Genomic DNA, 47,420 nt, shown 5'->3' with positions numbered 1-47,420 from the left:
CGAGCACATGCGGCAGCATGGCTGCCGCACGCCAAAGACGGCAATCACTTCGCTGCCAGGGCATTTTTGGCGTACCCGTTGTTCGCGTGGCCGGTGTGAGATGCGTTCGGCGGTGAGGAGAATAAGTGCGATAGGGTGGCTGTCACACGCCATACTTGCGCTGACCAGTTTGCCGGACGAGCACATACAGCAGCATGGCTGTCACACGCCATACTTGCGCTGACCGGCCTGGCAGACGAGCACATGCGGCAGCATGGCTGCCGCACGCCATACTCGCGCTGACCGGCCTGGCAGACGAGCACATGCGGCAGCATGGCTGCCGCACGCCATGTTGCGCCAATCGCATTGCTGGGCGGGCACGGATGTAAGTATGGGCATCGAGCACTTTGTATGGCGTGCTCGACGCGTGAGAGGCGACTACTACGATTTTTTGAACCCCTAGAGATCGGCAAAGGCCGAGCCAATAATCGCGATTGCTTCTTCGATCCGCTCGCTGCTCTGGAAGCTGAAAGCGAGACGCATTGCATTATCACCACGTTCCCGTTCGACGAAGCAAGCAGTGCCGGCCAGAAATTCTGCTCCACGGGCACGCGAGGCTTCGAGTAAGGCACGGGCACTTACCCCCTTGGGTAACTGAACCCAGATGAAGAAGCCACCAGCGGGCATGACAAAGCTGGCTTCAGCCGGAAAATGACGCCGAATGGCCGCGACCATCGTTTCACATTTGACTGCGTAGTGCTGACGAAGGGTGGCGATGTGCCGTTCGAGTCGACCATCGGCACAGAAGCGGGCGACAACCCGGGTAATGAAGGGGCCTGTCGTGCCCTCAGCCTTCACCATCAGCAGACGGTCGATAATCTCGCGGCGAGCATGCACCCAGCCAATCCGCAAACCAGGAGCCAGGATTTTGGAATAGGTACCCACCCGAATGACCCAGCCATCCCGATCAAGGGCAGCCAGTGAAGGCAATGGCTCGCCGGCGAAGCGGAGATCAATGTAAGCATCGTCTTCAACGACCGGAACTCCGTATTCTGCTGCCAGATCCACCAATTGGCGACGACGAGACAGGCTCAGGGTCACGCCGGTTGGGTTGTGGAAGGTGGGAATGGTGTAGATAAATTTCGGACGCTGACCATTTGTCGCCAGTTCGCGCAAGGTGTCGGCCAGCATCTCAACATTCATACCTTCCTCATCAACCGGGATGCTGATCAGACGTGCACCCGACTGAACAAAGCGCCGCACTGCACCGAGAAAGCTGGGCGCTTCAATGATCACGATGTCACCCGGCTCGACGAATATCTCTGGCAGAAGCGCCAAAATCTGTCCGGAGCCGTAACCCACCAGTACATGTTCGGGTTGGGCAGCCACACCTTCAGCCTGCAAGCGCGCTACAATCTGATCGGTCAGGCCGGGATAAGACATCGCATAGTTTAGCGACTCGGCAGCTTCGTAAGCAAGTACTTCGGCTGCGGCAGCCATCAGCTCAGCCCGGGGAAAGAGTATCGGATCGGCCAGCCCATACGACAGGCTGATCAGGGGACGCACCGGTTCACCGGCGGCACCAAACAGGGGCGGTACAACATCGCGCACCCGGCTGGCGAAGAGTGCTTCGAGGCGGTCGGTCGTTGAGGTCATGCGGGCATTCTCCTCTTCCATATAGCGATTGGTACAACAGGTATCAGTTCGTTGTTTTCAGAATAACATGGATAGCGTGTACTGGGCTGGAAGCTTACTAACAGACTACATGATCGTGACAAGAACACGTATCATTTCCGTGACTGGCAGGGTGAACAGTGTGACACGCGACTGACACGAAGCACGGCTGGCGCGGCAGCATGGCTGCCGCACTCCAAACGGTGCGACAAGGGTATGGCAGGCGGGCAAGGCAACCAATCCAGTCTACACCGGCACGACCGGAGCTGCGCTCTACCAACGGGCCAGGAGCAGATAGACTGGCGTTGGTGATTGACAAACGTTTATGAACTTGTGTGATTGTCTGGTAGCACGATAGCATAGCTTTATGATATAAGTTTTAATATCCCGCCTGTTTATCCACGACATTGATCATTGGCTGCTGTTGGAGAAAGGCGCGTAGATTGGTAGCAAAGAGATCAAGGGTACGCGACCGGATGTGCGGCGAACTCCATGATACGTGAGGAGTCACAAAGACGTTCGGCAGCGTCCAGAACGGACTATCCGGGGGGAGTGGTTCCTGAGCAAACACATCGAGGCCGGCACCGGCAATCCGTCGTTCGCGCAGCGCCTCAATCAATGCTGCTTCGTCGATGATTTCACCACGGGCAATATTGATCAGATAGGCATCAGGCTTCATCAGCGCCAGTTCTGCTCTGCCAAACATGTGGCGTGTTGCCGGTGTGAGCGGGGTGGCAATGACAACAAAGTCGGCTGCCGGAAGTAATGATCGCCATTCACCCTCACCAACCACACGCTCGACTCCTGGGGTTGGGCGTGGAGTACGGCGCGATCCCCATACCCGCATCCCAAAGGTACCGGCACGTCCGGCAATGGCCTGTCCGATCTGGCCCAGGCCGATGATCAGCATCGTGCTGCCGGCCAGCTCTCGCAATTGCAGGTCCTGGTCGCGCCAGCGATGGGCAGCCTGCAACTGGTGCAGATGAAGGGCCTGTTTGACATGACTCAGGGCAAAGAGCATGACAAACTCGCTGATCGGGATGGCATGCACACCCGCTGAATTGGTCACGATAATATCGCGTGCCAGCACTTCGGGAATGAGCGAGCCGTCTACACCAGCACGGGGAATATGCAGCCAGCGCAACGCTGGCATCTGCCGCACCAGACGGGCCAATTGTTCGCCGGTAAAAAACCAGCGTAGCAGGACCTCGGCATCGTCAATAGGGGCTTCGGGTTGACCATCACGGTCATACCAAACGATTGTGGCATCGGGGGCAACCGCAGCAATACGCGGGAGAAGTTCATCGCGTAACAGGCCCGGCAAGACAAGCTTCATAAGAATGTGCTCCTGTATGGATGAAGCCTTAAACGGGATCGATTCAGTTGCTATTGTACCTGAGACGGGTCATTACCTGATCAGTCAAAAGATGGGTATGGAAGAGCGCGAAGCGGCAGCATGAGGGTCTTTTCACCACACAACTTGCGCAGAATCCTGAATCAGCCTATAGTGGTAGCATTCGCCGGGCAACGGTGGTTTCCCGGCTTGTGTGTTGTTATGTAAACAAAACAAGGAGTATATTGAGATGGCTGCCGGAACAACCTCTGATTTGCGCAACGGAATTGTGATTCGTTACAACAACGACCTGTACCAGGTGGTTGAATTTCAGCACGTGGCGCCAGGCAACTGGCGGGCGTTTGTCCGCATGAAGCTCAAGAGCCTGACGACCGGGAAAGTGATTGAAGATCGGGTACGCGCCGGTGCGGAAATCGACATCGTGCGGATCGAGCGGCGACCGATGCAGTATCTCTACCGCGAGGGTGATAGCTTCATCTTCATGGATAATGACACCTTCGACCAGATTCCGGTTTCGGCGGAGCTGGTTGGCGACGCAGTGCGCTTTATGAAGGAGAACGAGACGGTCGATCTGGTTTACGACGCGGAGAAGGATACGATTATTGGCGTCGAATTGCCGATTTTCGTCAACCTGAAGGTTGTCGAGACGACGGTTGCCGTGCGCGGTGACACTGCGACCAATGTGACTAAGCCGGCGACGCTGGAGACCGGTGCCGTGATTGAAGTGCCGGCATTTATTAATGAAGGTGATGTGTTGAAGATCGACACCCGCACCGGTGAGTATATTACGCGAGTGTAGTGCGGTAAGCGGGGGTGATCTGTCTGAGATCAAATCTGCCTGACACTGCACCTCTTGCGGGTTATCAGAGCCGTACAGGAGTGCGGCCAGGCGAGCGACACGCCCCACCCTAACCCGCCCCCGCTGGGGGCGGGAACTCCAGTGCAGATGGCTCACACTGTCACGAGTTTGCTCAGGATTGCAATAGCCTGCTGGAAGCAGACACGATGGGCTGTGTCTATTGGAAGTGATTCGGAGGTACGCTCCTTTAGGGGAATACCAACACGTGCGCACTACGGTGTAGCGCTCAAGGGTGCAACGTGAGGGAGATGACTGGTAGCGTGCAATAACTTCTATTAGACCAGACTTGATGTGATATGCTGTGCAGGGGCACAACGCTCCTGCACAGCGTGGCTTAGCAGATCATAAAGGTCAGTACGAACGTAAAACGTGCGCATGTCGGGGATTTGCGACATGCGCACGTTTCATTTGCTTACCGGACTGGATTAGAAGTCATCGTCCGGCATCGGTGGCGTACCGTTCTTCTTCTTCGGTTCGGGCGCATCGACGATCAGGGCCTCGGTAGTCAGCACCATACCGGCAACGCTGATCGCATTTTCGAGGGCGGAGCGCACGACCTTCGCCGGGTCGATGATACCGGCCTGCATCAGATCGACGTAGGCACCGGTCATCACATCGTAGCCGTAGTGGTTGTTGTTGTGCTTCCGCTGCTCGTTGCGAACATTCTCGACCACCACCGAACCATCTTCACCGGCATTGGTGGCGAGCTGGCGCAATGGCTCTTCGAGCGCTCGCCGCAGGACATTGAGCGCCATCCGCTCTTCTTCAAACTGGGTCGTGACATTATCAAGGGCCGGGATCGCATTCAGCAGGGCAACACCACCACCGGGCACGATACCCTCTTCAACCGCAGCCCTGGTTGCGTTGAGCGCATCTTCAACGCGAGCCTTGCGCTCTTTCATGGCCGGTTCGGTCGGTGCGCCAACCTTAATGACGGCTACACCACCCGACAGCTTCGCCACCCGCTCTTGCAGCTTCTCGCGGTCGTAATCGGAGGTGGTAGTTTCAATCTGCTGCTTGAGCTGGGCAATCCGGGCCTGAATGGCCTGCTTGTCGCCGTAGCCTTCAACGATAACGGTGTTATCTTTGTCAGCCTTGACCCGGCGGGCACGACCGAGGTCTTGCAAAGTTGCACTTTCGAGCTTGCGACCGATCTCTTCCGAGATAACGGTACCATTAGTAAGGATAGCAATATCCTGGAGCATGGCTTTGCGTCGATCACCAAAGCCGGGCGCTTTCACGGCCAGGGCATTGAGCGTACCACGCAGCTTGTTGACGACCAGTGTTGCCAGCGCTTCACCATCAACATCCTCGGCAATGACCAGCAGATCCTTCTTCCCGCTGCTCAGCACTGCTTCGAGGATTGGCAACAGATCTTTGATCGCGCTGATCTTCTTGTCGGTGATCAGAATGTATGGTTCATCGAGCACTGCCTCCATGCGGGCAGAGTCGGTGATGAAGTAGGGCGAGATATACCCGCGGTCGAATTGCATACCTTCGACCAGCTCGTGCTCGAGGTGCGTGCTCTTCCCTTCTTCGACCGTTACCACACCATCGCGGCCAATCTTGTCCATCACGGTGGCCAGCAGTTCACCAACTTCGGCATCCTGGGCCGAGATGGTAGCAACGTTCCGAATCTCATCGCGGGTCTTGAGCGTAATGGCCTGCTCTTTGATGCGAGCCACTAGCGCCTGACCACCCTTATCGAGGCCACGTTTGAGCAGCATCGGATTGGCACCAGCTGCAACCAGTTTTAAGCCCTCGTTGATGATCGCCTGGGCCAGAACGGTTGCCGTCGTCGTACCATCACCGGCAACATCATTCGTCTTGACTGCGGCCTGCTTGAGCAACTGCACGCCGAGGTTGGCAAACGGGTCTTTCAATTCAATCTCTTTGGCAACGCTCACACCATCGTGGGTTACCGTCGGGGCACCCCACTTCTTATCAAGCGCAACATTGCGGCCACGAGGACCGAGGGTCGTCTTAACGGCCAGAGCCAGCGTATCAATACCGTGTTTCAGCGCTGTGCGGGCTTGCTGATCAAAGATCAGTTGCTTCGCCATACTGCTTACTCCCCTTCGATGATACCGAGAATATCCTTCTCCTGGAGAATCAGGTATTCCTCATCGTCAATCTTAAATTCCGTACCGGCGTATTTGGCGTAGAGCACGTGCTGACCGACCTTAACACTCATCGGGATCAGCTTGCCATCATCAGCACGGCGACCTGGACCCACCGCAATCACCTCGCCCTCCATCGGGCGCTCTTTGCTTGCGGTATCGGGCAGGTAGATGCCGCCCTTTGTCATCTCTTCACGCGGCTTTGGTTTAACTACAACCCGATCATTCAACGGTTTGACGTGCACAGACGACCTCCTCATTATTCAGGGTTGGGGGTAGTGACAGGCACTACCCCACCTTGCCTAATGAGCGACCTGACCAGCACCACTCGCCGAAGCCACCGTCGTGCGTGGCTGCCGGCTGAAGAGGGCGAAGGCCAGACCAGCCAACACGAGGATCAGGCCAATCCAGAAGGTTTGTGGCTGCGGAAGGGCAATACCGAGGGCACGGTCGAGCGTGTAGGTACCGGGTTCCCACAGCCCCATCACCGCGGCCAGGCCAAGGAGAACGATATTGTATTCACTGCCCCCATTGCTAATCCACAGTCCATGCGACCAGTGGACGAGAGCAATTGCCGCGATCATGACGGCAATGATTGCCAGTGAGCCAAGCGGATGGAAGAAGCCGAGGGTAAAGAGTAAACCGCCGCCAAACTCAGCCAGACCGTCCATTAGCGCCCAGAAACGTGGTGCACGTATTCCCATACCTGCCAGCCAGTCGGCGGTTGCCCGCAGGCCATGACCACCGAACCAGCCGAACAGCTTCTGGGCACCGTGCCCCATCATGATCAGCCCAACAACCAGTTGCAGGATGAGCAGACCCAGATCCATCGTCATGGCACACCACCTCCTTGATCGTCAACGTACATCGGCACAGCGCTCTGCGTCGGGCCGATGCAGCGATGATGATGCAAAAGGTGTACGTCTTTGTAGATAAAAAACCGATGTTAGATAGTCATCAGCGCTGTGTTAGCAATATATTAGAAGTGTGAAAGAGAGATACCGATGAAGTCGGCCAGGCGGCGGCCCACGCTCCCAGGGTCAAGGCGAGACCTATGCATTACCCATAACTCGAATACTGCATAGCTCGCATGCGGGAGCGGGGGCGATAGCCGGCGAGTCGGCGGGTTAAAACCCTGTCTTACTTCCTTGAAGCCCCTGCGGGGCTGGCCTGCCGGCGGGGAGCAGGCACCATGCGCACGCATGAGTAGCTTCAGCGGGGCTGCCACGTCGTGAGGGAGGGCGTCAGCCCGCCCGACTGCAGGGCTGACCTGCTGACGGGGAACAGGACGCTGCAGAACCCATGACTGCCGGTGTGCGTGATGAACGATGCGCTATTGCCAGCACGATGTGCTATGAGGGGCATACCGGCTGCCTGGTGACATGTGGGTAATGCATAGCAAGGCGAGCCGGAGGCGTATGCTCCCGGGTTCAAAGAGATTAGTGCTACATGCTCAACATTACCAGCGCAGACCATGTGTACAGGTAATGTCGCATTATGCGGAATTGCCAATCTCGCAACGGGAGCATCGCATAGCAGTCGGCTCCATACGTGGATAGCGGCAGAAATGAAAGCCTACGATTACGTTGAACCCAAAACAGCTTATGACAAACTTTTCATCAAATAAATAAACAATTTTTCATTTATCCTTAACAATTTGATCAGCCAACCGTTAACCTCTTGAAACTTTACGAAGTTTCTATTACAATAAACATCGTTCGTGGTAGGTCAGCAAAGAGCAGATATTCAGGGTGCGAGGCATAGCCTGTGCCTGGGGGATTTCTGTTCTGTTTTCTGTGTAAGGAGGTGAGATCGTATTGTCATGACGCCGTACAAAGGAGTATGCCGCTGTCTTGTTTTTGTGTAATCAAGGGGGGCACATGAGTCGTTTATTTTCACGCAACTATCTGGTTGCATTGACGTTGCTACTGTCGCTTGTGCTAGCTGGAATTTCACCGTTACGCCCTGTAGAAGCGCAACCGCGTCCTGATCGCCCAACGCCTGGAACGCCGTTAACTATCGAACCCCTCACTGCAAGTAGCCGTGAAGATGTGGCCATCAACAAAAATCTGACCCTCTCACGCGACGGTACCCTCGCCAGCGTCTTCCTCAAGATCGACTCACCATCACTCGCCTCGTTTATGGCGCAGAACGGCATCACTGACATCAACGCCCCCGCAGCTCAGACCTATCTGCGGCAACTGAACGCCGAACTTGATGCGCTGATCGCTCAGGCGCAACAGCGCATCCCCGGTCTGATAGTCACGCACCGGTTTGATCTGATCATCGGTGGTGTTTCGATGGCCGCTCCGGTTAGTCATCTTGACCAATTGCGTCGGTTACCGAACGTGGTTGAAGTGATTAACGACCGGATTGAGCGCATCGAGACCTACCGCACCCCTGCGTTTATTGGAGCAACCACGGCCTGGCGTCGTGGCGGTGGTTCGGCGTTCGCCGGTGAAGGCGTTATTTTCGGCGTCCTCGACAGTGGTGTCTGGCCCGAACATCCGTCATTCTCCGACCCCGATCCGCTTGGCAAACCCTACGCTCCCCCACCACCCGCGCCGGGTAATCCTGGTGGTCTCCGCGCCTGTAATTTCGGCAGTGCGACACCCGGTGATGCGCCGTTCACCTGCAATAACAAGCTGATCGGTTCGTACCGCTTCATGACAGCCTACGACTTTTTTGTCGGTACCGCACCATATGAGTTCCTATCTGGTCGCGATGATGATGGGCACGGTACCCACACTGCCTCGACGGCAGCCGGTAACCGTGGCGTTCCGGCCAGTGATGGTAGCCGGGTATTCGGGACCATCTCCGGCATCGCACCACGGGCATACATCGTGAACTACAAAGTGTGTGGCGAGCTGGGATGCTTTACAACCGACTCGGCAGCCGCCGTGCAGCAGGCAATCCGCGATGGTGTACACGTGATCAACTTCTCGATCAGCGGTGGTACCAATCCGTACAGCGACATCGCCTCCCTCGCATTTCTTGACGCCTACAATGCCGGGATTCTGGTGTCGGCATCGGCAGGCAACTCTGGCCCGGGACCCGATACGGTCAACCACCGCGAACCGTGGGTAGCGACGGTTGGCGCCAGCACCTCGGACCGGTCGTACCTCAGTACATTGACGGTGCAGGGAAGCAGCGGAACCTTCACTGCGGTTGGCGCTTCGAGTGGCGCCGGGATTTCGACACCTGCGCCGGTTGTGGTCAACACTGCCGACCCGCTGTGTCTCAACCCGGCAGCAGCCGGCACATTCACCGGACAGATCGTTGTGTGTCAGCGAGGAATCATTGCCCGCGTCGCGAAGAGCGCGAATGTAGCAGCCGGTGACGCTGTCGGTATGATCCTCTATAATCCATCACCGAGTAGCCTTGACGCCGACTTCCACTCAATTCCGACGGTTCACATCCAGAACACCGATGGCAGCGCATTGCTGGCTTTCCTGACTGCCAACCCTGGCGCGACGGCAACCTTCACCCCTGGGGCACCCGGTCCGATTCAAGGTGATGTGATGGCCGGCTTCAGTTCGTGCGGCGGTCCCGGTCAGACCCTCGGTATCAGCAAGCCTGACGTGACTGCACCCGGTGTCAACATTCTGGCCGGCTATACGGCAATCGAATACGGGCAAGCGGTACCACAATTCGCCTTCCTGAGTGGTACATCGATGTCTAGCCCGCACAATGCCGGTGCTGCAATCCTGCTCAAGTGGCTCAACCCAACCTGGACGCCTGGTCAGATCAAGTCGGCGCTGATGACCAGTGCGAAAGCTGCCGGCGTCTACAAAGAGGACGGTGTTACCCGCTTTACGCCATTCGATGCCGGTTCAGGCCGCATTGATCTGCGCAAAGCCTGGGACCCCGGCCTGACGTTCGATGAGACCGGTGCCAATTATCTGGCATTGCAGAATGAGTTGTGGAAGGCCAACTATCCCAGCCTGTACGTACCGAGAATGCCGGGATTGATCACCGTCAGCCGCACGGTACGTGAAGTGTCGGGGTACAACAGCTTCTACAAGAGCACCATTTCGTACCAGGCCGGCCAGCCACGTGACTTCAAGGTCATTGTACCGAAGGAATTCTTCGTGCCGGCAAACGGTACGTACACCTTCAATATCACGGTTGATGCCCGTGATGTACCGTTAGGACAGGTACGCCATGCCGTGGTCATCTTCACCGAACGGAACGGCTGTCAGGTTCGTTTCCCCGTCACGATTGTGCGCGGCGAGCCTGATATTCGGATGGAGAAGCAGTGCGATCCGGCGACCCTGGCCTTGCGTGGGACAACCGACTGTACGATCTCGATCACCAATACCACCTTCAACGATGTCACAGTGACGCTCAACGACACCATGCCGAAACAGTTGAAACTGGTGAGCGGGAGTGTCACCGGTGGTGCCACTGAAACGAGCAACGGCCTGATCTTCAGTGGAACCCTCACCGGCGCATCGCCACCCAACGTGAGCGCGGGTCGTTTGACCTTACGGCTATCTGTCCCTCGCCGGCCTCGGTGCGACCCCGAATGTGAGCCTCGGTGACGAGACGATTACCAACTTCACCCTGAGTCGCCCGTTTGTCTTCGGTGGGCAAACGTACAACACCATCGGTATGGTCAGCAACGGGTATGCTGTGATCGGTGGCGGTACGGCAGCAGATGTGCAATTTATCAACCGTATCTTCCCCAACCCTGCCCGCCCGAACAATACGCTGGGTGCGTTCTGGACCGACATCGACGGTAGCGCTGGCGGTAGCTACTACGCTTACCTTGTTGGATTTGGGCCGTGCAGCAATCCGGCGAATGCCTGCTGGCTGATTCTGGAGTGGGAAAACGCGCCGAACTGGGGTGATGGTGAATTGAACACCTTCCAGATCTGGATCGGACTGAACGGTGTCGAGGACATTACCTACTCCTACGGTCCGACCCTCTCTGATGGCGATGGCGGCTATGTCACTGTCGGTGCCGAGAATGCGTTCGGTAATCGCGGGGCGAATATCTACAGCAACGACGGCTTCGGCCCGGTTGTGGGTACTATTCCAACCGCAAACTCGAACGATGTCTACATCGAGACTACCCCCGGCACACCGGGACAGACCATCACCATTGGCTTCCGCGCCCAGGGTGTGCGCCTCGGACGCTGGACGAACTACGCCGAACTGACCAGTCCATCCTTCTTCGGCACGTACATTGATCCGTTCAGTGGTGAGGTTGTCAGACCGTAGCGGCAATCATTGCGCGATAGCTTAAGGATGGGGCGAAATGGATATCGCCCCATCCTTATGTTATGAAGTACTGTCGTATTCAACCACTCAACTCAAACCCTCGCAACGCCTCGGCTTGAATCAGCAAGCGAGCACACATACACTCAGCAATATCTACGGCGCCTGCCGTGGCGGTAAAGGCCGCTGCGACTGTGGGCCAAACTGCGCATCGCACAGGAAGAGTGGTCGGCGGCCATCACCGTGGTAGTTGTAGAGCTGATCGCCAACTCGAAGCTGCACAAAGACGCCATCAATGAGCACCTGGATGTACGCCATTCCCGGTCGCGGACATCCGAGTGAGCCATCTGGCCAGGTGACGGCAGCAACCTGGGCCACCTCGATAGCAGACACATCCACCCCCAGGCGCTGGGCCAGGTCTTGTTTTGCCTGATCAATGAGGCGGGCCAGGTTCGGATCGTAGGGAGGTGTCAGTGGTTGGGCATTGGCCGGCATCGGCGACGTTCCACCCTGATCTGACGGCGGCATAGGGGTCTCCTTTACTGGTGGTACGGCAGGAAATGGTGTTGCCGTTGGGGCTATCGTTGGTGGTAATACAACCATTACCACAACGGTTGGTGAAACAACCGGGGCCGATGGTGGTTGAGTAGTTCCTTCCGGCAATAGGGTGGCTGTCGGTACCGGCAGGGACGCATCGCGCGTCGCCGCAGGCGGCTGCGTTGGGAATGGCTGATCGGGCAGCGGTGAGGGCTGTGCAGGCAAAGAGCCGGTCGCCGTTCCACAGGCTACCAGAAGAAACATGCCGATTAAGATGACAACCAATGCTCGCATAAGCAGTCCTGTGCAGTTCAGACGTGGTGCTTTACCGGTATGACGTACACCTACAGCAATTCGTTCCATTCATACCCCCTATCCGAGACTGCATTGATCATCCGGTGTATAATATGCATTCCACTATCAAACAGGAGAATTGCTATGCCACGGGTTTGTGTCTTCGACGTGAATGAGACGTTGCTCGACCTGCGTGCTCTCGATCCAATGTTTGAGCAGGCGTTTGGCGACCCTGGAGTGCGACACGAGTGGTTTCAACAGGTGATTCATCTGGCAATGGTGGTCACCATTACAGGGAGCTATGTTCCGTTCGCTCAGATTGGTGATGCCGCACTGACCATGACGGCCGCACGTCGTGGTGTGACACTGAGCAGTAGCGGTCGGCAACAGATTCTGGGTGGTATGCGGCAACTGCCTCCGCATCCCGATGTACGACTAGCGCTCGAACGCTTGCAGGCCGGTGGGATAAGGCTGGCAACACTCACAAATTCAAATGCAGAACTGGCCGAGACTCAGCTTGCGTTTGCCGGTCTGCGTGACTTTTTTGAGGTGCGTCTGTCGGTTGAGGAAGTTCGTCGCTTGAAACCGGCACCGGAGGTGTATCAGATGGCGGCTCATCGGCTGGGAGTGGCACTGGATCATGTACGGTTGATTGCCGCCCATGCCTGGGACGTAGCGGGAGCCTTGCGTGCCGGTTGTACCGCTGCTTTTGTCGCCCGTCCGGGTATGGTACTCGACCCACTGGCACCGCCGCCGGATGTAGTAGGAGATGATCTGGTCGCGGTTGCAGATCAAATCCTGGTGATAGAGAGGCAGGTGGCATAACACGCTCATCTATGCTGTGAGTGGTTAAATGCGGGTGAACTTATTATGACATTGACAGCGAATTTTTCTATGAATGGTCTCACGAAAGAGGCGTTCGGCAGGTTTGGATAATCGCCAATCTTCGCGTGTTACGTGACGGGAGCGGGAAAAAGATGGACGCGACTCCTGAATGTCACGTGCTCGTGACCAGGTCAACCCTCGAAGCAGTAGATACCGAATGGTACCAGACGCAATTCTTCACCGATACCACGCCGTTCCCGAGTCAGTGGTGAAATATCGAGCAGATCACGCCCAATAGGCTGGGGGGTGATGAATCGGCCCGGTAACGCGCCCAGATTGATCACGCCGATCAACCGCCGCTGATCAAACTCACGATAGATGATCATAATATCGCCAGTACCAGCCGTAAGGTCCTGGTAAGCCACTGTTCCATAGCGAAGTGCCGGCTCTTTACGCCATAAAGCTAACAGGCGCGGCAAGACAGCACGATCTGCGATCTCCTGACCATTCCAGATCGCCGGGGTCAGACCACTGAATAGCATCACAGCCCAGAGCGTCTGACCAAGGCGTGAACCCCGTAAGCCATCGGCTAACGGATTGCAATCGGCAGTATCGAATGATTCAAGAAACCCTATCCGGTAGGTAGCAGGATAGAGTGCAGTATAATCTCTCTGGTATGCCGACCACTCAGCAGGAGTAATCCGGCGCATCGCCAGGTGTACCAGCATATGGTGGCTGGGATAATCGAACCATCCCCCGGCAAATTGGGAAGACCGTGGCCCGGAGAGAGTAGAGAGCATAGCGAGTTCTGGCCGGACTGCCGCAATCTCTTGTAGGGTCTGCACCATCAATGCGGAACCGGCACTTGCCCGTAGCGGTGCCCGCCGTATCCAGGCCAGCGCTGCGCTGTATGGAGCCACTGCCCGTATCCCATCGAGGGCAAAGTGATCAACCTGGGCAATCACCCACTGCTGCCAGTACAGACGCCAGTCGCTGCGCAGCCAGTCAAAATGGTAGCCACCGGCAGCAAGAGCAACACCCGGGTGACGTGCAACTGCTGGTACATCTGCCGGTGTCCCAATCACAAATGCCCCTGACTCATCACGGACAAACCATTCCGGGTGCTCGCTGAGGTAACGTGAATCAGGAGCACAACCCTGCATAGCAACATCTAACAAGACCCGCATGCCCTGCTGATGAGCTGCTGCAACAAGCTGTTGGATCGTCTCGTGATCGCCACACACCGGATCGATCCGTTCGAGATCACCAATCAAATGAGGACGATCACCAACCGTATGCCACGGTAACAAACATAGCGTATCGACCCCAAGCGTGGTCAGTTCAGGTAAACGACGACGCAACCCATCAGCACCGCCGTGCTGCCGCAGATCGGCGACATAGATGATTGCATCACGCAGCCATGGCATTGGCGGACGGGGAAATGGCATCAATGCCTGATAGATGGACAATGCTGCCGGCCAGGGCTGGAGGGTGAGGGTAAAAAACTGCCGTCCCAGCGCAAACCGCCAATCAGAGGGAAGCCAGCCGGCAACAGCAATTTCATAGGCCAATGAGACTGCTGTATGGCTGCCCTGTACGTATGGAAGTGCCGCCTCATCATCACCGGCATACCAGCAGAGGAAAGTCAGCGCGAGATCAGAATTGACAAGAGCCATCACCCCGGCACCCTGGGTTGGTGTCGGCTCAAAAGCACTGCCACCACGCAATCCAGGCGCAAAGAAACGACGAGGCAGAATGTTGCGATCCTGAGTGCTGGCAGTGGTATACAAGGCACGTGGACGAACACTGTTACCCGGCGCCTCAAAGGTGCAGTGGTCTGGCGAGCCAATCTTGACATGAGGTATGATCAGCCGTACACCGTACATGCGCAGTTCATCACCGCTGACATTTTCGATCTCAATCCAGCGCTCAATCACCTCGTCTGACAACAGGTAGTTATCAAACACTTTGAACGGGCCAAGACCGACAATAATCGTCATCTGCGGACGACCATCTGGCAACATCTGCAAACGGTGCCAGATGTAGCGTGCGAACGTCTGTGCGGTAATCCAATTGGTCGGCGAACCGATAGCAACATCAACCCCTGCCACCGGGGGGCCGAAACCGAGAATATTTGGGCTATTATCGTGACGAAAGACAACCAGTGCGCCACTATCCGTTGACCAGCCGAGTTCATAACGAGCGGTGCGTAAAATAATCTGGTCGGTCTGTTCGTAGAGTTCGTAACTCATTGAGCAATTGGCGCAGTCTATCAGGAGGGGTAGTAGATACTACCTGTCAGGTTGTAGAGATTATAACACGAAGTATTGTCGCTTCTTAAGGCAAGATCACGCTATCGATTGCTCGATTACGAACGTCGTGGCAGCATTTGTGGCAAACGCAAGAATGTCCTGCCAGGTCCATCCTCTCCAGATACCGTACACCACGCCCGCCCGAAAGACATCACCGGCTCCCGTGAGATCACTGCTCTCCGTTGAAGGTGGTGTTGCTTCGTACCAGCTACCGGCAACCAAAACCCGTGCCGGATGAGGACCATCTGTGATAAAGACGGGAGCACCACGCACCTGTTGTAAAGCAGCAGCCTGCTGGAACGGATCAGCACCAGACCGATCAGCCGACGTAACGATGACATCAGCAGCCTGAGCCAGTGGATCGGCAGGATCACTCACATCACCGACGACCACCAGCCGATTGAGCTGTCGTGCAGTGGTAGCGACTTCTGCGGTGTAGAGGCCATAACGGCTAACACTAACGATCTGGCATGTTGCCAGGACTTCTGCTGATGGCGGCGAAGCCGCAGTCTGTTGACGCAACGCAATAATCGTGCGCTCACCATCGGGGGTGATCAGGACATGGCATACCGGCGTTGCGACGTTCGTACTTCTTTCGATATGGGTTATCAGGCCCAACGCGGTCAATTCAGCTGCAACCAGATCACCACCGGCATCGTAACCTAACCTGTCACCGTACAGAAGTGGCCGAACACCCCAGTTTACCAACGCACGGGCTTCGTTCAATGCATTGCCGCCAGCCAACCAGCGTGTACGCACGGCATGAATACCGCTGCCGTGTCGCGGCCAATGGGGTAACCAGATACGCAAATCAGCACAAAGAGAGCCGTAACAGAGGATTGCATTCATACCTGGAAGTCATCTCATTACTGACCGACAAGCCAGATGATCATAACGAAAAGGCACATCGCACCTATGGCCAGCAGGTTGAACGATGCGCCCCATCTGGTAGAGAACACCGTCGTGCGAAAGCCTGGCTTCCGCACTTTAAACAATACAACACGTGCATCACCGGTCGTGAAAGGCAACCAATTCAGTGCGTGATTGTGCTGTGGATGAAAGATAGTGCCTCTCTTTTCCGCACTGGCATGCAGAAAACAGGGTATGTAGTCTCAGGTACGTTGTCAACATATATACCCGTGCTACGGTCTGGCATTACGATAGTACCGCTGCTGCGGTGTGAACACCTCACCATTCACCTGTGCAAAGCCGATGTATAAAGATGGATGAAAAAAAGATGGTTCTGCGGGTACATTTTCACCGCAGAACCATCAACGCTTTCCCTATGCACCGGCCGGGGTTGGCGAGGGTTGACCACGATTATTTTGATGATGTGGCCCGTTGACCTGATTATTCGCAATCGGCACCCGACTCAGCGCAATTTGCAGCACCTCGTCCATCGAGGAGACCGGGATCAGATTCAGTTCCCGCCGCACCTTCTCCGGCAGCTCACTGATATCTTTCGCATTTTCCTTTGGCAGGATAAAGGTACGAATACCGGCCCGATGAGCGGCCAGTGTCTTCTCTTTCAGGCCACCGATAGGCAAGACCTTTCCGCGCAGAGTAACCTCACCGGTCATCGCAACATCGCGCCGCACAGGGGTACCGGTCAGCGCACTGATCAGCGCGGTGGTCAAAGTAATACCGGCGGATGGACCATCCTTGGGTACTGCACCCTCTGGGATGTGAATGTGAATATTGGTTTCTTCAAAGATCGCCGGATCAATCCCAAAGTCAGCAGCACGCGAGCGAACGTAGCTCACCGCAGCCTGCGCACTCTCCTTCATCACCTCACCAAGCTGGCCGGTGAGTTGAAGCTGGCCCTTACCTTTGAACGGCAACACCTCGATATTGAGAATATCACCGCCGGCGCTCGTCCAGGCCACACCGGTCGCAACCCCAACTTCATCCTTATCCTCAACCAGGCCGAAAGTAAAGCGCTCAGGACCAAGGAATTCCGACACGGCAGCCTCATCAATCACAAACTTCTGGACTGAGCCATCGGTTGCTTCGCTTTGTTCGGCTACCTTACGCGCCACTTTGCGGCACAGACTGGCGATCTCGCGCTCAAGACCACGTACACCTGCCTCGCGGGTATATTCGCGGATCAGCTTGATGATGGCACCATCGGTAAACTCGATCTGATCCTCACGCAGCCCATGGAACTCACGCTGTTTGGGGATCAGGAAACCGCGTGCGATCTCCATCTTTTCGTCTTCAGTGTAGCCGCTGATCTCGATGATCTCCATGCGATCACGGAGCGGCAGCGGGATTGGTTCAAGCTGGTTCGCTGTGGCAATAAAGATCACCTTGCTGAGATCGAACGGCAGTTCAAGGTAATGATCGCTAAATGCGCTGTTCTGCTCTGGATCGAGCACCTCAAGCAGTGCCGAGGTCGGATCACCGCGGAAATCGATCCCAATCTTGTCAACTTCATCAAGAATGTAGACTGGACTCCGCGACTTGGCCGTCTTCATGGCCTGGATAATCCGGCCGGGCAACGCGCCGATATAGGTGCGGCGATGACCGCGAATCTCGGCCTCATCGCGCACGCCGCCGAGACTGGTACGGACAAATTTGCGTCCCAACGCACGGGCAATGCTACGCCCCAGGCTGGTCTTACCCACACCGGGCGGGCCGACAAAGCAGAGGATGGGACCGCGCATCTTATTACCGGCCAGTTTAAGCACAGCCAGGTATTCAAGAATACGCTCTTTGACCTTTTCGAGGCCATAGTGATCTTCGTCGAGAACCTTTTTGGCCTCAGTAATGCTGATCTCCGGCAGCTCCTCATCAGCCCAGGGCAGCGAGAGGATCCAATCAAGGTAGGTACGAATCACGCCTGCTTCAGGGCTGTGCATTCCCTGTTGGGACAGGCGCTTCACCTCATGCAGCGCCTGATTCTTCACATACTCTGGAGCGTTCATCTCGTGAATCTTGCGCCGCAGCTCATCAATCGGATCATCGTCATCTTCATCTTCACCCAACTCACGGCGAATAACCCGCAACTGCTCGCGCAGGAAATACTCACGCTGACTCTGGTCAAGCACCTCGCGGGTATCCTGCTGAATCTTGACGCGCAGCTTCAGTAGCTCCAACTGGCGAGCCAGTACCAGATACGCCTTACGCAGACGCTCGACCGGATCGAGCGTATTGAGAATCTCAAGCCGATCCTTGAAATCAAATGCCGGCCCCCAGGTCACAATATCGGCCAGATGACCGGCGCGATCAATGCGATGCACAAACTGCACCGCATCTTGGGGCACCTCACCAAGATGCTCGACGAATTCATCAACCTGCTGCTTCACCGTCTCCATCAGGGCTTCGACCTCGATCCCCCCGACCGGTGGATCAAAGATCGGTCGGCAACGCACCCGATAGAAAGGTGTGATCTGGATCGCTTCGATAATCTGTGCCCGCTGCTGGCCTTCAAGGATCACACGGGCTGTGCCATCAGGCAGCTTGGCAAACTCCTGCAACTGCGCAATAACCCCAATTGGCGGTAGACTCTGCGGCTGGTTGCTCTTGTATCCTTCGAGCTGATTCTCGCGCACAAAGATCAACAGAACATCACGATCTTCTTCCCACGCTCGCTCCATCGCACGGTACGACTTCCCTTGCGGTACCTGGAGCGGGATGGTCATATGGGGCATGATGACCATTTCGCCAAGCACCACCATCGGGAGACGGCGTTCTGGCTCTTCGTGCAGGTCATCCTGCTCTTCAGGCAGATCGTCAAAGAGAGACATTGGTTCATTCATAGTAGTTTTATCTCCTACGTTCTATGAGGAACGTTACGCACACGATTCAAACAGCAGCCGCTGTTGGTATTGGCTGCAAAAATTGTCGTTCGTACAACCGGGCATAGACGCCATCACGGGCAAGCAGCTCCTGATGCATACCGATTTCAACCAGCTCACCCGCTACGATTACAGCAATGCGATCTGCGCGCTGCACTGTGCTCAGACGATGGGCAATGACGATACTGGTACGTCCGGCCATTAACCGTTCCAGAGCCTCTTGCACCAAACGCTCGCTTTCGCTGTCGAGCGAGCTGGTGGCCTCGTCCAAAATCAGGATACGCGGATTTTTCAGAATCGCCCGGGCAATAGCAATCCGCTGGCGCTGACCACCGCTTAAGCGCAGCCCACGTTCGCCGACCGGTGTATCGTACCCATCTGGCAATTGACAGATAAACTCATGCGCATTCGCCATCCGGGCTGCCGCTTCGATCTCTTCGTTAGTGGCCTCGAGGCGGCCATAGCGGATGTTATCGCGAACACTGCCGCTGAAGAGTTGGGTTTCCTGCAACACGATTCCGATCTGCTCCCGGAGCGACTGAATCTGTACCCGCCGCACATCATAACCATCGATGAGTACGCTACCGGCACTCACGTCGTAGAACGTGGGATCAGGCTGGCAATCGTACTCTTGCCGGCGCCACTGGGGCCAACCAGTGCCACCATTTCCCCCGCTTCAATTGTGAGTGAAAAGTCACGCAGGACTACCGGTGCGGGCGACCCGTTGCTGGTTGCCGATTGATAGGCAAATGACACCTCACGAAACTCAATTCGCCCCTCGATAGGCGGTAAGGGAATGGCATCAGGCGCATCGGCTACCAATGGTTGCTGATCAAGCAGCTCGAAGACTCGTGTGGTTGCCCCAAGCGCCTCTTGCAACTGAGCAAACAGGCTTGCAAATACACCCATTGACCCGGCAGCCATCACTGCATAGAACAGGAACGAAATCAGGCTGCCTGTCGTCAACACACCGGTACTCACCAGATAGCCGCCGATAGCCAGAATGCCGATCAACGCCATCCACACCGCCAGCGACATTGCCGGCTGAAAGATAGCGCGAATCCGGGCAAGCTTCAACGCCGTCGCAAAGGTTGCTTCGACCGCTGCCCGAAAACGGGCAATTTCGTAGTCCTCACGTCTGAACGAGCGCACAACCCGTACACCGGCAACCGTCTCTTCCAGAATGCTGGTTGCATCGGCCAACCGGTCTTGCACAGCGGTCGAAATCTGGCGCAGCCAGCGACCGAAGAAAACCCCAATCAGCACCAGCGTCGGCACCAGGATCAACGCCAGACCACTGAGCTGCCACGAGACAACGAGCATCAAAGCAACAGCCCCAACTAACTGAATAACACCCCCCAGTAGTGTTGGTAGACTATTGGTCACCGTTGTCTGGATAAGGGTCACATCGTTGGTAATGCGCGACGTGATTTCACCTGTTCGACGCTGCTCGAAGAAGGCGAGATCGAGCTTTTGAAGATGCTCATACGCTGCAATGCGTAGATCGCTGACGACACGCTCACCCACAAAGCTCAGACAGTAGGTCTGAATAACACCGGTCAGAAGTTGCCCAATCATCACAACACCCAGAAGCTGGGCGATCTGAATAACCGGCAAGGCCTGGTCGCCGGTTATGAGATTAACAACCTGACCAATCGCTAACGGAATTACCAGTCCCAAACCGGCACTGATGACCATGGCAATCAGAGCTACTACGATCCAACCACGATAAGGTCGCAGATAGGAAAGTAGCCGGGACCAGCTTACATTACCGGTAGCTTGTGGTGGCGGTATCAATTGAAACGGTAACCGTAACAAAGTACGCTCCTTGAACGCAAGCAGGCGAGCCTGCTTATCGTTCACCACGGTAAGGTCATCTTTTATGCCAATCGTCCTGTCTCACTCCGTTCGAGCACGCGCGACATCCCGGTTAACACCCCTTCCAGAAGTTCGAGCAAGCGTTCGGCATCAGCCGCTGGCAGATGACCGAGGGTGGCATGGATTTGCTCGCGCCGGGCCTGGCGAATCGCAGCAATCAACGCCAGTCCACGCGGCGTAACCTGCACCATCACCTGACGGCGATCCCGCTCGTGCCGTGTGCGCTCAACTAACTGTTTATCAAGCAGACGATCAACTACACCGGTCAGTGCCGCCGCCGACTGCTGCGTCGCTTCGGCCAGATCGGACATCTTGCACTCACCGTTCGTTTGCGCCAGATGAAGCAAGGTGTAGAACTGGGTCAATGTCAGGTTAAACCGCTCATCATCGAGCAACTGCACAAACTGGCGCTGCGCCAGCCAGCTTATGCGCAAAATCATTTGCTCGATGGCATCGAGGGTTGAAGGGTTATTTGCGGCATTGGCCAGTTCTGATTCGGTCATGCGTTGCCCTATTCCTAGTGCGTGTAGATATTTAACAGTGTTAAGTATATCAGAAGCAAGCATCCTTGTAAAGGGGAGCGCAACCTTGAGGATCGATATGAATCAGCGCCATGTCTGCGACAAATGCATCACTGCCCGGCACCGGATATGGCGTAGGGGCGGGTTCGGAACCCGCCCCTACGATCCGTTACCTCCGCAACGATACTGTGAGGATCACCGATACGACCCGGATGGACGTGGGGTGATCGAATAAACAATGTCATCCCCACACTGAAGGACTATCAGGAGCGGCACCGGCGAGCCACTGATGATTAGTCACAATATGAGAGTAAGGTGTTGGCATCGTGGCGGGTTTTCTATGCTATCAGATGTGCTGGTAACCAGGGTGATACGCACCCGGCGTAGAGTACGCCAGACGCAACAGCCACGCTGTCGCACTCCAAACGATACGACACAGACATCCCTGAGCAGAACCTGCACCCACGAAGGGACTAGAACCTATTTCAAAAAAACATCTAGCGGCAGCATGGCTGCCGCACTCCAAACCCCGCGACACGCGCATAACGAGCGAACAAGGCAACCAATCCAACACGTGATTGGAGGCGGAGATGATTGTTAGCCCTCCTCGCTGCCATATTAGCAGCCTGGAAGCAGGATATGCAGTCGTTGGCGATTGGCAAGCGTTTATGCGTCTGTGCAACAGTCTGGATGCACCACAGCACAGCTTTTACGAAATAAGTTCTAAAATTATGCCTTTCCTATCTTCTATCTCCTACCTCCTATCTTCTCAACCAACTACCGACACGCCACCAGGCACACCACTTCACGTTGCAGGAGTGGTACCCAGACTGTTGGATTGAGATCGAGGCGCTGCGCTCCCGGTGCGCCCCACAATGCCGAACCTCGCACGGTCATACCGTTGACGCGGAAGGTCACCTGTCGACCGGCCATCCCACACCCTTCACTGCCAGGCTGGGCCGCAGCCACGTCGATGACGTAGGCAACTTGATTGTTTACTAATCGCGTTTGGGCACTGCCGCAGACGACACCGTTGATCAATGCTTCTACGGTCTGACCGGGGGCAAACGTTGTCGTACCCAATGGTGCAATATAGCCGTAGTAGGTTGTGGGTGGCTGCGGCAACGCCGATTGCAGGGTAGCACCACCTGTCAATGAAGCGGTTCCGGTTGCCCCATCATCAGTCACAAAAACCCAATAGCCGCGACCATAGGTCAGGCTGGTGAGTGTGTTTACCAGAGTATCAAAAGCAGGGGCAACCTTTGGGTCGTATCGACGCCAGCTATTGGTCACTTCGTCATAACCGTAGACGATGCGATAGTGACGACTATCGACGTTAAGACGGCTGAACGCAACCGGCACGCTTTCGCCCGACCACGGATAGGCCAGCAGGTTCCAGCCGGCTGCCGGGCGTAGCGTTGTTAATAAGGTGTATAGTCCTGCCCCGGCTGCATCACCGGCCAGCTCGCGCCGTTCGAGATCGCGTCGATAGACAACGATTTCACGCCATGCCTGGCTAACTGGATCATATTTGAACATGCTCAGCCCACCGGCTGTTCCAGGTGGCAAACTGATTTCGTCGTAGCTCAAATTGATCGAGAAGCCGGTCAGGTCTGTTGCACTTACGCCACTCAGCCAGTAGCCCGATCCGACCTGCTCGCTCCACGGCGGTGGCGTAGCCGGTACGCGCGTAGCCGCTTGAAATGAGAGCAGATCGCCCGGCCCAAAGACACCATCAAGGTCATAGATCATCGCCTGGCCATCGAGTGACGCCGGAGCATCGTTTGGACAGGTTTGCCGCCGTGGATTACACGGTCGTCGTTGCTGAGGGACCGGTGATTGATCGACAGCCAGACGCGGGGTATCTGCTGAATAGAAGTAGAGATTGACATCGGTGACAGCCTCGCGCCGTGGTGCCGGCTCATCAACCCACAGGTGGAGTAGCGCCTGCTCGAAGAATGTCGGGGCAGTAATTTCAGCCTGTGCCACACCGGCACCGGCAGTTAGAGTGACGGTGGCCGATGACGGCGCATCAAGCGGAAATAGACGAGCACGTAAGGGAGCAGTAATACCCTCAGCACGCACAATCACCCGAATCCGTTGACCATCAATCGGTTCGATCCGGATGTCCGGTTGCCAGTCAGATCGCTCGGCAACAGTTAAGGTTGTCTGACCACTCACCAGCGCTTCGACGCAGCCAAGCCGTCGTACCGCCAGCTCGAACAGGCAGAGACGATCACCCGCTCGCGCACCGCGAGCTTCGAGCTGATCGCGTACCGGAGCACCGAGATCGATCAGTCGATCAATTGTTCCATTGCCATCATCATCGGTAAAGAGAATACCACGTGCGCTGCGGTCGGGTTGGAGGCGGATTGTACCGTCGTCAGTTTCCTGCAACAGACTGAACGTAGACTGGCGGAATGTGCGCGATGAACCCGCCAATGGCATGTCAATAACTTCGGTGAGCTGCGCCGGCAACGTGTTTGGGCCAGTTATCTGATTGAATGTTGTCGGACGATGTGCGGCTAATGCCGGGTAAAAGGCAACAATTGTCTCCCAATCAGCACGGCCATTTTCGAGCTGTGAAAGCGTTTGTTGACAATTGGCTACCCAACCAGCAAGCGGGTGAAATTCTGATTGTTCTTCACGGTAAGGATTATTCATTGCGCCTGGACAGCTCTCAACCCCTACCAGCACACGCCGACCACTCACCTCGCTAAAACCGATATAGTTGTCAGACAGGAAGAGTAGATAGTGTCCCAATTCATGCGCCAGTGCCCGTGGCCAGTCCTCGCCCACGGTACCGCGACTGGCCCCGTACTGATTCCAGGTTGCCCCGATGCGAACCCGTCCCGGATAAAAGACCACTTCTTCCCCCAGACCATTGGTAGTAATTGTGGTCTGTTGAACAATACCGCCTCGATCCGAGTTTGGCCGCAAGCGATTCGTCGCGTAAATTCGCACATCGGCCAGATTCCAGCGTTCACGGTTGTGAAAGATTCTGACCCGCCCTAGCGCGACCTGGCCATTTGTCCAATCGTAGAGCAGCTCCGAGGCACGACGGAGATCGGTGCGTAGTTGGGCCATATAACCGGTATCGTTGTGAGCATCCCACTCAAGTGAGACATCGATATCAAAGGGGAGGAGAGGGTTATCAGGGCTGACATTGATCGCATTGACACCCGCATCGCCGAGGATAGTCAGCGTTGGCGGGTCACCAGGAACGATATTGGTGTAGTAGAGCGGACTATCGTTGACCAGAAGCCGTAGACTCCAGGCGGTGAGTGTACCGCCATCGAAGGGAAAGTTATCGGCAATAACCAGTCGCCAGTCACCGGTAATCGGCTCGCCACGCAGTTCATCTAGCGGGTCAATAGCCTGAAACTGTGCACCTCCAGTAGGCGGACAATTATTGCCGGCGATGGTATCGCTGACCGCAATCGCAAAACCATTATTGTCGCCACAAGACCCATCAACCAGACGCACGACTGTTCCTGAAGGGCTGATCAGGGTCATTGAGAGATCGCTAAAATAGGTGTGCGTGCCCGTAATAATGACCGAGTCAATGAACTGAATAATCCCGGTCTGCGTAATCGACAGGGTTGCTGTGATCAGATCGGTGCGATCAGAGGCAATTGGAATTGGAGCATGGGTACTGGTATAGGAGACCAACTCACCGATAGGCTGCAGAACGGCCACCTCGTCACCCGCATTCACCAACCCGGTCAACGTGGCATTGCCATTCGCATCGGCTCGTAATGGCCGATCATCAACAAGCACGGGTTCGGCTGGCACAGTACTACCGGCGGGCTGGCGGAAGAAGAGGGCACCGTGGGCCGACACCCCACCAGCCCCGGTAACCACTGTCTGCACTGCCCCACTAAGCTGATTACGATAGACGCGGGCCGGCGCATTCAGTCGAACGGCCACCAGGTCAGGAGTACTTGACCCTGCCATCTGCCCCCACGCCAGTCGGCTCCGATTCGTTGCCCGATTCGCAAGCGTGGCGACCAGGGTAAAACCACCACTGCCATTATTCCGCAGCAGATGTTCACCGATGGGCAGCGTCTGAATCACATCACCTCGCGGTTCACTACTGAGCGCAACATCGATGAAACCATCACCATCATAATCAGTTGCAACGGCAGCAACCGCATTGATCCGCTGACTCGTCGCCCATGACAAAGCCAGTGTCAGCGGTGCATCTGACTGATGAAGATAAAGGCGCACATTTTCACGCACACCGGCAATGAACAGATCGGGCTTACCGTTGTCGTCAAAATCGCCGGCAATGACGGCACGGGTATTCGTATTCACTATATCATCAACCCAGATCGGGGCCGAACCGAAGAAGGGCGCGGTTCTTACGCCACCAAAGATGCGAGTTGGCTCACCTCGTAAACCAACCACTAAATCGGGTATATTGTCACTATCCATATCGGCCAGAGCCATGCTGACGGTGGTGAACCATGCCGGAACAGCTTCCTGTAACGTATTCGGCCCACCGGCCAGGATTTGATCGTCGAGGTAGTAATAAATAGCATCCGCCTCGGTACCAATCAGCAGGTCTGGATCGTTATCACCGTCGAGATACCCCCATAGGATCGTTTGCGATAACAGGTTTAGGGTGGTAAATTGCACATTGACCGCCACCCCACTGGAAACCAACACTACCCGATACACGAATAGAGGGGCACCGTAGTTCGCTTCTGCTAACAGGATCGTCCCGCTGTTGGTGACAGCCCAGGCCAGATCAACGGTTTCATTAGCATTCGGCGATGTCCAGATCGGCGTTAGAATAAGTTGACCTGTGCTGTCCAATCCATCATTGCGCCAGATCTGAGTCGGCAGGTTGCGCCGACCAACGGCCAGATCATCATCACCATCGCTATCAATATCGAATGCAGCAACACTCGTATACTCATCGCTAGCCGCTGATTGCCAGATCTGTTGGAGTGGCCCGGTTTCGGTCTGAGCACGAACCGGCAGCGGTAGGTTACCGACAATACCAGCAATAAGCAGCAGGTATAGCACTACATACGCTCGTGACATAGGCCCCCCCTATGGTTTTGTGATAGCGACTGCCGATTGCGGCAACAGGTATGTAACTCAAGTTGCCATCTATGCTGTGAGCAGGACTTGGAGGCTGACTATCAGGATGAACAGCACGACGTTGCACGCAACACCATGTGGCATAACCACATGAACGATGTGGGGAATAGCCAGTTCAAATGGACGCATTACGCTACGCCTCATAGGAGCAACCCGAGTTATCCACATGCTCTGTGTCCTCCGTGTCTCTGTGGTGATAACGGTAGCAACTTGGGTTATGTATGTCTTGCTCGTGTAGCAGAGAACGACAGTCGGTTCGATCATCACTGACCAATCACGATGTCACCTCAGTACATACCCGGCAGAAACAACAGAAGACGAATGCGAACACCCGATCGGATAACGGTCATTGACAAAGTGAAGCGTCTTCTCGCGCAAGCTGATAACGTACACACTCATCGGCAGTGGGACGACGACTACGTATTACAGCTAGATCAAGCGCTGTATCCAGATCGAGCGGTAACCGAATAACACTTCCATTCGCACTGACTGTGACCAGTTCACGCGAGCCGCTAAACCCGATTGCCACCGGCAAGCCATCAAGCCCCATGCGCGCCTGCTCAATCCCATCGACAAACTGCCAGATTTTCACGGTTTGATCAAAGCCTGCGGTTGCAATTAGTGTACCACCGGGGTCAAATGCAAAATCGACAATTCCTCCGCGATGAGACGCCGAAAAATCGCGCTGATTCAACGTGGCACTGTCACGCACGAGAATGATACCTTCATTCGACTCACTAACCACCACTGTGCCCTGCGGATTAAAGCGAACCCGACCATTGGCCCGCTTATCGACAATCTCAACCAGTGTCTGTGCAGTCCGATAGTTCCACACCATCACCAGCCCATCGCGGGTAACAATCGCGAGCAGGGGTTGAGTTGGATGCAGAGCAGCGCCGGTGATCACAGTCTCAAAGCGATCGCTAAGATCGAGCATTGTCAGTGGACGGGTTACCGAATCCTGCCACTGCCAGAGAAATACCTGCGTCCGGCTGCTGGTCAACAAGAGGCTGCCATCAGCACTAAAGGCTACATTGCGCACGCGCGCCTGGTGTGCAATGACGGCTTGCAGGCGACCAGACGCAACGTCCCAGACACTCACCTGCGCATCAGCACCGGCAGCAGCCAGCCAGCGTCCATCAGCGCTAAACGCCAGCATCTCGATGGCTGCGGTATGATGAAGGAGTGGACGAGCCGGCGTGTCGGGACGGGTGAAGAGAGCGATCCGGCCATTCTCACCGCCCACGGCCACCCATCCACGTTGAAGGTCGGTAGCGAGTGCAGTCGGGGCAAACCACTGCAGATCACCAACATCCCAAATACGCACCGTTCCATCAAATGATGCCGTCACCACCTCTTGCCCGTTGGGCAGCCAGCGGGTTTGACTGATCTGGTCGGTATGACCACGGAGAACGGTGACAATCCTGCCATTACTCAGATTGATCAGATACTCGTTGCCATCGTTGGCCGCAACCAGGGCCAGAAAACCATCCGGGCTGAGGTTGAGATCGTTCAGGGAAGTGCCGAAAGTCGTTAATACCGTGCTATCCTCGCCATTCGTCTCGATCAGCCGTGTCTCTTCAATGAGAGCCAGTGTACCTGCCGGTGTGTACGCCAGCGCCGTAATCGGTTGCCCACCGAATACTGCACGCCCAATCAGTTCTCCGTCGCGCAAGCGCCAGATTAGCACCTGCCCCTCTTGACTGGCAGCAGCGATCCGCACACCAGCCGGATCGATAGACAGGCTACGTAGCGGAACACTTTTGATTCCACCCATCACGATCTGCCGCTTACTTGCTAAGTCCCACCGTCGTAACCAGCCATCGTAGCCCGTCGTGTAGAGAGTCTGCCCATCAGGACTGAATGCCACCGCGAGGAACTGCACTGCCAGCGGATCATCCGGTGGGATACTCTGGTTAGCCAGCGGATGCCACAACCGCTCTGGCTGATCGGGCATGAGCGTATTCCAGATTAGAATGGTGCCATCCCGGGTGACCGCAGCGAGTTTCGTACCGTCGGGGTTAAAGGCGATGGCCGAAACATTGGTTGCGCCGGTCGCCAGACGTTGCATCTGTCCGGTAGACCGTTCCATCAGAACAACCTCAGCCAGATCATCGGCAGGCAACACCGCCGCCGCCCACCAGCGTTCGTTCTGACTGACTGCCAGCGCGGTAACCGGTGCGCCCAGGTCAAACGTTGCCCGCGTCCGTGAGGTAGCCAGTGCACGGTAAAGCATTGCCATTGCGCCGAGATCAACCGGCTCTTCACGTTCCCGTTGTACCAACACTGCCTGCCGGGCCAGCAACAACGACAATTGTGGATCAACAGACAGGTTCACAGCCGCCTCTGCCGTCAGTTCACGGATACGAGCCAACCGCGAGAGTCGTTCAGCTTCCTGATAAGCAAAAAAAGCAGCGGCTGCTGCAACGAACATGACCACTGCCAGGATTGCTGAGACAACTCCTAATTGTTTGATCAAACGCTCACGACGACGTTCAGTATCAATCTCAGCCTGACGCGCCAGACAGGCGGCAAGAAATTCTTCATCAATCTGCTCGACCAGTTCAGGATGGGCCGCCACCCAATTTCTGGCCGCCACCAGATCATCATCGTGGAGCAACAGACTTTCTGGACGGTCAGTTGCTGCCCACAGCGCAGCCTGACGTTGAAACGGACTCAACTGCTCACGCCAGGCCGCATTATTCTGACGAACCGGTTCGATGAGCCGATCATGAGACAGCTCATACCAGATAAAATTACGTCGCTGCTCAGCCCGGATAAGGTAGGCATCGATCAATGACGGCAGTGCCTGATTGGGTAAACCGGCGGTTGCACCTTCGCCGCGCAAGACCTGATTGCGAATGCCGGTTGCAGTGATGAGCTGTTGATCAAACCAATCACGGATCACCCGCTCGCGCACACCACTGATTGCCGACGCCGCCACTACTCGTTCGGCATAGTAATCGGCCAGCGCGGCGTCTACAGAACCCACCGTGTGCAGTGCAGCGGCATTTATAACGGCTCCCTCCGGTGCACCATTGGGAAACAGGCGTTGCCAGAGCCGATAACAGACCACCTGTAACTGCACCGGTTCCACCGTATTCCCCAGCATCGTGCCAATCTGGTCAGAGACAAGTTGAACGCGCGACCGGCGCAGATCATCTACCAGTGTTTGAGCAGCCACCTGATCGAATTCGACCCCCAACGCCAGGGCCGGCTGGCGAATGGCAGCCAGTGCCGCTTTCGGGCCGAGCAGATCGAGCCGGAAGGTTGTGCGAAATCGCGACGGCAGCAAGTGAGCATATTCCATTAACGGCGCCAGGTAGTCTTCGCGGATCGCAAAGAGTGCCCACACATTCCGCTGCTTGCGCAACAGATCGCCAATTGTCTGACAAAATGCTACTTTTGCTGCCCGATTAAGTGGATCAACGGTGAGCAGTTCTTCAAATTGATCGAAAATGATGACGGTATCGTTCATCTCAGCTTGATCGGATGGCACGATCAGATCGGTTAGCGACCGGTCGATGGCTTCGTCGCCACCAATTGAGAGCGCAGCAGCCGCCTGGTAGCGATTAACACCGGAGGGTATATCGTCCGGCAATGCCAGACCAACCCGTACAATCGGCAGGACACGAAACTGACGTGCTTCCAGGGCTGGAATCAGTGCAGCCTGGATCAGCGAACTCTTGCCGGCACCTGACGGCGAATAGAGCAAGACAATTCGTTCAGCGACAAGCAGGCTGGTCAGGTCACGCACCTCGCGATCGCGACCGTACAACCGATGTTCGCGGGTAAAAGCCCGTGGCCCAAGATAGGGATTTTGCTGTAACATATCCTAGAACCCACGCCGACGACGAGGTCGGTCACTCTCAGCAAGGTGCAGGGCCAGCGCTGTGCAGAAGTCGCGTGGACTACCCCAGAAAATACTGATCGCTGCGGTATCTTGAAAATAGGCTTCCAGATAACGAATCGCCCGATCGGGCTGCAAGACCTGATCTTCGCGCGGCAAGAGCTGACCGGCAATTTGCACGTAGCGTCGTCGCCGCGATCCACCGCGTAACGGTTTAATCAAACTATGAAACAGAGTACGGAAGCCCATATCCTCTAGCTCAAAACCCAAGAAGAGGAGTGCGCTATCGGCCAGCGCATCACGGACAACCGCAGGGATGCACTCGCGTTCTGCCGAAATGTTGATGAGAAAATCGAAGTAGTCATCTTCGGTTAACACCAGCGTCTCGATCTGGTCAAAACTACCGAATAAATGAAAGACCAGCGGACGTTCGGCTGATGGCCGATAATCCGGTTCACGCTCGAAGATTGACGGCAAGCGATCCAGGTCTTCATTCCAACGACACAGTTCGATAACCGGCTGCTTACCGGCTTCGATCAACGCATCACTCAGCATATTCGAGGCATTGGCCGTAATGTACACGGGCAACGGTTGGGCCGCCAACACACGGTACGGATCGTGCGGATCGCGTTCCCGTTCATGACGACCGATCATGCTGTACATCTGCTGAAGATTGAGCTGAGCAAGGTCGGGCAGCGTATCGCTATACGTGTCAAGTAACATCTGGCGCAATGTTTCAACCAGCGAGCGGCGGGGGAAGCGGTAGTCGTGTTTGATCGAGAGAAATTGCGCAACATACGCCAACTGCTCACCTTCATAGCTCTCCATTGGATAGCGATACCGTTCGGCCCACATGCGGGCAATGGTGCGACTGGTACCCAACCGGGTCTCGGCTAGTTCTGGGCCGATAATTGGCGTGCACAACCCATCGGCCATATAGCCGGCGAGAGCTTCGATCTTCTCTACCGTTTCCTGTTCGTCGGCAAAACCGGGCACATACCAGATACGACCGCTCTTCAAGCGCGAGTAGAGTGCCGGCATCCAAAAATCGGGGAGATCGCGCACAGTGCCCCGTGCTATAGCCATCGCCGCATCAATCATCCCGTGATGCTGCAATTCCTGGCAGAATGTCGGTATGAAGCGCTCGATTAAACGCATCGAGACATTGCCCTGCATCGCGACCACCGCAGGTACGCCGGCTTCGGCCAGGCGCGGCCCAATTGCTGCCAGCGCACCATTGTCGGTCGTCATGCCGCCACCACTTTGACAGGCAATCAGCATCACCAGCCGCGGACGTTCGGCTAGTTCGCGCAACCGCTGACAGAACGACGCCCCATCAACCCGATCAAAGGTATTATCCGGTTTCACCAGCCAGAGGTACGTATTTCCCTCGACAAAACTCCCGTGTGCCACGATGTAGAGCACATCAAACGGCTGCCCTTTACGAGTAGAGGTACGTAGGGTTGAGATGATCTGTTCCAGTGTTGCAGCACCGGGTTCGGTCAATTCAACAATATCAAAATGGGCAAAGCCGGCACGTGCCCGGGCGAGTTCACCCGCAACATCAACCGGTGCCAGGCCAAAGCGCTCAATGCCGTGGGGATTAGCAATGGCGATCAATACGCGCAGCGCATTGCGCGAACGAGCACGAATCGGCTGCACATCGTTGCTGGTCAGGTAACGCGAAAAATAGACCTCTTCCCCCATCAGCAACGGCTCACCATCAGGCATACAGAGCGTTTCCCACCGCAACGTATGGAGTTCGGCAGCACTGGGCGCGATGAAGAGGCGAAAACGGATAGGGAGCGGACGCCGGCCACGACGCGCAATTGTCCGGGCAGCCTGAAACTGAGCGAGTAGATCGGGATCGCTCAACAGCATTGCGCCCAACGCAGTGCCGTATGCCGCCGGGTCGGTATTCAATTCACGCAGACGGTTGACATCAAACTGGATTGGACAATCAACATTTCCTCGTTCAATGCGCACATCAGCATCACTGTCAGGATCAGCGTATGAGAGGTTCACCGCGTAGCCTGCATTGCCGATGCTCCGCAGACTGAATTCGAGGTCAATGATCTCGTCCATGAGGAATAGATTTCTGTCCAGGAAAGGGAAACTACCTGGCTATCAGTATAGCAGGTAGTACCCTCTCCTGCAAGGATTTAGGGCGCGGCAATTGGCCAGTGTGCCCAGGCAACGAAGAGATCGCCGTGTGGACGGGCACCGACGTAGCTACCAGTGATCGCAGCAGCTCCGTTACTAAGGCCATAGGCATTGGCAACCAGCTCGGCGCAAATAGCCAGACCGAAGCCATGACCTTCCTGACCACCACTGCTAAACGTGAAACCGCCACGGAAAAGATCACTCCATTGCTGCCCGAAGCGCTGTACAAGCGCCGCGTACTGCACAGGATCGATACGATTGGCAACCACCAGCCGCAACGATGGCGACTCGCACTCTAAAATGGGAAAGATACCAACCATCACCCGCTGATCAGCACTATGGCGCGTCGCATTGTTCACCAGATTGTACAGCACCCGATCAAGTGCCGAAAACTCGACACAGCGGTCGGCTACCACCCCATTGTAGCGGGCATCAACAATCACACTTGCCGTACCATCGGGCAGGCGATAGTCTATCTGTTGCCACTTCTCAAGCAACAGATCAACCCCGTGCTCACGTAACTCTACATCACGAGCAGTCCGTACCGGGTCAAGGTCGGGGAGACAATTGCGCATAATCTTGAGGTGATCGCGCGTCAAGAGGTAGATACGCTCGGTATCAACCGGCTGGTGTTGTGTCAGTTCGAGCAATTGCAACTGCAATACAAGTGCTTGCAATGATCCACCACGCACATCGTGGATAACCTGGCTCAACGTTGAGTCTCGTTGTTCGAGCGAAATATTGCGCAACTCGTTGAGCAAATCGTGCCAGCCGGTTTCGCCAAGCAGATGTAGCAAATGACTGTGATCAACGTGCGCTTCTGATCAAAGCTGCTGTAAATCCTCAGCAAGGTGTTGTATAAACGTCGTACCAGATCTTGTAGCGACAGCGGTAGTTCAGCAATACTCATGCTACTACCACTACGAACAAATGGATCACGACGGAGAAAAGGCAAATTACACGGCGCAAGTGCTTTGATAGTATCGTCACTGAGAGGAAATGCACCAGCCATGATTGAACCCTTCCAAATCAGACAAATCAATATTCCATATAGTTAAACGCTATTGTACTCGATTTTAATAACGATGTTGGCGAAGATTTATCAATAACATTTACTCACGAAGAAATGCGGCACAGGCTTCAGGAATACTGGGGTTGATAAAGATGCCGCTGCCAAGTTCAAAACCGGCCATATATGAAAGACGAGGCACGACCGCCATGTACCAGTGAAAGTAGCCATTTTCCGCTTCTTTAGCCGGGGTTGAGCGCAATACCAGATTAAAATCGGGGTCGTTGAGCCGATAGTAGAGGCGGTGAAACACCTCGCGGATAACATCAGCCAGCCCATCAAGCTCCGAATCGGCAATGTGAAAGAAGCTGGCACGATGCTTTCGCGGCAAGATCCAGATGTGAAAAGGAGACGAAGCAGCATAGAGAACAAAAGCCACAAAATCACCATTGGCGTAGACGATTCGTTCCCGCTGCGCCAGTTCATCGGCCAGCATCGCACAGAAGACACACTGTCCGGTATCGTCGAAAAAGCGACGCGCCTCTTCAATCCGATGGCGTACATCACCGGGTACAACCGGAACGGCCATGATCTGACTGTGCGGATGTTGCAATGAAGCCCCAGCTCGTTCACCGTGATTTTTGAAGATCACCACCTGCTCAATCCGGGGATCACTGCTCATTGCCAGTCCCCGGCTAAGATAGGTTGCCAGCACCAGCCGCACCTCAGCATGGGTCATCAACCCAAGCGTGGTATTGTGGTGGGGATGCTCAACCAATACCTCGTGGTAACCATAACCCGTTATGTTACGTCGTACACCCTCGAAGTGACGAACAAGCGGCCCATCACCGTGCAGTGCCGGATACTTGTTGCGAACAATCCGTACCTGCCACGGCCCGGTGATTGGATAGCGATCAACTTCGAGGTCGAGTTCTTCATTGCCTACGCAGAAGGGACATTGGGGATCGTGCTGAGGTCGCTCGGCGGTCAACAGTTGCTGACGATGTTCGGTAAACGAATTTGGACGACGGGCACGTTCGCTGGCAATGATAACCCATTCACGAGTAGCGATATTCTGCCGTAATTCGGACATGAACCTGCTCCACAGCGGACAAAGACCGCAGCGCCGCGTTATGCTTTGTATTGTAGCCGTGATGGGCAGGTTCGGCAAGTGGATATCTGTCGATCGCCGTTGTCTGTTGCATAGAGAGATAGCGCTTTTCATTATTATTCAATATCGGTAGTTTTCATGCTTAACAAGAGACGAATCGCTTTAGTCACTTATTCATTTAACAAATCAGATTTCAATTTGTTTAAAATGCTTGACACACTGTGTTTTGGCTAGATAAAATAATAACAAGAGACGGTTTCGTAACTAAAATATACGAATTACGATCTTTAATTCGTGATTTATTTCATCTATCTAATCAAATCAACACTATCTGATACTATTCAGGCACTCAACACATAGCAAAACACACTGTAAGCTGAGACGCCACCAATACCGTACTCTCTGCCAGTAGTATCTATAGCCAGCAGTGTTACCTGTTTGTAACGTTTATGCAGGTATTTTTTTCGTAAGGCAGGTATAGTAATGTATCGTTTGCGAGCATCCCTCGTTCTGTTAACCGGTGTGATCCTTCTCCTGACAGTGACGTTCTCTGCCACTCAGGGACAACCGCAAAATCTGATTCAGGATGGTGGGTTCGAGCAGGTGGCTAGCAATTGGGTAGGATGCGGAAATGTCGGTCTGGTGGATGCACAGGTTAGCGGTTCAGCATTTGTGTACGCGGGTCGTTACGCTGCCGCATCAGGAATTGACGCCGACGGGAGCGATTGTCCGCAGTTGCCCAATCTAACCACCCCTAAACAGATACTGCAACAACAATTGAGTATTCCGGGTAATGCACCGGCAGTGACTGTTTCCTTCTGGTACCGCGCTGCTGCCGGTACAGCAGTCGATATGTTCCTGGCACGTGGTCTCTACCAGTTCGATCCGAATCTCGGTGGTGTAAAGCCCGGTTCATTTGCCACCGATCTCCCTCCCGGCTGGCAACTTTATCGTACTGTCCTGACCGGCGAGAACCTTGATCGGGTGCGCGGCCAGACACTCTTCTTCTCTATCGTTATCCAGAGTGATGCTCCTGCAGAAGACAACGCCTACCTGCTCGTTGATGATGTCCGTGTCGTGGCCGCCGACCAGCGTACTCGCGCCTCTCCGCTACCACCGGCCTTGCGCGGCGATGGCAGTCGCCCATTGGCCGTGATTCGACGTGAAGGTGATAGTCGGTTCCTTTACCGGATGGACACCGATGGCGGCAACCGTACCCTGCTCTACCGCGGCCTGCTCAACAATGTGCGCAATCCAGTCCGGTCACCTGATGACCAGCGGATCGCTGTGCTTGACTACAACACCTGGCCCTGGCCAGTGCCCGACCCTGATCCGCAGAATAACCTGCCGGCTTCGGCCATCACCGTTCTCAATGCGAATGGTGGTGGGGTACAGCAGGTATTTCAAACGCCGAGCCGGAAGGGGTCACGTTATCCGTTTGTCGGCTTGCCAGGCCAAAGCGAGGTACCATCTCAGATACTACGTGTGAATCATCTGGACTGGTTGGCGACTGATCAGCTTGTCTTCGATATCGTTGGTTTCAACCAGTTCTGCAATGGGCAGGTGAGGTGGTGCAGCCAATGTCCATGTCGCTCTGGCACGCCCAACTACCACCTTTCCGACCACACTGGTCACAGCAGCGGTAAGACCTACCGCCAATCGCAATGGCTGGGTCTTGTTTGAATATTTTGGCGGACGAACCAACGGGATATGGGAAGTAGTCGCAACATCGTCTTCACCGACACCGGAACTATTGCTACCGGGCGGACGTGAAACTCAATCGGTCGGGTCACCTGATGGCAGACGCTTTGCCGTCGTGCACGACACCGTGAGTCCATCGGCAGATGCGAGCGAACGGGTTACCGCTATCATGGTATATGACCGCAACAACCTCGCGTTGCCACATCAGGTGCTCTTTGCCGACCATGGTCGCACCGTCAGATCGGTAAGCTGGTCACCGAACGGTGCGTACCTCGCCTACACCCTCGAACAGGCGAACGGTCAGAGTGACATCTGGTGGCTGGAGATCGCCAGTGGCGCAACCGGCCCCATCACAACCGATGGAGTGAGCCTTGAAGCGAGCTGGCGACCGGTCAGTATCTCATCGGCCTACTTACCGATGGTGACTCGCTAACGACAACGTGTCAGATCACATCCCTATCAAGTCACACACCTGTTTCAGAGGAGGAGCGGCACATTCGCTGCTCCTCCTTATTTATGGTGTATAATCGAAGCAAGGATACAATACGCCACCAGCTATCAGTGTGACAATATTAGAACCCATTTCATAAAAAGCTGTACTGTCGCGCTCTAATAACCATCTCCGGTGCCATCACGCGCTGAATAGGTTGCCTTGATCACTCATCATCCGCGTGTGGCGTGGTTTGGCGTGCGGCAGCCATGCTGCCGCGCCAGCCGTGCTCACGATCTGGCACGTGTCACGTCGTTGACCCGGCTGGTCACGCGGGTGCCGGGTGTGCTCGTCACAATCAAGGAATCGGTCGGCAATGAATAAGATACCTTCATAGGAGATGTTTTTGAAACAGGTTCTACTATCAGTAAACCTCATGAAACTAGGAGAGGATTGTCGTCCTTACATTATTAATATCTTCATCGAACAAAAATATGCAGGAAACGAGCTTACAGTATTTCGCGAAGCAGGAACACTCTATGCCACCTAAAATACCATGATCATAAGGTTATGTACAAACCTATTGTTTTGATAATGCATGTTATGGTTTCAGAGTAGCGAAGCCTGGAAAGTGATATAATAGTATGAACTCACAAGATATTCGCTGGATACAAAGGTTCAAACATTTTACAAAAGCATTGCTGCAACTTGAACAGGCAGTAGAACTATCTCGCACTAGAGCACTTTCAGATTTAGAAAAACAAGGACTCATCCAGGCTTTTGAATATACGCATGAACTGGCGTGGAAAACCCTAAAAGATTTTCTCGAAGACAAGGGCGTATACAATCTGTACGGCTCCAGGGACAGTACCCGCGAGGCTTTCAAGCGTGGCCTGATTGATGATGGCAAAGTCTGGATGGACATGATCAAGAGCCGCAATCTCTCTTCGTATACGTACAATCAGGAGATTGCCGATGCGATTGCCGGCAGAATCGTTGAACGCTATGTCACGGCCTTTCAGCAATTGTTGAACAGACTCAATATCATCGCTGAGGAAGAACGGGCATGAGATTTGGTCTTAAGGAAACAACTATCGAGCAGATTTGTACCGTGTTGTCGCATTATCCCCAGGTCGAAAAGGCTATTCTGTACGGATCACGCGCCAAAGGTAACTACAAGCCTGGCTCTGATATTGATCTGACCTTGACCGGCAATGAAGCATTGACCCTCGACGTGCTCTACCGAATTATCGATGACATTGACGATTTGCTGCTGCCCTATACCTTCGATCTCTCTATCCTGCACCAGATCAGCGATCCCGACGTGATTGAACACATCCAGCGGGTTGGGGTAGTATTGTACGAGAAAGGAACGGCCAATACGCATCTCCAGCCCGACGAGCACTGAATTACACGGCATCATTATTGATTATCAAATACGGTACGCGACCGGTCGCACGATGATCTGCGGGTGTCCGATCCATCCACGAGCAGTCGCGATTATTATGTCAAGTGTAACAAGGTAGAAGTCATGGCCCATCAGCCAAAGATGACCCTGATGCTGTGCCTGAACGATGTGCCGACGGACGTCAGCGCTGGTATGATAGGGGTCGTAGGGGCACGGCATGCTGTGCCCCTACGACTACGCCAATAGCAACATACCAGTGCCTCGCTGGTGGCACAACAGGAACGCTTTAGCTGGGGATGGGAACAACCGGCGCAAGCCTCACCACGATTGACCTTGAGGTTGAGGTGATGATTGCGCAGATACGACGATGGGAACAACCGGTGCAAGCTTCACCATGATTGACAGCCTGCTGTTCATCGCATATACTGAAACATCAGATGATATGATCTTTAGTCAGGAGTGATCATGTCAATTACCAGACAACCGCTCGTTGAACAAGTCATCGAACACCTCCGACAGCAGGTTCAGGCACAGGTGTACCCGGTAGGCAGCCGCTTACCACCAGAGCCACAACTAATGGCACAACTCGGCGTTGGGCGTTCGACGGTGCGCGAAGCGATTCGGGCGTTAGCCCACGAAGGGTTGCTGGAAGTTCGCCAGGGCGATGGCACCTACGTGCGTGCAGCGGTCACTACAGAACCGTTAGCAGCGCGTCTGCGCCAGGCCAAAGTGCAGGAGGTTCACGAGGTTCGGCGGGCGCTCGAATTGGAAGTGGTTGCCCTGGCCGCCGAGCGGCGCAGCGCCGATGATCTGGCGACGATCCGGCACTGGCTGGCAGTGCGTACCACCGCGCTGGCCAACGGTGATACCACTGCGGCTCTCAATGCCGACATTGAATTGCACTGCGCCATTGCCGGTGCCACGCAGAATCCAATGCTCCGTGATCTGTATCGGATATTTGCTGTTACCTTGCGCGATGCGCTGGGTGTGCTGTGGGAAGTAACGGCACCGGCTCGCGACGACCATTCTCACGCCGATCTGGTAGCGGCCATCGAAGCCGGTGACGCTGAAGCTGCCGTTACGGTGACCCGTCAGATTCTGGCTCGCCACGAAGCGACGATTTATCGCTATAGCACAGAGGAAGTGCGCAGGCAGGGAGCTGAACGGTAGAACAAGCAGGGAAAACCGGTATGGCGTTGAATGTCGCTCAGCTACTAATGAACACGTACTCGATGTTAACGACAACACCGGCAGGTACACGCAGTCAGCAGTCGGTCATTATTCGCCGCCGGTGTTGTCAATATGTCAGTCTTTTTTATCGCTCTTAAACATCAGATCATCAGATGAATTGAAAGGTGTTCCGTAGGATGGATGTGTTCGATTTCGGTCTTATCTTTGGCGCAGCACTGCTGGCTGGTGCACTCAATGCCATTGCCGGCGGCGGTAGCTTCTTTTCGTTCCCGGCCCTGCTGGTGGCCGGCGTACCGCCGATTATCGCTAATGCTACTAACGCGCTTGCCCTCTGGCCAGGAACCCTGGCCAGTGTTGGCGCGTACCGCCAGGAACTGCACGGTCAGCAACGCGACATCTGGCTCTTCAGCGGGCTGAGTCTGATCGGTGGATTGGTTGGGGCGGTCCTGTTGCTCTATACCGACGAGCGCCGATTCACGGCCTTAATTCCCTATCTGTTACTTTTTGCGACCCTGATCTTTACGTTTAGCCCCCAGATCACGCGCTTGACCCGTTACGTTGCAGGCACCCATGACGGCAGCCAGCGCTTGCTGGTTGTGATCGTCTATGTCGCAATTGCCATCTACGGCGGCTTTTTTGGTGCCGGGTTGGGCATTTTGACCCTGGCAGCTCTGTCGTTGCTTGGCTACGACAATATCCATCGGATGAATGCCCTGAAGACGCTTCAGGCGGCGCTGGTGAATGGGATTGCGGTTGTGACCTTCGTTGCCACCGGCCTGATTGCCTGGATGCCAGCACTGGTGATGATTGGCGGTGCAATCGTTGGTGGTTACGGCGGTGCAGCAATCGCGCAGCGGATTGATGCCGGTCGGGTGCGAACTGCCGTAGTCTGGTTGAGTATTGGGCTTACGATCTGGTTTTTTGTGCGTGGGTAGAAGTTATCTCATTAACGACTGACAGACTCCATAATCGTGACGAGCACTCTCGGCCCCCCGCGACCAGCCGGATCAACAGTGTACCACGCGCCGGATCGGGAGTACGTCTGGCGCGGCAGCATGGCTGCCGCACGCCATACCTCGCGACACGCGCATACCGAGCGGGGAAGGCAAGCCATCCAGCACCCCTGTGACCAGGATGGGGAGTGGTGTACCACGCGCCGGATCGGGAGTACGGCTGGCGCGGCAGCATGGCTGTCGCACGCCATACCTCGTGACACGCGCATGACGAGTGGGCAAGGGAACCAATCCAGCGTGTGATGGCCCTGAAGATGGTCGGCAACCCACCTCGTTGCGATGGAGACAGACTGGAAGCAGGATATGCTGGCTTTGGTGGTTGGCATGCGTTCATGCGCCTGTGCGACCACCTGGGTGCATGACAAGCGCAGCTTTTATGAAATATGTTCTAGCACCCGCGCTACGCTGCCGGCAGTGTAAACCAGAAGGTCGAGCCATGCCCTTCCTGACTACTCACCCAAATGCGGCCACCGTGGCCTTCGACCAGGTGCCTGGCAATTGCCAGCCCCAACCCGGAACCACCAGCGTGGCGGGTGCGCGCCCGATCAACTTTGTAGAAGCGCTCGAAGATGCGTGGAATATCGCGACTGGGAATCCCGATGCCGGTGTCGCTAACCTTGATCAGCAACCACGTACCCGCCGGATGCGGAGGACGATCAGACCGTGAAGTTTGTTCATCATCACGCAGGGTCAACACTTCAGCCGCTACCGTGATGGTGCCACCTTCAGGTGTAAACTTCACCGCATTGTGGAGTAGATTCAACAATACCTGACCAATTCGATCACCGTCCATCAGCGCCAGTGGCAAATCGTCCGCCGGCTCGACGCAGATCATTTGTCGTTTACGATCGGCCTGGGGGCGAATACGCTCAACGGCACGTTCAATCACCGGCCAGAGCGGTAGCGGTTCCAGCTTGAGCGAGACTCGTCCCGACTCCAGGCGGGAAAGCTCGTGCAATTCGTCAACCAGTTGGGTGACGGCATCAATCTCTTGCGCCATCTGCTCCAGCATCCGGCTGGCAATGTCGGGTGGCGGCGCTGACTGTACCGTCTCCACCAGCAACTTGAGCGAAGCCAGTGGCGTACGTAACTCGTGCGATACATTCGCCACCAGATCACGCCGCGCACGTTCAAGCATACTGATTTGCGTCAGGTCGCGAATTGTGATCAGGGCACCAACCGGCTTCCCAACCCCTTCCCGCAATGGCACGTAGTGCAGATGTAACGTCCGCCCGGTTGTGATTGGACGGATCGTCAATTCACGATGTTCGCCATCGCTGAGCACATCAGAGGCTAACTGATCGGCTTGATGATCGCGGAGCATTGTAATCAGGCCGCTGTCTTGCACCGGCGATTGAGTAGCCAGGAGATGAAGCGCGGTGTCGTTGTGAAAGACGATACGGCGTTCGGCATTGATCACAATCACACCGGTATCAATCGCTGCTGCCAGTGCCAGAAAGAGGGGTTGACGATGAATGGCTAACAACGCAAGTTGCGGATCTGACGTTATCACTTCTGATCTGGCAGATGAGGTCATGGAGTGTTCCTGACTAACAGGTGTAGAGGGATGGCTAACCAATGATGAATGCCTCTTCTGGTGTCGGCGATACATACTGACGATAAACCCAACCGCCAGTACAATCGTCGCTCCCATCAGCATCCATTCCAGCAGCATCATTGGTGCAATTTACGCCTCGTCAGGTGGTGGTTCAAACCGATACCCAACCCCTCGCACCGTCTGGATATAAACCGGTTTGCCAGGGTCTGGCTCTATCTTCTCGCGCAGCCAGCGGATATGGACATCGACAGTGCGACTATCACCGATGAAGTCCTGACCCCATACCCGTTCAAGCAACAGATCGCGTGTCAGGGCAATCCCACGGTTGCGCATCAGACAGGTGAGCAGATCGAATTCTTTCTGCGGGAGATTCAGTTCCTGGCCATTCCGCCAGGCCCGCCGGCTGCTGGTGTCCACCCGGATTATCCCGGCCTCTAGCACTTCGCGCACAATCGAATGAGGCTGTCGTTCGCTGCGCCGCAGGATCGCCCGCACACGAGCAAGGAACTCGCCGAGGCTAAATGGTTTGCCCATGTAGTCATCAGCCCCCAGCTCCAGACCGGCGATCCGATCAACCTCGTCCTGACGAGCCGTGAGCATGATGATCGGTACATCGCTTTCTTGACGCAGAATCCGACAGACCGAGAAGCCGTCGAGGCGGGGCAGCATAATGTCGAGGACAACGAGATCGGGTTGATCACGACGAGCACGGTCGAGACCTTGAACACCATCAGCGGCGACAATGACGGCATAGCCTTCGCGTTCGAGGTTGTAGCGTAGTGTCTCGGCCAACGTGGTTTCGTCTTCGACGATGAGGACCGTCGCCATAGTTACTCCACACATAAAGACCGCCGCTTGTGAGTCGGCGGTCATTGCCACGTGGCGAATGTGGTCGGGGCGGAGGGATTTGAACCCACGACCCCCGCGTCCCAAACGCGGTGCTCTACCAGGCTGAGCCACGCCCCGACGCCATTAAGATTAACAGCAGTGACGCCATTTTGTCAAGCGTCATCGCCTGGCTCCGGCGGAACAACCGGCGGCCCAGCACGTGGTTGTAGTTGCAGGCGCGCCCGCACGCGAGCCATTTCCCCAACGGCCAGGCGAGCTTCGGCCAGCCATTCACGGTGTTCGTAGGCAAAGGCACGCGCAATGTAGGCAAGCGCACTACTACGTGTATCGGCAATCCCGACTGCAACCAGCAGATCGAGCAGTTCACGCTCGGCACGACCGAGACGAGTCATGACCGGTACCGTGCGTGTGGTAAAGAGCACTTCGTGATCGGCAGATCGCATCCCCCAGGCCACCGGCAGACCGGTCTGACGTTCAATTTCGCGGGCAATGCGCATCCGCTGACGGCGCGTCTGCTCGCGCAAGAGTGGAATGTCTTCGAGCGGGCGGTTGATATGGAGAATGATCAGCAATTCATCACTGTACCGGCGAATGTCAGGCAGTCCGGCCCGCACTTCAATCGGTAAATACTGGTTAATGAGATGTTGGATCTCTTCATCGTGCATTGAGTGTGTCCTTACGGAGCAAATGGCACCATGGGATGATGATACCACGAATTCACATCTATGTTCGGCGCCCGGTTATCTCTCGCATTACCAGGGCGGCCAGGAGGCCAACCAGGCACGCTGCTGCCCCGAAGAGAAATGTCTCCCCGATGACCTGTGCCGCAATCTCCATCAAAAAACGAGCCGGCTCGGTGACGGCGAGCGGGTTGTCAGCGCCAGCCCGCCGCAGCTCGTCCTGGCGGTGAACTCCCCACAGAGTGAGGATTGCTACACCAACCGTCATGCCCACCAGACGCAAGGCGATCACCAGGGCCGAGGCTGCACCGCGGCGATCTTCACCGGCAGAGGCAATCACTGTGTCGGCGACCGGTGCGATCACCAGGCCCAGACCAATACCGGTCAACGCCAGTTCCAGACCCATCCGCAGATAGGTCGCGTCCGGCCCCCAAAACGCCATCAGGCCATAGCCAATGATAGCCAGTCCTAAGCCCAACAGTGCTGGCAGCCGTGCCCCAAACCGTCCGGTAAGCAGTCCGCCGGGCAGTGCGGCAGCCGCCATTGTCAGGGTCAATGCTGAGAGCATCCAGCCGGCATCCCAGGCGGCGATACGGAGAATGTCGCTATCGGTCGGATGGTACAGCAACAAACGGGTGTTGATGTAGAGAGGTACATTCGTGATCGCAATTGCCAGTCCGAACCCAACCATCACGTTGATCACGCAGGCCATCGCGGTATGGCGGCGGGTGAATAGTTCCAGGCCAATCAGTGGATCGTCACTGCGGCGCTCGACCCAAACGAAGAGTGCCAGCAATAGCAGGGAGACTATCACCAGCGGCCCGGCGTAGGGCGGTGGCCCCAGACGCTCACCGTAGAAATCGGTCGCGCCTAGCTCGCTTCCGGCTGCCAGACCGATATTCAACGCAACGAGGCTGGCGCTCAACAACAACATACCCGGCCAATCGAAACGACCGACCCGCGGCGGGGTCGGCACCTGACGCAGCGCATACCACGTCAAGGCTAAGGCTACCAGACCAATGGGCAAATTGAGCCAAAACAGGAGCCGCCAGTCGTCAAAGATGCGCATAAGCACACCGCCGTAGAGGTGCCCGACCATCCAGCCGGCGGTATCAACGGCACCGATCAGACCGAGCGCGGCTGCCCGTTGTCCTGGCGGGAAGAGATCGCCAACCAGGGCCATTGAGACCGGCACCATCGCTCCGGCCCCAAACGCCTGAATCAGCCGTCCGATGATCAGCATCGTCAGATTCGGCGCGGCTGCCACCCAGGCTGAACCGATGAGGAACACGACCAGGCAGATCAGATACACCATCCGCCGGCCAAACAGATCAGACAGCCGCCCCATGAAGGTCATACTCACCGTGTAGGCCAGCAAATAGCCACTCACCGCCCAGGAAGCCCGATTCAACTCCGTATCCAGCGAAAGACGCAGGTCAATCATGACCTTCGGTAATGCAGCACTGATCACCGTCAGGTCAACTGCGCCGATGAAGATCGCCAGACAGACCAGCCCCAGGGTTAACCGTGGATCGACCGGACGGGTTTCAACCGTTGGCAAGGCAGGATTTTTCATGGACATTGCACCGGTTCACGAACATCAACCGCTTTGTCATAGTCACTGAACTCAAGCGTCCAGGTGGTGGGGCTAGTGGCATCAGTGGCGGTATCGACCAGTACCACGCGACTGGCACGCAGCGTCTCTTGATCCGCCCAGAGATCGGTGGTCACCGGCCCGGTACCCAGGAGATTGAGGCTAATCGCACGCAACGCATCGGCAGGCAGAGTCCCCCGCAGATGGTAATGCGGACGGCCATTTACATCTTCAATCCCAACCAGAGTTACGTCAGCAAAGGCATTGGCAAGCAATGCTTCAATCCCAACATCAGGGGCAAACAGCACTGCCGGATCGAAGGTCGAACCGGCCTGCAAGCACATCCACTGACGGGTAATCGGGTTGGTAGCGTATTGTTTACCGGCCAGCGAGACGGTGCGAATCTCGCCAATTGCACTGCCAAGGGTGATGTTAAGAATGGAGAGAACGGCGTCGGGACGGCGCAAATCACCTTCGATGCTGTTGAGAATAGTCACGCCACCGGCATCGAGCGCGACCGGCTTGCCACTCAGAGTAATACGGAAATGAGCACTCTGACTATTCTGCGTCGCCTGCCCGATAGCAGCCGCCAGTGCGCGTGGATCAGGGGTTGGGGTAGGAGTTGGCGGGGAAGCGATACCACCACAGGCCGCAAGCCATAACAGGGAACCAGCAATCAGCCATTTCCAGACATGCTTCATAAAGCACCTTTTCAGTTGCCGTGCTACCATGGTTGTGAGAATAGTATAACCTAAGTCGCTATCTTATATCACCACAGAGACACAGAGGACACAGAGGATGGGCATAATCCGAGTTGCCATCTAAAGGTGTAACGGAGCGCTTTTCTGAGAACTGGCTGCTACCCAGGCGGTTCATACAAGTATGCTGCACTGTGAGATGCGCAGCGTCGTGCTGTGCAGTATGGCAGTCAGCCCCTCACGTGGCCTGCTCACTGCGTAGGTGGCAACTTGGGTTGGTATATCAGAGGTAATTCCTATGAAGATCGCGATTATCGGTGCCGGTGCCCTGGGGAGCGTTATTGGATTCCATCTGGCCGCCAATCACGATGTCAGGCTGGTAGACCCGTGGGAAGAGCACGTTAATGCGATTAACGGGCTTGGCCTGCGCTGTAGTTTTGACGATCAAGAGCAGGTGCGTCTGTTGCCGGCTACGACCGGCCCTGACAACCTTGAACCGGTTGAGGTAGCTCTGATTACGGTCAAAGCAGCCCAAACGCCCTGGGCTGCTGAGATTGCTGCACAGATATTACAAGCGGACGGCGTTGCCTACACGCTGCAAAACGGTCTGGGTAACGCCGAACGACTCGCCAGCCAATTGGGAACACAACGGGTCGGGCAGGGGGTAACCACAATTGGCGCGACCTTGCTGGCGCCTGGTCATGTTCGGATGGCCGGTCGTGGCCCAACGACATTTGCCGCAACCCCCTCCCTGCAATTGGCCTACGCCATCGCCGATGCCTTTCGCGCCAGTTCATTACCGGCGGGCGTCGCAACCGATCTGGCAAGTCTGGTATGGGGCAAATTGATTGTCAACGCCGGAATCAATGCGTTAACGGCTCTGCTGCGAGTGCCAAACGGAGCGTTGGCGAACACCCCGGCTGCGGAAAAACTGGTGCGCCGTGCGGTGGAAGAGGCGGTCACCGTCGCCCGTGCTGCCGGGATTACGGTTAGATTGAGCGACCCGGTAGCCGAAACGCTGGCAGTTGCACGGGCTACGGCAACGAATCGCTCTTCAATGCTTCAGGATGTACTACGCGGTGTACCAACCGAAATCGACACGATTAACGGAGCCATTGTGCGCGAAGGACAACGGCTTGGGATACCAACACCGTTTAACGCCTTCCTCTGCGACCTGATCACTGCCCTCGAAGCAACTGCACTACTGCGGGTGAAGTGAAACTAAGGACGCGGACACACGCGGATTGAGCGGATTGGCGCAGATTATCCGCGTGTGTCCGCGTCAACCCGCGTCTATCCGTGTGCTACTGAGCAGAGTACGCGGATGGACGCGGATTGGGCTGTAAACGACGGAGCACAGGTTGGCTCCTGTGCTCCGTGTTCGCACCGTCACGTGATCATTGCCACGCCGTGCCGCTGAAGCCTATCACAACCACCATCATACTTACCGAAGGGTCAACGGCAAATAGGTTCTGAACAGTGCCGTGAACGACTGATACTGCCCATCATTCGCATCTGTGTACACTGTACACACACTATCCGCGCAGGCCCGCACCAGCCAGTAGTAGGTCTGACCGCGTTGAATGCTGGTCACACTGGCTAGAATTGCATTCGTGCTGGTACTATCACCGAACGGTATTGTCACACTGGTGGCCGTGCCGACGGAGGTAGTCGGGG

33 protein-coding genes, 1 tRNA gene and 1 pseudogene are annotated in these 47,420 nt (G+C 55.6%); 11 read left to right on the top strand and 24 right to left on the bottom strand.

Annotated features, from left to right (window positions below):
• Positions 1-438: 438 nt before the first annotated feature.
• Together VAE57_RS14320 and VAE57_RS14315 are read right to left on the bottom strand one after the other, a co-directional pair.
• On the bottom strand, positions 439-1,635 hold the full coding sequence (locus VAE57_RS14320; protein WP_322822547.1) for a PLP-dependent aminotransferase family protein: 1,197 nt from the start codon (positions 1,633-1,635) through the stop codon (positions 439-441).
• Between the two features lie 397 nt (positions 1,636-2,032).
• Complete coding sequence (locus VAE57_RS14315) at positions 2,033-2,989, bottom strand: D-2-hydroxyacid dehydrogenase (RefSeq protein ID WP_322822546.1); 957 nt, start codon at positions 2,987-2,989, stop codon at positions 2,033-2,035.
• Between the two features lie 247 nt (positions 2,990-3,236).
• Between VAE57_RS14315 and efp the strand changes: the two genes are divergently transcribed.
• Positions 3,237-3,806: an elongation factor P gene (gene efp / locus VAE57_RS14310; RefSeq protein ID WP_287157355.1), complete on the top strand. Its 570-nt coding sequence runs from the start codon at positions 3,237-3,239 to the stop codon at positions 3,804-3,806.
• 485 nt (positions 3,807-4,291) lie between these two features.
• Here the strand turns inward: efp and groL are convergent, their stop codons facing one another.
• The 3 genes from groL to VAE57_RS14295 are packed head-to-tail and all read right to left on the bottom strand — an operon-like array spanning position 4,292 to position 6,822.
• Positions 4,292-5,929 (bottom strand): chaperonin GroEL, encoded by a 1,638-nt coding sequence (gene groL, locus VAE57_RS14305; RefSeq protein ID WP_322822545.1) that lies wholly within the window; start codon positions 5,927-5,929, stop codon positions 4,292-4,294.
• 5 nt (positions 5,930-5,934) lie between these two features.
• Positions 5,935-6,231, bottom strand: a complete 297-nt coding sequence (groES, locus tag VAE57_RS14300) for a co-chaperone GroES (protein ID WP_416208463.1) — start codon at positions 6,229-6,231, stop codon at positions 5,935-5,937.
• A gap of 57 nt (positions 6,232-6,288) precedes the next feature.
• The gene (locus VAE57_RS14295; RefSeq protein ID WP_322822543.1) at positions 6,289-6,822 is read right to left on the bottom strand and encodes a DoxX family protein; all 534 of its coding nucleotides are present in this window, start codon (positions 6,820-6,822) and stop codon (positions 6,289-6,291) included.
• A 1,044-nt stretch (positions 6,823-7,866) separates the two neighbouring features.
• On the opposite strand from VAE57_RS14295, the gene VAE57_RS14290 reads away from it, so the two are divergent.
• Positions 7,867-10,530, top strand: a complete 2,664-nt coding sequence (locus tag VAE57_RS14290; RefSeq protein WP_322822542.1) for a S8 family serine peptidase — start codon at positions 7,867-7,869, stop codon at positions 10,528-10,530.
• Positions 10,517-11,212 (top strand): hypothetical protein, encoded by a 696-nt coding sequence (locus tag VAE57_RS14285; RefSeq protein ID WP_322822541.1) that lies wholly within the window; start codon positions 10,517-10,519, stop codon positions 11,210-11,212. The genes VAE57_RS14290 and VAE57_RS14285 overlap by 14 nt, the downstream gene beginning before the upstream one ends.
• Positions 11,213-11,365: 153 nt before the next feature.
• Here VAE57_RS14285 and VAE57_RS14280 read toward each other — a convergent pair whose 3' ends face one another.
• On the bottom strand, positions 11,366-12,040 hold the full coding sequence (locus VAE57_RS14280; RefSeq protein WP_322822540.1) for a hypothetical protein: 675 nt from the start codon (positions 12,038-12,040) through the stop codon (positions 11,366-11,368).
• A gap of 144 nt (positions 12,041-12,184) precedes the next feature.
• On the opposite strand from VAE57_RS14280, the gene VAE57_RS14275 reads away from it, so the two are divergent.
• Positions 12,185-12,865 carry a haloacid dehalogenase type II gene (locus VAE57_RS14275; protein ID WP_322822539.1) on the top strand — a complete coding sequence of 227 codons (681 nt, stop codon included), beginning with the start codon at positions 12,185-12,187 and terminating at the stop codon, positions 12,863-12,865.
• A gap of 191 nt (positions 12,866-13,056) precedes the next feature.
• On the opposite strand, the gene VAE57_RS14270 is transcribed toward VAE57_RS14275, so the two are convergent.
• From VAE57_RS14270 to galT, 10 genes and pseudogenes are all read right to left on the bottom strand, one after another.
• On the bottom strand, positions 13,057-15,117 hold the full coding sequence (locus tag VAE57_RS14270; RefSeq protein ID WP_322822538.1) for an alpha-amylase family glycosyl hydrolase: 2,061 nt from the start codon (positions 15,115-15,117) through the stop codon (positions 13,057-13,059).
• Between the two features lie 96 nt (positions 15,118-15,213).
• Positions 15,214-16,026, bottom strand: coding sequence for a carbohydrate kinase family protein (locus VAE57_RS14265; RefSeq protein ID WP_322822537.1), 813 nt, complete (start codon positions 16,024-16,026; stop codon positions 15,214-15,216).
• 434 nt (positions 16,027-16,460) lie between these two features.
• Entirely contained in the window at positions 16,461-18,938 is a 2,478-nt protein-coding gene (gene lon, locus VAE57_RS14260) for an endopeptidase La (RefSeq protein WP_322822536.1), read from the bottom strand.
• A gap of 46 nt (positions 18,939-18,984) precedes the next feature.
• Positions 18,985-20,843, bottom strand: a pseudogene (locus VAE57_RS14250) (ABC transporter ATP-binding protein).
• Positions 20,844-20,857: 14 nt separating this feature from the next.
• Positions 20,858-21,358, bottom strand: a complete 501-nt coding sequence (locus VAE57_RS14245) for a MarR family transcriptional regulator (protein ID WP_322822533.1) — start codon at positions 21,356-21,358, stop codon at positions 20,858-20,860.
• Positions 21,359-22,153: 795 nt separating this feature from the next.
• Positions 22,154-26,428, bottom strand: coding sequence for an FG-GAP-like repeat-containing protein (locus VAE57_RS14240; protein WP_322822532.1), 4,275 nt, complete (start codon positions 26,426-26,428; stop codon positions 22,154-22,156).
• A gap of 406 nt (positions 26,429-26,834) precedes the next feature.
• Positions 26,835-30,320, bottom strand: coding sequence for a hypothetical protein (locus VAE57_RS14235; RefSeq protein WP_322822531.1), 3,486 nt, complete (start codon positions 30,318-30,320; stop codon positions 26,835-26,837).
• A gap of 3 nt (positions 30,321-30,323) precedes the next feature.
• Positions 30,324-32,423: a CHAT domain-containing protein gene (locus VAE57_RS14230; RefSeq protein ID WP_322822530.1), complete on the bottom strand. Its 2,100-nt coding sequence runs from the start codon at positions 32,421-32,423 to the stop codon at positions 30,324-30,326.
• A 77-nt stretch (positions 32,424-32,500) separates the two neighbouring features.
• A complete protein-coding gene (locus VAE57_RS14225) occupies positions 32,501-33,298 on the bottom strand; it encodes an ATP-binding protein (RefSeq protein WP_322822529.1) in 798 nt (265 codons plus the stop codon).
• Positions 33,299-33,613: 315 nt separating this feature from the next.
• Positions 33,614-34,603, bottom strand: a complete 990-nt coding sequence (galT, locus tag VAE57_RS14220; protein WP_322822528.1) for a galactose-1-phosphate uridylyltransferase — start codon at positions 34,601-34,603, stop codon at positions 33,614-33,616.
• 501 nt (positions 34,604-35,104) lie between these two features.
• Here galT and VAE57_RS14215 point away from each other — a divergent pair.
• The 6 genes from VAE57_RS14215 to VAE57_RS14190 all read left to right on the top strand — a co-directional run bounded on the left by VAE57_RS14215 (position 35,105) and on the right by VAE57_RS14190 (position 40,286).
• Positions 35,105-36,304 (top strand): hypothetical protein, encoded by a 1,200-nt coding sequence (locus tag VAE57_RS14215; RefSeq protein WP_322822527.1) that lies wholly within the window; start codon positions 35,105-35,107, stop codon positions 36,302-36,304.
• Positions 36,297-36,755: a hypothetical protein gene (locus tag VAE57_RS14210; RefSeq protein WP_322822526.1), complete on the top strand. Its 459-nt coding sequence runs from the start codon at positions 36,297-36,299 to the stop codon at positions 36,753-36,755. Before VAE57_RS14215 ends, VAE57_RS14210 begins: the two co-directional genes overlap by 8 nt.
• 641 nt (positions 36,756-37,396) lie before the next feature.
• Positions 37,397-37,822, top strand: a complete 426-nt coding sequence (locus tag VAE57_RS14205; RefSeq protein ID WP_322822525.1) for a nucleotidyltransferase substrate binding protein — start codon at positions 37,397-37,399, stop codon at positions 37,820-37,822.
• Entirely contained in the window at positions 37,819-38,160 is a 342-nt protein-coding gene (locus tag VAE57_RS14200; RefSeq protein ID WP_322822524.1) for a nucleotidyltransferase domain-containing protein, read from the top strand. The genes VAE57_RS14205 and VAE57_RS14200 overlap by 4 nt, the downstream gene beginning before the upstream one ends.
• Positions 38,161-38,625: 465 nt before the next feature.
• A complete protein-coding gene (locus VAE57_RS14195) occupies positions 38,626-39,330 on the top strand; it encodes a FadR/GntR family transcriptional regulator (protein WP_322822523.1) in 705 nt (234 codons plus the stop codon).
• A 197-nt stretch (positions 39,331-39,527) separates the two neighbouring features.
• A complete protein-coding gene (locus VAE57_RS14190; protein ID WP_322822522.1) occupies positions 39,528-40,286 on the top strand; it encodes a sulfite exporter TauE/SafE family protein in 759 nt (252 codons plus the stop codon).
• Between the two features lie 72 nt (positions 40,287-40,358).
• Here VAE57_RS14190 and VAE57_RS14185 read toward each other — a convergent pair whose 3' ends face one another.
• The 7 genes from VAE57_RS14185 to VAE57_RS14155 all read right to left on the bottom strand — a co-directional run bounded on the left by VAE57_RS14185 (position 40,359) and on the right by VAE57_RS14155 (position 45,746).
• The gene (locus VAE57_RS14185; RefSeq protein WP_322822521.1) at positions 40,359-40,550 is read right to left on the bottom strand and encodes a hypothetical protein; all 192 of its coding nucleotides are present in this window, start codon (positions 40,548-40,550) and stop codon (positions 40,359-40,361) included.
• A 214-nt stretch (positions 40,551-40,764) separates the two neighbouring features.
• Positions 40,765-41,901, bottom strand: coding sequence for a sensor histidine kinase (locus tag VAE57_RS14180; RefSeq protein ID WP_322822520.1), 1,137 nt, complete (start codon positions 41,899-41,901; stop codon positions 40,765-40,767).
• 150 nt (positions 41,902-42,051) lie between these two features.
• Positions 42,052-42,750 (bottom strand): response regulator transcription factor, encoded by a 699-nt coding sequence (locus VAE57_RS14175; RefSeq protein WP_322822519.1) that lies wholly within the window; start codon positions 42,748-42,750, stop codon positions 42,052-42,054.
• Positions 42,751-42,811: 61 nt separating this feature from the next.
• Positions 42,812-42,888, bottom strand: a tRNA-Pro gene (locus VAE57_RS14170).
• Between the two features lie 35 nt (positions 42,889-42,923).
• A complete protein-coding gene (locus VAE57_RS14165) occupies positions 42,924-43,436 on the bottom strand; it encodes a hypothetical protein (RefSeq protein WP_322822518.1) in 513 nt (170 codons plus the stop codon).
• A 58-nt stretch (positions 43,437-43,494) separates the two neighbouring features.
• Positions 43,495-45,027, bottom strand: a complete 1,533-nt coding sequence (locus VAE57_RS14160; RefSeq protein ID WP_322822517.1) for an MFS transporter — start codon at positions 45,025-45,027, stop codon at positions 43,495-43,497.
• Entirely contained in the window at positions 45,024-45,746 is a 723-nt protein-coding gene (locus tag VAE57_RS14155) for an LppX_LprAFG lipoprotein (RefSeq protein ID WP_322822516.1), read from the bottom strand. Before VAE57_RS14155 ends, VAE57_RS14160 begins: the two co-directional genes overlap by 4 nt.
• A 295-nt stretch (positions 45,747-46,041) precedes the next feature.
• Here VAE57_RS14155 and VAE57_RS14150 point away from each other — a divergent pair, with 295 nt between their 5' ends.
• The gene (locus VAE57_RS14150; protein WP_322822515.1) at positions 46,042-46,962 is read left to right on the top strand and encodes a 2-dehydropantoate 2-reductase; all 921 of its coding nucleotides are present in this window, start codon (positions 46,042-46,044) and stop codon (positions 46,960-46,962) included.
• A gap of 225 nt (positions 46,963-47,187) precedes the next feature.
• On the opposite strand, the gene VAE57_RS14145 is transcribed toward VAE57_RS14150, so the two are convergent.
• On the bottom strand, positions 47,188-47,420 hold a 233-nt coding region (locus VAE57_RS14145; RefSeq protein WP_322822514.1), incomplete at its 5' end, for a hypothetical protein.

The organism is Chloroflexus sp., assembly GCF_034434295.1.
GTDB lineage: Bacteria > Chloroflexota > Chloroflexia > Chloroflexales > Chloroflexaceae > Chloroflexus.
Note: the sequence above shows the minus strand (reverse complement) of the source record. Positions and strands in the feature narration are given on the sequence as shown.

What these genes read in the sequence shown, in the direction of transcription:
- VAE57_RS14320 (WP_322822547.1), bottom strand. Translation starts at nt 1,635, where the DNA reads ATGACCTCAACGACCGACCGCCTCGAAGCACTCTTCGCCAGCCGGGTG.
- VAE57_RS14315 (WP_322822546.1), bottom strand. Translation starts at nt 2,989, where the DNA reads ATGAAGCTTGTCTTGCCGGGCCTGTTACGCGATGAACTTCTCCCGCGT.
- efp (WP_287157355.1), top strand. Translation starts at nt 3,237, where the DNA reads ATGGCTGCCGGAACAACCTCTGATTTGCGCAACGGAATTGTGATTCGT.
- groL (WP_322822545.1), bottom strand. Translation starts at nt 5,929, where the DNA reads ATGGCGAAGCAACTGATCTTTGATCAGCAAGCCCGCACAGCGCTGAAA.
- VAE57_RS14295 (WP_322822543.1), bottom strand. Translation starts at nt 6,822, where the DNA reads ATGACGATGGATCTGGGTCTGCTCATCCTGCAACTGGTTGTTGGGCTG.
- VAE57_RS14290 (WP_322822542.1), top strand. Translation starts at nt 7,867, where the DNA reads ATGAGTCGTTTATTTTCACGCAACTATCTGGTTGCATTGACGTTGCTA.
- VAE57_RS14280 (WP_322822540.1), bottom strand. Translation starts at nt 12,040, where the DNA reads ATGCGAGCATTGGTTGTCATCTTAATCGGCATGTTTCTTCTGGTAGCC.
- VAE57_RS14275 (WP_322822539.1), top strand. Translation starts at nt 12,185, where the DNA reads ATGCCACGGGTTTGTGTCTTCGACGTGAATGAGACGTTGCTCGACCTG.
- VAE57_RS14270 (WP_322822538.1), bottom strand. Translation starts at nt 15,117, where the DNA reads ATGAGTTACGAACTCTACGAACAGACCGACCAGATTATTTTACGCACC.
- VAE57_RS14265 (WP_322822537.1), bottom strand. Translation starts at nt 16,026, where the DNA reads ATGAATGCAATCCTCTGTTACGGCTCTCTTTGTGCTGATTTGCGTATC.
- lon (WP_322822536.1), bottom strand. Translation starts at nt 18,938, where the DNA reads ATGAATGAACCAATGTCTCTCTTTGACGATCTGCCTGAAGAGCAGGAT.
- VAE57_RS14245 (WP_322822533.1), bottom strand. Translation starts at nt 21,358, where the DNA reads ATGACCGAATCAGAACTGGCCAATGCCGCAAATAACCCTTCAACCCTC.
- VAE57_RS14240 (WP_322822532.1), bottom strand. Translation starts at nt 26,428, where the DNA reads ATGTCACGAGCGTATGTAGTGCTATACCTGCTGCTTATTGCTGGTATT.
- VAE57_RS14235 (WP_322822531.1), bottom strand. Translation starts at nt 30,320, where the DNA reads ATGTTACAGCAAAATCCCTATCTTGGGCCACGGGCTTTTACCCGCGAA.
- VAE57_RS14230 (WP_322822530.1), bottom strand. Translation starts at nt 32,423, where the DNA reads ATGGACGAGATCATTGACCTCGAATTCAGTCTGCGGAGCATCGGCAAT.
- galT (WP_322822528.1), bottom strand. Translation starts at nt 34,603, where the DNA reads ATGTCCGAATTACGGCAGAATATCGCTACTCGTGAATGGGTTATCATT.
- VAE57_RS14215 (WP_322822527.1), top strand. Translation starts at nt 35,105, where the DNA reads ATGTATCGTTTGCGAGCATCCCTCGTTCTGTTAACCGGTGTGATCCTT.
- VAE57_RS14205 (WP_322822525.1), top strand. Translation starts at nt 37,397, where the DNA reads ATGAACTCACAAGATATTCGCTGGATACAAAGGTTCAAACATTTTACA.
- VAE57_RS14200 (WP_322822524.1), top strand. Translation starts at nt 37,819, where the DNA reads ATGAGATTTGGTCTTAAGGAAACAACTATCGAGCAGATTTGTACCGTG.
- VAE57_RS14195 (WP_322822523.1), top strand. Translation starts at nt 38,626, where the DNA reads ATGTCAATTACCAGACAACCGCTCGTTGAACAAGTCATCGAACACCTC.
- VAE57_RS14190 (WP_322822522.1), top strand. Translation starts at nt 39,528, where the DNA reads ATGGATGTGTTCGATTTCGGTCTTATCTTTGGCGCAGCACTGCTGGCT.
- VAE57_RS14180 (WP_322822520.1), bottom strand. Translation starts at nt 41,901, where the DNA reads ATGACCTCATCTGCCAGATCAGAAGTGATAACGTCAGATCCGCAACTT.
- VAE57_RS14175 (WP_322822519.1), bottom strand. Translation starts at nt 42,750, where the DNA reads ATGGCGACGGTCCTCATCGTCGAAGACGAAACCACGTTGGCCGAGACA.
- VAE57_RS14165 (WP_322822518.1), bottom strand. Translation starts at nt 43,436, where the DNA reads ATGCACGATGAAGAGATCCAACATCTCATTAACCAGTATTTACCGATT.
- VAE57_RS14160 (WP_322822517.1), bottom strand. Translation starts at nt 45,027, where the DNA reads ATGAAAAATCCTGCCTTGCCAACGGTTGAAACCCGTCCGGTCGATCCA.
- VAE57_RS14155 (WP_322822516.1), bottom strand. Translation starts at nt 45,746, where the DNA reads ATGAAGCATGTCTGGAAATGGCTGATTGCTGGTTCCCTGTTATGGCTT.
- VAE57_RS14150 (WP_322822515.1), top strand. Translation starts at nt 46,042, where the DNA reads ATGAAGATCGCGATTATCGGTGCCGGTGCCCTGGGGAGCGTTATTGGA.